Raw genomic sequence first — 57,295 nt, 5'->3', positions numbered from 1 at the left:
AATTATAACGACTTAAGGTGGTTATTGCGGCGGGGCTCACCTCTTCCCATCCCGAACAGAGTAGTTAAGCCCGCCTGCGCAGATGGTACTGCAGTTATGTGGGAGAGTATGTCGCTGCCTTTTTTTACTAAAACCCCGTTTCTTACGAAACGGGGTTTTTTGTTTTATAAAAAGTTTTGTATTTTTTTGCGAAAAAATTAAAATGTTACATTTCTAAAACTATCCTCAATTACCCTAAGTATATGTTGTATTGTCTTAAAAGGCAATACATCGTTTTCGTAATGTTAAAATAGCATCTTTATTGGAAAATGCAGTTGCGTTTTGAGAAGGATTAGCTCCTTACTTTAGCAATAGAAATTATTACTAATTTAAAACAGCAGCATTATGAAAACGATTTTAAAATTTAGTCTGATAGTATTAGTGGCGATGACTACCATGAGTACCTATGCAATCAATGGAGATTTTTTACTGAATGTAAAAAAAGGAACTGGGAATGAAATTAGTTTTTCGGTGAATGAAATTCAAAAGGCTACAGTAACGATCTACGATAAATTCCACAATGTAATCTATTCTGAAACCGCAACAGGTAAAGCAGGAATTGAGAAGACTTATAGTCTTGAGGAGTTTCCTGACGGGGTTTACTTCCTAGAAGTGGAAACCAGTCAAAAGAAAGTGATACACGAGATTGTTATCAGCAATAAAGTTTCAAGCTTATCGAGAAAATCGGTTGCCGAAGTGTACAAAGGGGATTTGAAAATGAAGAACCAAAATGTGGCAGCGCTAAATTAATTGGGTTATTTAAAAAAAATACTTACTTCGAATTTACAAAAACAAAACAGCTCCTCTTTAGGGCTGTTTTTTTTGTTTTATGAGTTATTTAATATTAATTTCTTCTGAAAAACGAATTTGCATGAGGGATGGAAATGGCATCCTTTTCTTTTCCTTCTTTCGGGAAAAGAAAAGATACAATGAACAGCCCGACCCTTGGGGCATGCCCAAAAGAAATAAATGGAGGTATATGATGTAAAACATTGCTTTTTTAAGCTCTAAATAATAAAAGAGTATCAAATAATATGCTATGTTTGGATTTCGGCACTTACGATCTTTAATTTTATTTTAAAATAATTATATGTATGTAAAAAAAATCCCGTCAAGTATAAAACCTGACGGGATCTATAAATATTAAATCAAGTGTTTATGCAAGCATAGTTACTGGATTTTCGATGTATTGTTTTAATGTTTGTAAAAACTGAGCTCCAGTTGCTCCATCAATTGTACGGTGATCGCAAGCCAAAGAAAGCATCATGGTGTTGCCAACTACAATCTGACCATTTTTCACTACTGGTTTTTCTACAATAGCTCCTACTGATAAAATAGCAGAGTTTGGTTGGTTGATGATAGAGTTAAATTCAGTTATACCAAACATTCCAAGATTAGAAACCGTGAAAGTACTACCTTCCATTTCAGTTGGTAATAATTTTTTGTTTTTTGCTCTTCCTGCAAGATCTCTAACGCTTGAGCCAATTTGAGATAAACTCATTGCATCAGTAAATCTTAATACGGGAACTACTAATCCATCTTCAACTGCTACAGCTACACCAATATTTACGTGATGATTGATGATGATAGCATCTTCTTTCCATTGAGAGTTAATTTTTGGATGTTTTTTCAAAGCTAAAGCACAAGCTTTAATTACCATATCATTGAAAGATACTTTGGTATCCGGGATGCTATTGATTACTGTTCTTGATTGCATTGCCTCATCCATTGTTACTTCTATTACAAGGTTGTAATGAGGTGCGGTAAACAATGATTCAGCTAAACGTTTCGCAATGATTTTACGCATTTGCGAATTTTTGATTTCTTCTGTGAAAACTTCGCCAGCCGGTACAAATACTTTTGGAGCTTCTGTTTTTGCAGTTTCTGGCGCTTTTGATGCAGTAGGACTTGGAGCAGCAGCAGTTGCAGGAGTAAAGTTTTCGATGTCGCTTTTTACGATACGGCCATTTTCACCAGTTCCTTTTACTTGTGTTAATTGAATTCCTTTATCACTAGCTATCTTTTTAGCCAATGGAGATGCCAAAATTCTTTTTCCGTCACTAACTGTTTCGATTACTTCTGTGGCTTCAGATGAAGAAGTAGATTTAACTTCTTCTTTTGCAGTAGCAGTTGGAGTAGCTCCACCCGCTTTATAGTTTTCAGCGATTCCACTAATATCTGTTCCCGCTGGTCCAATGATAGCTAAAAGACTATCTACTGGAGCTGTATTCCCTTCTTGGATTCCAATGAACAATAAAGTTCCTTCATTGAAAGATTCAAATTCCATTGTAGCTTTATCTGTTTCGATTTCAGCAAGGATATCACCTTCAATAATTTTATCACCTACTTTTTTCAACCAAGTAGCTACTGTTCCTTCGGTCATAGTATCACTCAAACGAGGCATCGTTACTACGATAACCCCTTTAGGTAAATCTGCTGATGGAGTAGCAGTTGGAGTTTCGGCAGTTTTTGTATCAGTAACAACAGGTGTTGATTCTGCTGCAGCTGGTGCAGCTGAACCTCCAGCAATCAATGCCGTTACGTCTTCTCCTTCGTTTCCGATGATTGCCAATAAAGAGTCTACTGGAGCAGTTTCTCCTTCTGGGATTCCAATATATAAAAGTGTTCCCTCATTGAAGGATTCAAATTCCATAGTTGCCTTGTCGGTTTCAATTTCTGCTAAGATATCACCTTCGCTTATTTTGTCTCCTACTTTTTTAAGCCAAGCTGCTACCGTTCCTTCTGTCATAGTATCGCTCAAGCGAGGCATTGTTACAATTGTTGCCATAATTGATTTATAATTTATGAGGTGTGAATGGATAGTTTTCTTGGTCGTACACTACGTCGTACAATTGTTGGATTTCTGGGTAAGGAGATTCTTCAGCAAATTGAACACATTCTTCAACTAGATCTTTTACTCTTTGATCAATTACTTCTATTTCTTCTTCTGTAGCGTATTTTTGATCTAAAATCACATCCAAAACTTGAGTGATTGGATCTATTTTTTTGTATTCTTCAACTTCTTCTTTAGAGCGGTATAATTGCGCATCAGACATAGAGTGTCCTCTGTAACGGTAGGTTTTCATTTCAAGAAATGTTGGTCCGTCCCCGCGTCTTGCTCTGTCAATTGCTTCAGTCATTGCTTCAGCAACTTTTACAGGATTCATTCCGTCAACTGGTCCACATGGCATTTCGTAACCTAAACCTAGTTTCCAAATATCAGTATGATTTGCTGTTCTTTCTACAGAAGTTCCCATTGCATATCCATTATTTTCTACTATGAAAACTACTGGAAGTTTCCATAACATTGCCATGTTGAAAGCTTCGTGCAATGAACCTTGACGCGCAGCACCATCTCCAAAGTAAGTCATGGTTACTCCGCCAGTTCCGTTATATTTGTCACCAAATGCTAAACCTGCTCCCAATGGAATCTGACCACCTACAATTCCGTGTCCGCCATAAAAACGATGTTCTTTAGAAAAGATATGCATTGATCCACCCATTCCTTTAGATGTTCCAGTTGCTTTTCCTAAAAGTTCTGCCATCACACGTCTTGGATCTACACCCATACCAATTGGCTGAACGTGATTTCTGTATGCAGTAATCATTTTGTCTTTTGTCAAATCCATAGCATGTAAAGCTCCTGCTAAAACAGCTTCTTGACCATTATATAAGTGTAGAAAACCTCTAACTTTTTGCTGAATGTATAATGCTGCAAGTTTGTCTTCAAACTTTCTCCAAAGCAGCATGTCTTCATACCACTTTAAATAAACTTCTTTTGTAACTTCTTTCATCTGAAATAATTCTTTTGCTTAAGTGTTATTGTTTTATCAATCATGACCTAGTAACGCAAAATAGTTTCCTCACCACAAATTTGCGCCCCAGAGGGGTCGGGATGCAAAAATAAGACATTCCTACTAAGAACTAAAATTTAAAAGCTAATTTTTAGTTCTTTTTTAAAGTAATTTGTTATCAAACATAAAAGGGAGTAGGTTTTTTAGAGATGCTGATTGATGAATCGATCCACTTTCTCCCATGTAATAGATTTCTATAGGGGATTCTTGTCGTATTTCATATTCTGCAATAGATTGTCTGCAAGCTCCACATGGAGGAACGGGACTTGTTGTTTTATTGTTGTCAGAGGCTGCGGTAATTGCAATTTTTAAAATGATTGCTTCAGGATAAATAGCACCTGCGTAAAAAATAGCTACCCGTTCTGCACAAAGCCCCGAAGGATATGCAGCATTTTCCTGATTAGAACCAACAACAACTTCACCGTTGTCCAAAAGAATGGCTGCTCCAACCCTAAATTTTGAATAAGGGGCATAAGCATTTTTTCTAACTTCAATAGCTTTCAACATTAAGTTCTGTTCAACTAAAGGTAATTCTTGAATGGTTTCAAAAACAGTAATTGTCGAAGTGATTATTATTTCTTTCATCAGTTAAAGCTATTTCTTAATTAAATATTTTAGTTATGTACATGGAATTAAAAACAAAAAAATCCAATTTCAAAATAGTGAAGTTTGGATTTTTGTTTTGTATAAAAGTAAAATGGAGATTAAAAACTTTCATATTTCTCTCCAAAATTGAATGTCAAAGAGAAACGTAATGTATTTTCCAGTGGATTTTGAATTTTAGACGCTGAAAACAAATAGGAAACATCAATTTTGACAGAGCTGTATTTAAAACCCGCTCCAAGCGAGAAAAATTCTCTCGCCCCTTTATCTGGACTTTCGTGGAAATATCCAGCACGAAATGAAAATGAATCTTGATATACATATTCTGATCCTATGGAATAGGTCACTTCTTTTAGTTCTTCACTAAATCCACCTGGAGCATCAGTAAATGATTGGAACATACCTGAGAACCAATTAATGGATTGATAATCATCTCTGTTTTGTTGCTCTTCTTCAGGTGTGATGTTGCCATCGCCGTTTAAATCGGGATTTTGTGGGGTAGGAACCATTAATTTACTGACTTCCAAATTTACAGCTACTTTGTTGTATTCGTCTAAAATAAAATCAAATCCTCCACCTAGTTTCATGTTGGCAGGCAGAAAATTAGCACTTATGTCATCATTATCATAGCTCATTTTAGGTCCCATATTCTGGAAATTAAACCCGGCTCTCCATCGGCCGTTAAAATCGGTATACGCAATTTCTTCTGATTGAAAAAACCCGGCCACATCCACAGCAAAACTACTTGAAGAGGTAGCATCATTATTATCAGTAGCTACTTTTAGGTTGGAATTTATGTAACGGCCAGCTACTGCCATTGAGAATTTTTCGCTCAATTTTAAGGCATAAGATAAATCAAAAGCAAATTCATTTGGAGAGACAAGTACAACTTGGCTGTCAAAATCTGTCCTTAATTCAATATCACCCAAACCAAAATAACGGAAACTACCAGCAAAAGAACTTTTGTCGCTATATCTATTATAGTAGGTTATTTGTGCTAATGAAATGTCGTTTACTAAATCTGTCAAATAGGGAGTGTAACTTAATGAAAAGCCTTGTTGGTCGTTAGCAAACGCGTATTTTGAAGGATTCCATTGTTGAGAAAAGGTATCTGTTGATGACGCAACACCATTGTCGCCCATACCTGCAGATCTAGCATCTGAAGCCACCAAAAGGAAAGGCACAGCTGTTGTAATTACGTTTTCCTGGGCATGAATAAAATTAAAATTATATAAAAATATAATCAGTAAAATGGCTCTTTTCATTATTTAAAATAAAATTTAATTTAGGGTAAATATACTATATTTTTAAAGAAACACAATTTTTAAAGAATTACAAGTTTTTCATGCTTTTCAATCTTCTTATTAGAAAGAGATGATTTTACCGTTAATTTATAAACATAAACGCCTTTCCCAATTTTATTTCCAAAATCATCCCGAGTATCCCAAGTTATTTCGCGTGATAAAAAACCTGAAGTTGTAATGGTTTGGTTTTTTGTCCAAACTACTTTTCCGGTTATTGTTAGCACTTGTACTTGTACCTCCAAAGGTTCGTTTGGTTTATTGTGAGAAAACCAAAACTCAGTGTAATTTATACATGGATTGGGATAGTTCAAAACATTTGTAAGTGAGATGGATTCATCACCAATTACTAAAAACTGCATTTCTAATGTTGTTGCATTATTGTAAACATCCCAAACTGTAAAAGTAATAGTGTGTAAACCAGCTTTTAGATTTCGGAAGGGAAAATGTAAATTTCCTTTTGTAAAATTATCCAATTCAGTTTGATAATAATCATTCAAAATAAAAGGATTGCTTACATCACCATCCAATACAGCTACAATATCATGACCAATTCCTCCAGCTGTATTGATGCCACTTTCGTCTTCCATATATGCAATAAATATTGGAGAATCGTTGGTAATTCCACCAGATACAAAAGTCTCATCATTCATATATAACTTCACTTTTGGACTATTATTGTCTGCTACTGCATTTTCATTTACACCTCCGACTTTAATTGTAGTGTCGTAACCCGTAACATCTTCAAGTAATTCACTCTTTTGAGCATAAAAACTCAGTTTTCCGTTGTCTAAAGGAATGCGAATGTCTTTTGGTACTATAAAACTATATTCAAATTGACCATTGGTAACAGATGCATTTCCCCTAAAAATAGCCCCGCCCAAAGTAGTGAAGTTTATCGGTGGACTATAACCATCATTGTTTAAAGTGCTTTTTGTTATTTTTTTGTCAAATAGAATGGTTGATAAAATACCATTATAGTTGGTTAAAGGAAGATTATTCTCGTCTGTTATTTCTCCAGTTATTTTCATTTTTGCTAATGATTTAAAATCTGGAATCGATTGATTTACGGGCACATCATTCACTTTGGTCAATACTACTTTTGGTTTGGGGATGGCCAGAAATATAGCTGGATCGCCAAGATAAAGGACTACGTTTGTTGCGGTATTTGGGTTTTCGTTTTTAGATATTCTTAAAGCTTCTGCTATAGAAACGTATTGATTGGAACCATAAGATAAAAGGTTTTTCGCAAAAAAATCATTGAAATTTTCAGCACTGAATTGTCCAATGGAACGAATTGTAGAAACTAAAGAAATAGCCCCGCCTTTTGAATTCCAATATATGTATTCGCCGGCTGTAGGTCTTGTGGGATTGTCAAAACGAGAAAATTCGCAAGTAATTGTAATAAATAACGGGTACTTGTATTGATTACTTAGGCTTTGGCTGTCTGCTTTATCCCAAAGTCTTTCGCTTGCCAAACCATCTTCTCCGCCATGCCCCAAATAATTAAAGACCAATGCTCCTTTTTCAAATTCGTTATAAAATTCAGATTTTGCTTTAGGATATCTTTCTCCACCAGCAGAGGCTTCCTGTGTGTAAGAGTCTAAAAATATTTTCGAGACATTCAAAAAAGGTTTTTGTAGAGTGATTTCGTCGGCAAGAGTGTTCTGTCTAGATTGCAAAGATGCATCAGTAGATTTGTCTGAATCATCAGAGAGAGTGACATAGTTGTTTCTCCAGCTTCCGTAGGCCTTTTTGTTGTAATATTCGATGACTTTATTTACCATTTCCTCAGCTTGAGTAGTGGTGCTAACCAACATTCTACCAGCAGCGATATCCATTCCTCCGTAAAATGTAGTAATGTTTCCTTCGGAATCATCCATTAGACAATAAAAATCATCGGACGCAAATGAAGCCTCTCCAATAGTGTTGCTCGTTAATGATTCATATATAGGTACAATATTAGTATTGTTGGTTATTCTTTTTTTATAGTCAAATGAAGCATCACCAAAGAGATTGACATATCGTACTCTTTTCTCTGTAGATGAAGCATTATTGTAAATATATTTAATACAGTTTCTTATCGCGGCAATGTCTTGTTTTCCTGATGCAAACTCTTGATAAATGGATTCAAGAGTAATAACTTTTGTATTTAAATTAGAATTTACTCTGTGAAAATTAGCCAGCTTCTCTGCTTGGGATTTTAAAATGTCGGGAGTAATAATTACATAATCAATATCTTGAAATTGACCTTGAGTGTTTTTAAAAACCGTGCCTTTTATATTTGAATTGGCTATTTTTGATTTACTTTCTTTTAATGGAGAATAATAGTCATTCGGGTCAATAGCGATATATTTCCTAAGTTCTCCAAGATTAGCTTTGAATGAAAATGCACTTTGGTTGCTGTTTTCGATTTTTGATACATTATATATATCAGTTACATCCCAAATTTGAGAAATAGCAGCAGCATTTGAAAAATTATACGATATGACTCCAAGGCTTGAATTGGATAAGTCATATTGAAAATGAAATTGCTTTCCGAATCCCTGTAGTTTACTTTTTGCTTTTAATTGAATGTAATCCAGAAAGCCTTTGGATCCAGGCACTCCATTGTTGTTATAGGATAACTTGATTTTTATATTTGAACTACCTGCAAAAGTTGTATTGTTTGGGAGTGCACCATTGAAATATTGTATATCTGAATTGGTGTTTAATGCAGAAAATGGCACATTACCTATATCAAGGCCATTGGCCATAATTTTAAACGAAGTAGGAGTGTAGGCTGCCGATGCCAATGAAGCATTTAATTTAACGGGTACTGATGAGTCTATATTTGGATAATCAAATGAAAATTCTTGGTCCTGATTAATGTCAAATGATTCGCCAACCCACTGCCTTCCCACTTGAGCAATGTTTGTTAAATCGACTTCGTGAAATTGATAGTCGTCGTATGTTGAAATATTTAAAGTGCTTGCAGTTGCAGGCTGTTGCATATTCAACATTCTCTTACCATTGTCTCCTTCTGCCGTGATATAGTAATAGGATTTTGAATCGTACAAATTCAGATTGGTTTGACTTTCGTCATTCCAATTGTAAATTCCCTCACCATAAAATAATATATAATCATCATTGTTAAAGACACCATCGCTTTCTCCTTGAATTTGGATAGCATTTTCGGCTAAATCAGCTTGGTAAAAAGTGTCATTCGCTAATGGCAGCATTTTTCCGCCATTACCATATATCTTAATTTTTTTTGGATCAATTCCATTTAAATTCAATCCTAGTTCCTTTAAAAAGTTTAAAGAAATTTTATAAACACCTGATTTTTCTATATAGAAACGATACCAATCTCCTGAAGCTAAAACGGAATTTGTAATACTCGCTTTGTTTTTTGTAGAAACGCTTTTTCTCGAAGATCCACTATTTATGGCGTATGAAAAGGATTTAATTCTTTTGTAGCCAGAAGCTTCTTTGATTATTGGTGATATTCTGAGAAAGTTTTGAAGAGTATTTCTTGAGTTTATTGTTATCAGGACAGTTTTTATAGCTGAAGGAATTGTAGAAGTGTTCAAATTTCCAAGGGTGGATGCTGTTATGGACTCATAAACCACATTATAAATTTGAATGCTGTTTTCGTCTAAAGCAGTAGCAGTTTTTAAATTTAAATTGTAATAAAGAGATTGATAATAGCCATCATAAAAATAACTGTTTCCTTTGAAACTTGGTGTTTGGGATTTGGTACTGGAAGTTGTATTGTTATTTTCTATCCAATCAATGTTTATATCTCCTTTTACTTGGGCAAAAGTTATAATAGGGAGCAAAAGAATGAAACAAAATACGAGATTTTTCATTGAATTAAGTAGCAAAGTGTTTTGGGAATAATTGCTAAAAGTAAATAAAAAATATTAAATGTCATTTTCGTTGTTTTATGTAATAAAAAATATAATTTTGCGTTTTTATTACATCCGTTAAAACAAAAAAAATTAAAGTTAAGAAAGGGTTTTGTGATTTAATGTTTAATTATTACATTGCGCAACCTAAATTTTAATAATCACCTACTAGAAACTATGAAAGTAAATAAAACTATCCCCTTAAAGATAATGCTATCCCTGGCATTGGTATTAGGACTAGCTAGTTGTAGCAAAAAATCTAAATCCGAAAGTGCCTCGAGAGGTACAGGTTGGAATGTAAGCAGTTCTAAAGGCGGTTTTGCAAAAGGTTCAGCACATAAAACACAGGAAACTGGGCCTGGATTGGTATTTGTAGAAGGAGGAACTTTTACAAGAGGATTGGTTCAAGACGATGTAATGCATGATTGGAATAATATTCCAAATCAACAACATGTTATGTCTTTTTATATGGACGAAACAGAAGTTACCAACTTAATGTACCTTGAATACCTTGAATGGTTGAAAAAGGTCTATCCTCCAACAGAAGAAAACTATAAAAACATTTACGAAGGTGCTTCACCTGATACACTTGTTTGGAGAAACAGATTGGGTTATAACGAAACAATGACAAATAACTATTTAAGACATCCTGCTTATGCCAACTATCCTGTTGTAGGGGTAAATTGGGTGCAAGCTGTTGAATTTAGTAAATGGAGAACTGATCGTGTAAACGAAGCTGTTTTGGAAAAAAACGGATATTTAAAGAAGAATGCTAAGTCATTAGACGTTACAGCTGAGAGTAATTTTAATACTGAAACTTATTTAGCAGCGCCTACGTTGACTTACGGAGGGAATGAGGAAATCCTTTTGAAAGGTAAAGGAGCTTCTAAAAAAGGTCCAAAACCAGACAAAAACGGCAATGTGGTTGAAGAGAAAAATGTATATGCACAAAGGTCATCTGGAATATTATTGCCAGAATACAGACTTCCAACCGAATCGGAGTGGGAATATGCAGCAGCAGCTGATGTTGGTCAAAGAGAATATAACATCTACAAAGGACAAAAGAAATATCCTTGGTCTGGAAGTTATACTCGTTCTGGAAAAAGATCAAACAAAGGATTTCAATTGGCTAACTTCAAACAAGGTAATGGAGATTACGGAGGAATTGCAGGTTGGTCTGATGATGGAGCCGATATAACAAATGCTGTAAAAAGTTATCCAGCAAATGATTTTGGATTATATGACATGGCTGGTAACGTATCAGAATGGGTTGCCGATGTTTACAGACCAATTGTTGATGTTGAGACTAATGATTTTAACTATTTTAGAGGTAACGTTTATACCAAAAATAAAATTGGTAAAGACGGAAAAATTGAAGTAATCACTAATAAGAATATTGTTTTTGATACATTGAGTAACGGTAAATTAGTACCGAGAAATTTGGCAGGGGAAATTGCTCAAGTTCCAGTTGACGAAAATGAAACATATTTGAGACAAAATTTCAGCACAAGTGATAATATTAATTACAGAGATGGTGATAAGCAATCTAGTAAATATTATAGGTTTGGTGGAGCAGATGCTGATAAAGCAAAAACTTCAGACAAAGAAAATATGTACAATGCTCCTAAGCACAATGTGAAAATTGACAGTTTAGGAAATATGGAAAGAAAATACGATAAGTCTAGTAAAAGAACTACTTTGATAAATGATGCAGTTCGTGTTTACAAAGGAGGTTCATGGAGAGACAGAGCTTATTGGTTGGATCCAGCACAAAGAAGATTCTTCCCTCAAGATATGGCAACAGATTACATCGGATTCAGATGTGCTATGTCTAGAGTTGGTTCTAAATCAAACACAAAAAAATCACCAAGAAATTAAATTTTTTATATACAATACAATAAAAGCCCTTTCATTAGGGCTTTTATTTTTTAAACTATATTTATATGGATATTAAATACATTCATAGTTTGTTTTTGAAATGCAATTCGGTTTCAATTGACACACGTAAAATTGGAACGAACTCTTTTTTTGTGGCAATAAAAGGAGAAAATTTTGACGCTAATACTTTTGCAAAAGAAGCTCTTGAAAAAGGAGCATCCTATGTAATAATAGATGATAAAGAGTATTATATAGACGAGAGAACTGTCTTGGTTGAAAATAGTTTAGTTGCTTTGCAGGAATTGGCTAAATTTCATAGGAATCATTTGAAATTACCCATAATTGCTCTTACAGGGAGTAATGGAAAAACAACTACAAAAGAGTTGATTAATGTGGTGCTTTCAAGAAAGTTCAAAACGAAAGCTACTATTGGTAATTTAAATAATCATATCGGTGTACCCTTAACCCTATTGTCGTTTGACGAGTATACCGAAATGGGAATAGTTGAAATGGGGGCTAATCATCAAAAAGAGATAGAATTTCTATGTGATATTGCGCAACCTGATTACGGATATATTACCAATTTTGGAAAGGCTCATCTGGAAGGGTTCGGAGGTGTTGAAGGGGTTATTAAAGGCAAGAGCGAAATGTATCATTATCTTTTAAATAACGATAAATTAGCATTTGTGAATCTTGAAGACCCTATTCAAGTTGAAAAAACTAAGGCGATGCAGTTGTATTCTTTTGGTGTGAATAAAGATGCTGCTAACGTAAATATAACTCGCATAGAAGCCAATCCTTTTGTTTCTGTAACGTATTCCCAAAACATAATTTCAACTCATTTAATTGGGTTGTATAATGCAAATAACATTAATGCGGCTATTGCTATAGGAACTTATTTTGGTGTTGAGGAAAGCGATATTAAAGAAGCGCTGGAAAGTTATATTCCAGAAAATAATAGATCACAATTAATGTCTAAAGGGACAAATGAAATTATTCTAGATGCTTATAATGCAAATCCCAGCAGTATGAAAGTAGCTATTGAAAACTTCATTCTTTTGGAAAAGGAAAATAAAATTGTTTTTCTTGGGGATATGTTTGAGTTGGGTAACGAAAGTTTGTTGGAACATAAAGGGGTTGTTGATTTGCTCTTGAAGCAAAAGGACATTACTTGTTATTTCATTGGGAAAGATTTTTATCAGAATAAAGCAAATCAATCAAATTTCTTTTTCTTTGAAAGCTTTGATGCTTTTTCAGAGATCATTAAAAATAAAAAATTTGAAAATAATATGATACTCATCAAAGGATCCAGAGGAATGGCTTTGGAGCGAACCTTAGAATTTATAAAATAATTTTTTTCAATATTAAAAGAAGCTCCTTCAGAACTATTTGAGGGAGCTTCTTTGTTTTACTTAATGCTCATTAAGTAGCCAATTAAATTTTCTTTTTGGTTTAAATCTAGTTTTTTTCTCAATCTATATCTAGCCAATTCAACGCCACCTGTTGATATATTCATGAATTCTGCAATTTCTTTGGTAGACATATTCATCAATAAATAGGTTGACAAATCCATCTCTCGGGGAGAAATTGTTGGATGTTTTTCTTTTAATTTTTTTAGAAAATCAAAATGTACATTTTTGAGATGCTTTTCAAGATCTTTCCAGCTTTTATCGGTGTTAACTTCTTTAGAAATGCTTCTGTTTAATTTGGTAAATTGAGCTTTCGTCTTTTCGTCAAAAGTAGAGCTATTGATGTCTTTCAATTTTTCAATAATTCCATTAAGTATTTTGTTTTTTTTGGCAACTTGTATGGTGTTGTTTACTAGCTCTTTGTCTTTTGTGAGTATTTTTGTTTGTAATTTTTCTTTTTCCAGTTTTTCAATTTCTTTTTCCAGTTCGTATTGTTCTTGCCTTATTTTGTTTTCTTTTTCCAAATACAGTCTTCGTTGTTCCAGTATCTCAAAGTGCTTATTTTTTCTAATTTTTATTTTTATTCTTAATCGAATGTAATAGATAAAAGCAGCTGCCATTAATAAGTAAAATAAGTAGGCCAAAGAGTGTCTGTACCATGGAGGATAAACCCTGAAAGCAATAGCAGTTTCATCGGATTGAATGCCGTAACTATTTCTAACTTTTACTTTCATTTTGTAATTACTCTCTTTTAAATTGGTGTATTCTTTTACGGCACTATTGGACCATGTGCTCCAATTTTCATCAAAACCTTCCAGCTGGTATGAAAATTCAAGGTTTTCCAGATTTTCATAGGATGGAGATGAAAATGTGAATCTTACTTGATTTGATGCATAAGGTATTTTGTAATTATCATCACTAATTGGCCCATTTCCCAGATGTATAGTGTCTCCTGGAAAAGAAAAACTTTTTATGTGTGCAATAGGTTTTAAATTGGATTTGTTTTCGATAGTAGAATCGTAATGTGCAAGTCCATCAATTAACCCAAAAAATGTATTTTTAGAGTCAACAGTAGTTATGGATACATAATTAGCTACTAGATTTCCGGTTAAATTAGAGAAAGGCACAATTACATGTTTGTATTTGCTGTCTCCCGTTTTTATTAACGCTCCTAATGATTCGTCAAAAATATACCAAAGGTTTCCGATAACATCTTCTTTAACTTCCTTTATCTCTGGTAAAGACTTAAAGAGGTTGGATATTTTAGGATCTTCTATAAACTTTCTTTTGGTTGTTGAGTAATTATAAAATTTGTTATTTGCTTGAAAATAAATTTTATTATTGATTTTTTGAACACTTCCAATGAAAGGATCTTGATTTGATAATTCAGAATATGTTTTTATTGTTTTAGCCTTATTGAAATTGCTATTAAGGGTTATTTGATATAAGTATTCATCTTTTTTTACCCATAAATAGTTATTGTCTATTTCAAATGTACTTGATGAAACATTAATTCCTTCTATTTTGCTTTTAAATTTCAATCCTGAAGTTGTTTTTTCGAATAAATCAAAACCATTATAATTTGCACCTATTATGTATTTTGACTGATTTGGAATAGGGGTTAATCTAAAATATCCTTTTCTACTTAAATTTCGAATCATTTTTCCTTCTTTTATAAGCAAAGCCCCTTTGTTGCTAGCGCAGATTAGTTCATCATTTATGATGTGCAAATTCCAGGCTTGTGATGCGGTTCCTTCGATAAATTTGAAATTGTCATTTTTGAAATTTGCATTCCAAGGGTGGCAAAATACTCCTTGATTGGTAGCTACATACAAATTCTCTTTGTATACAATTGAGGAGTATACAGTTCCAAGATTATAGTTGGAAACAAAATAGGTTAGATAAGAGTTTTCGTTTATAAAAGTTATTCCGTTGTCTAGCCCGAGCCATAGGTTGTTATTACTGTCTATAAAGGAGCTTAGTATTGTGTTGTTTTGAATTCCATTTTGCTTGTTGATGTGCTGTATTATTCTGCCGTTTTTGTCACATAATACCATACCGTTTAATATGGAATTTAGTACTATATAGTTGTCTTTAATTTCAACTCCTCCAAGGCAATTACTTTTTTTGGCAAATTCATTGGCTTCTGTATTCCATTGTGTTAGTTTGTTGTTGTCATACAAAAACAACCCTTTGTCAATTGTTGCTATGAGTAGATTATTCTTCGGCATACTAAACATACCCCAGATTTCGGTATTGTTTAAAAGTTTGGTTCCTTTTAATGAAATTAATTTTCCGTCAACGTATTCCATTAAACCCAATTTTTTATTTTGAAAAAAAAGTTTCTCTTTTACTTTGAAAGAAAATTGGAATTCATGCGGTGTTTTTAATATGCTTACTTTATTTTTTTTGTATACGTATATCGTTTTGAATGATTGAAAAATCACCTCGTTTTTATAAAAATGAATCTTCCATGTTTGATTTATGCTTTGAGGTTTGTTTAGCTTTATGAATTTTGCAATAGAATAGTATTCTAATTTTCCTTTTGCATTAGGCTTAAAATATCCAAAATCATTATATCCTCCTACAAAAATTTTTCCTGAAGGGTCAATTTTTACGCTTCGAATATCTTGCGAAATGGGTAAAGTATGTTTGGTCCAAGTAATACCGTCAAACTGGAGTAGACCATCTGTATTTGCAAAATAGACATTACCATTTTTGTCTTGGTCAATACACCAGTTTTGGGTACCTCCTTTGTATTCATTCTTCTTAAAGTTTTTTATAAGGGGTATTCCCACAGGTTTTATTTGTCCAAATAAAACATTTGACATTAAATATATAATGATTTGGATCTTTATAATTTTCATATGTAGGTATTTATTGCTATATATTGGTTATCTGTACTTGATTTGAGGTTTCTCTATCGTTTGAGTTAACTGTCTTTATTGCTATTTGTTTGTGTAAAATTGTTGAATAATGATGATTTCGTAATTTATTGTTAATTATATAAGATTTTATGTGTTTTTGTTCTGCTAATTTTTGAATTTTCAAGTAGGATGTGCTCTTCTTAAGCTAAATTAAGCGTTTTTGTCTATTGTAGTGTTATTTATTTTAATTAACTTTTTTATAACATATTGATAAATTTTGTATATATTTGAAATACAGCATTTTATAAATAATTTAATGTGTTTTTTATAGGCTTTAATTTATATTTGATGTGTTTTTGTAGTGGTTTTAAAATATTAATTATGCATTTATTAACGTTATATTTGTCGAAATACTAATTAATTAACCAAAAAAAAATTAAAAATGAAATTAAGAAAAGTGCTTATTTTTTGTTTTTGGTCTTTATTGTTTTCCATTACTTTACAGGCACAAAATGCTTTGATTAAAGGAAAAGTAACAGATCAAGATGGGCTTGGTATTCCAGGAGCGAATATCGTATTGAAAGGAACGACTGTCACAACTTCAACCGATTTTGATGGTAAATTTTCAATAAGTTCTCCTTCTAATGGAATTTTAGTAATCAGTTTTACTGGCTACGCTACAGTAGAAACTCCAATTTCTGGTAGTGATGAAATTAATGTCAAGTTAAGACAAGATTCACAAAATCTAAATGAAGTTGTTGTTATTGGGTATGGTACTCAAAAGAAAGGGTTACTTACAGGGGCTAGTTCGAATTTTAAAGGAGAAGCTCTTGCGGATTTGAATACTGGTTCAGCTATGGAATCACTTCAAGGTATTGCTGCCGGTGTTAATGTTACTAAAAACAGTGGCGCTCCAGGTGCAGGTACTAGAGTAACCATTCGTGGACTAGGAACTATAGGTAATTCTAACCCATTGTATATAGTGGATGGTGTACCTGTTGGTAACATCGATTATTTGAATCCAAGTGATATAGAAGCTATTGATGTTTTGAAGGATGCTGCTTCTGCTGCAATTTACGGTTCTAGAGCGGCAAATGGTGTTGTATTGGTAACAACTGTAAAAGGACGTAAAGGAAGACCAGCCAAGATAAGCTATGACACTTATTTTGGAATTCAAAACATATACAAAAACTTGGATCCCTTAAATGCCCAAGAGTATATGTATATCATGGACGAAGGAAGAGTAAATGATGGTTTGGCTCCAAACGATTGGAATGCAATACTTCACGACAACAACTGGTTAGAAACAAATTATCCTGGTGCTGGAGAGCAACTAGGGGATGATGTTTGGAACCAATTGCAAAATGGATGGCAAGGAACCAATTGGATAAATGAAATGACCAAAAAAGATGCACCTATTGTAAGTCACTCTTTGAACATTACTGGTGCGAGCGATGATGTTGTTTATTCAGCTGGTATATCATATTTTGACCAAGATGGTATTATTGGAGGGAATATTGTAGATGCAGGATATAAAAGGCTAACAGCAAGACTTAATACTCAAATGGTATTAAAGAAAAATGAAAGCCACAGCATAGTTACTATTGGAGAAAATTTTACCTATTCTAATGTACAAAACAGAGCTGTAGCTACGGGTAATATCTATTGGAATGATTTGCACAATGCATTGGTACAAAATCCATTACAGCCTGCATACTGGCAAGACTCAATTGACAGAAATATTAATGAGTTTGGATATACCCCAACTTTAGATGGTTTGAACACTGGACAAACAAATCCTTTGGCGGTAATGTATTACAGACACAATTATAATTATGGAAAAGGAAATACAATTATTGGGAATGCCTTTTTAGAAATTGAGCCTATTTTGAATTTAAAATTCAGATCTGCTTATGGAATTGATTCTTGGTTTGGTCACAGTAGATCTATGAATCCAACGTATCATTTAGGAGTGCTTTATAATGATCCTACAGATGGAGCTTCACAAAGTCAGTACTTTGGTGCTAACACTACTTGGACAAATACACTTTCTTATGATACTAAATTTGGCGAGCATAAAATTACAGGAGTAGTAGGAACTGAATTAATTCGAAATCAAATCAACAATAGTGTAAGTGGTTCGAGAAATAATTTATTATTTCCTGGAGATCCAAAATATGCTTATCTAAATAACACACAAAGTCCTAGTTCCATAAATGATATCACTACTAGTGGTGCTGATTGGGCTGCTGGTGGCGGTGCTGTTCAATCTTTCTTTGCAAGAGCACAATATGATTATCAAGAAAAATACCTTTTTTCTGCTACTATGCGTGCAGATGGATCTTCAAATTTTGCTCCAGAAAACAGATGGGGTTATTTTCCTTCAGTTTCTGCTGGTTGGGTAATTACAAAAGAAGATTTTATGTCAGGTACTTCAGGCATACTTGATTTTGCGAAATTAAGAGCAAGCTGGGGACAAAATGGAAATCAATCTGTTGATCCGTTTCAGTATTCTGCACAAATTGCTTACGTGTTTCCGGGATACTTTTTCGGTGATACAAAACCAGTGTCTGGTACAACTGCTTATCCTGCAAGAGTTACCAATCCTGATATTACATGGGAGACTTCAGAGCAGTTAAACATTGGAGTTGATGCAAAACTATTTGATTCAAGACTGGGAGTTACTTTAGACTGGTATAAAAAAACTACGAAAGACTGGTTGGTTTTAGCTTCTATCGGACAAGCAGCTGGAGCAGCAGCTCCTTATATCAATGGAGGTGAAATCGAGAATTCAGGGGTTGAATATTCTGTGAATTGGAACGACAAAGCAGGTGATTTTAAATATGGAATTACCCTAAGTGGTGCTCATAACAAAAACGAAGTTACTAAAGTTGAAAATTCAGATGGGATAATTCATGGTCCAAGCCATGTACTTGCTCAAGGAACTTCAGAAGTTTCAAGAGTACAAGTGGGACAGCCAATAGGATATTTCTATGGTTTTCAAACAGCTGGTATTTTGCAAAATCAAAATGAAGTGGATGCATATGTAACACCAGACGGAAAACCATACTTTAATGACCAACGTCCAGGAGATGTTCGTTTTGTGGATCAAAATAAGGACGGACTTATTGATGAGAAAGACAAAGTATATTTAGGAAATCCAAATCCAGATTTTGAATTGGGAATTCAGTTAAATGTTGAGTATAAAGGAGTTTATTTAAACACAACTTTGGCTGGTAAATTTGGAATGCAAGTGATGCAATCTTATAGATCATTCGCTGACAGTCCTAAGCAAAATTATACTTCAGATGTTTTCGATCGTTGGCATGGGGAAGGAACTTCAAATAGAATGCCTAGGTTGACAGCTACATCGAATAGAAATACAAATTACATTTCTGATATTTATATGCATGATGCTGACTTCTTAAGAGTCAATAACTTAACTTTGGGATATAATTTTAATGAGGTGCTTTCAAATGTTAAGTTCATGTCTAATCTAAAATTATATGTTGCTGTAAATAACCTTTATACATTTACTGATTATGACGGTATGGATCCAGAAGTTCGTTTTGGACATGATGCAAGCTGGGCTTCAGGAATAGATCTTGGTCTGTATCCTCAAGCAAGAACAGTTATGTTTGGATTAAGTGCAGATTTTTAATATAAATACACAGAACGATGAAAAAATTAAAATATATTATAGCAATTTCAGCAATTTTTGCTGTTTCAAGTTGCGAGGATTACTTAGATTCTGAGAATCTTTACGGAAAAAGTTTGGAAAGCTTTTATAAAACACCTACAGATATAAATGAAGCAATGGCTGGTGTTTATAACGCAATCTATACTACAAATGTTCATAGTGAAGAACAAATCGCAGCCAATTTGATGGACAACATGATGTTAGGCGGTGGTGGTACTGATGACAAATCAGCTAAATGGGTTGATAATTTTGAAGACCCGGTTGAGGATACTTACTATGATATGTGGGGACAATCATACAAAGGAATTGCAAGAGCTAATGCAATTATTGAAAAAACCCAGGAAGCTGATTTTAGTAAATATTTTGATACTAAAGAAGAAGCTGATAAATTTAAAAAGCAAGCGATTGGAGAAGCTTTATTCATGAGAGCATTCTTCTACTTTAGATTGGCTAAGTTTTTTGGTGGAGTACCTCTAATTGTTTCTATCGATGATCCAAAAAATGTTGGAAGATCAACTTATACGGAGACTTTCGCTCAAATTGCTTCCGATTTAAAATTAGCGATTGAAACTATGCCAGCTACTCCGTTTCCGAGCATTCCAACTTCAAGTTATGGACATGCCAATAAATGGGTTGCTGAGGCTTATTTAGCACGTGTTTATTTGTTCTATACAGGATATATGACCAATATAGAACAACAAGCAACAGCAGATTTACCATTAGTTGAAGGTGGTGCATTGACTGCTACAAATGTTGCTTCTTATCTAGATGATTGTATCAATAATAGTGGACATGCTTTGGCTTCAGATTTTAGAAATTTATGGCCGTATTCTTATCTAAATAAAAGTGCAGGTAAAACAGTATTGCCTTGGGCAGCAACAAATAATTTGTCTTGGGTAGGTCAAGATGGCTCAGCGCCAACTTTTGGAACAGGTAATCTAGAGACTATGTTTGTACAAAGATTCTCTTTTGGAGATTGGGGATGGAGCAATGGTAATATCTATACTAATAGACTTTGTCTGTTTTCTGCAATACGTGGTAATTCAATGATGCCTTTTGGTGAAGGTTGGGGATGGTGTACTGTTAATCCTAAGTTATGGAGTACTTGGTCGGATCTTGATCCTAGAAAAGTGGGGTCTATACTTCAAATGGGACAAGCAGATCAAGGTACAGACAGTTACAAAGCTGATAAAGGGGATCATGAAACAGGATATTTCAATAAGAAATATATAGCACTACAGCATCCGAATGCGGGAGGTAGTAACGTAGGTATGTTTATCCAAATGTATGGTTGGAGTAATACCGATATGCAATTAATGCATGCTCAGGATTTTATCTTTATGCGTTTTGCAGATGTGCTATTAATGCATTCAGAAATCACTAAATCAGCTACAGGATTGAATGCTGTTAGGTCTAGAGCCGGTTTGCCAGCAGTTGGATATTCATTAGATGCTATAAAAGAAGAGCGTTTGCATGAATTTGCATTCGAAGGTTTACATTGGTTTGATTTGGTTCGTTGGGGAGACGTGAATACTGCATTTAATGATTCTTTCCCGGTAAGAAATTCAGGTACGGATGCTAACTATAGTGTAAAATACAGAACTGAAACAAAAGGTTTGGTGCCAATTCCAGAAACGGAAATGAGATTAGCAAATGGAGTTTATACTCAAAATCCAGGTTGGTAAAATTGAATAACCATTAATAAAATTTAACTATGAAAATTAATAAAATAATATATCTCATTATTGCTTCGTTTGTGCTTATATTTTCTGCCTGCGAACCAATTGTTGAAGAACAACATCTAGCGAATTCCACCGATGTTGATGGTGTTGAACTCAAAGCCACAAATACTACACCAGGCGGTAATGAAATTAAGCTTGAATTACTTACCCCAGCCATTACTGGACATTGGAATTATATGATAGGAAAGGCTTTGACAGACAGAGCTACAATTATATTTCCAGTTAAGGGAACCTTTAATTTTGCATACAGAGGTACTTTGGGAGCGGAATTGTTTGAAAAAAAGGTTCCGGTAACCATTGATGTGTTGGATCATCCTGTACCAGCAGAATGGACAGCCTTGTTAGGGGCAGATGCTGTTGCAGGTAAAACATGGATTTTTGATCAAAATGGACCTGACTCATTATGGTGGTTTATGTCTCCTCCTAATGCTCCAGATTCAGCTATGTCTGTTTGGTGGAATGCTGGAGGTACATGTTGCCCTCCTGGTGATGCAAATGGTAAAATGCATTTTGATTTAGATGGTGATGCAAATTACACACATTATGAGACTAAAACGTCTACTGGTACCAAAGGTTTATTTACTTTGGATGTGGTAGGTAAAAGACTGATTATTAGTGATGGTGCAAAAATGTTGGGCTCTGCTGCTGGTAATAAAGATGGTGTATATTCTATTGTTTCTCTAACAGAAGACAAAATGGTTCTTTATTTAAACAATAGTGAGACATACGGTACTGGATGGACTTTTATATTCAGACCTGAATAACACAGTTAAGTTGGTTTATATTTTCGAAAAGGGGAGATTCGATTCTTCCTTTTTCGAATTATAAACTTTTAATTTACTGGAACCAAATAGCTAAGGTTAAATACAGTATTAAATGTATTATCTATTTTCCTACGCTAAAAAAATCGTTTTTAGATAATTAAAAAAACAATACTTTCTGAACCAAGTGTCTTTTATGGCATAATTGGTAAGGGTTTATTATACCTATATCCTGCATATAATTAAATCAAAATAATGGAAATATTTAAAAAAATTCTAGCGTTGCCAATGTTGCTATTCGTAGCCTTATTGAGTTGTAGTTCTAGTGAGAACGGCAGTGAGCCCCCCAAAAAAAATACCGAACCAGATTTGGTAATAAATGCAGAAGTTGTTGGGACGACTACCCAATTGCCAAATGGTAATGGAAGTGGTATTGTTAATTTTAAGATTAGTTCAAATAGTGCTACATCTTTTAAAATAGTATTTGGTGATGGAGAAACTTTAGAAACTACAACGGGAACATTTAGCCATACTTATAGTGCGAGCGGCACAAAGACTTTTGATATGCAAGTTTCAGCATTCAATGGTGTAAAATATTTTAATGCGACAAAATCTATTACAATTTTTGTTGCGAGTGCCCAAATTTGGGCAGATGAATTCGATGTTGATGGAGCTCCGAATAGTGAAAAATGGGGTTATGATCTTGGAGCTGGAGGTTGGGGTAATAATGAACCTCAATACTATACGAACCGACCAGAGAATGTTATAGTAAAGGGAGGTGTTCTTAAAATTAATACAATAAAAGAAAATTATTTGGGGAGTACTTATACTTCTGCAAGACTTCTAACAGCTGGGAAATTTGCTTTTAAATATGGTAAAGTAGAGTTTAGGGCAAAATTGCCTGCAGGAGCGGGAACATGGCCAGCATTATGGATGCTTGGCGATAATATAAAAACAGTGGGCTGGCCTGCTTGTGGAGAAATTGATGTTATGGAACACGTAGGAAATCAATTGAATAAGATTTATGCAACCTTACATCATCCTGGTCATTCCGGTGCAAATGGGGATGGATTAACTAAAATGATTTCAAATGCTACTTCAGAATTTCATATTTATTCCGTTGATTGGAGAGCAGACACCATAAAGTTTTACATTGATAATAATTTGTTTTACACCTTTTCAAATTCCGCAAATTTACCATTTAATCAAAATTTCTTTATAATAATAAATTGTGCAATTGGTGGGAATTTTGGCGGAAATATAGATCCAAATTTTACTTCTTCAACTTTTGAAATAGATTACGTTAGAGTATATAATTAAAATGTTTTGGTTAAGTTAGGTAGTTTGGTCTTCATTAGCAGCTTCTATTTTTTAAGTTTGGTAGAAGCTCTAATGAAGAATTTTTCAGAGTGGTTTGACCATTGCTAATCAATTAAAAAATAAATAAATGATTCCAGAACGATTTCAAAGAAAAACCTTTTGTCCCTTCGGAACGTTTAACAATTTAAAATATAATGAAGCAACATCACATTTGATTGACTGCATTCTTTTATCAAAAGGCAACTCCATTACAGTTATTAAATATGCTGTTCTATCGGATGCTAAAAATTTGAAATATCCATCGGATCATTTCCCTGTTTTAATCGAAATTAACTGCAAATAAATAATGAAAAAAATAACCACCACAACATTAGTATTAGCAACCATTTTTGCATTTGGGCAACAAAAAAAAGGTACCCAAGAGAATTTGTTTTCCACAAAAGACAAATCTGTTGCGGTATATACAACAGCAGCCAATACAAAATTAAAAATAAGTCCTACGGAAAAGTTGGTTTTTTCAATAGCAAATCAACCTATAGAGACCGAAATATCAATTTTTGTGGAACCCACAAAAACCTATCAGACTTTTATGGGAATTGGAGGAGCCATAACAGACGCCAGTGCTGAAGTGTATGCTAAATTATCAAAAGAAAAGCAAAGAGAACTTTTGGATGCTTACTACGATAAACAAAAAGGGATTGGTTATTCTTTATTGAGAACAACGATTCATAGTTCAGATTTTAGCAGTAAATCCTACACCTATATTGAGGAGGGTGATAAAGAGTTAAAAACGTTTTCAATTAAGCATGACCAGCAATATCGTATTCCTATGATAAAAGAGGCAATAAAAACTGCTGGGGGTAAAATGATAATGTATGCAACTCCTTGGAGTCCGCCTGCTTTCATGAAAACCAATAAAACTATGCTAAAAGGAGGTGCATTATTGCCGGAATTTTATCAGGTATGGGCAAACTATTATGCGAAGTTTATAAAAGAGTATGAAAAAGAAGGTATGCCAATTTGGGGTTTATCTACACAAAATGAACCAATGGCCACGCAAACTTGGGAATCTTGTTTATATACAGCAGAAGCCGAAAGAGATTTCTTGAAGAATTACCTAGGCCCTACAATGCAAAAAGAAGGGCTGGGAGATAAGAAAATCATTATTTGGGATCATAATAGAGACTTAATGAACCAAAGAGCAAGTGTTATTTATTCTGATCCTGAAGCGGCAAAATACGTTTGGGGAATGGGATTTCATTGGTACGAAACATGGGCAGGAGGAGCACCAATGTTTGAAAATGTAAAAAAAGTTAATGAAGCTTATCCCGATAAAAAATTAATTTTTACTGAAGGCTGTGTGGAAAAATTTGACGCTGCTAAATATCAGTTTTGGCCAAATGCTGAAAGATATGGGACATCTATGATTAATGATTTTAACAATGGCACGGTTGCTTGGACGGATTGGAATATTCTATTGGATCAGTTTGGAGGGCCTAATCATGTTGGAAATTTTTGTTTCGCACCTATTCATGCAGACACTACCACAGGGGAGTTAATTTACACACCTTCGTATTATTACATTGGACATTTTTCCAAATTCATTGAGCCTAAAGCCAAAAGAGTCAGTACGGCTGTGAGCAGAAGCGTGCTGTTGAGCACTTCGTTTCTTAACAACAACGGAAAAATGGTGACCGTTGTAATGAATTCAACAGATAATAGCGTGACGTATAATTTAATTGTTGCCAACGCTAAAACGGTTATTACAATTCCTGCCCACGGAATTCAAACGGTGGTTTATTAATAAAATGAATTTCAAAAAAGCTAATTAATCAGCAAAAGAAGTATGGATTGCGATTCAAACTTCATTTTAATGCAATAAAAAATTAAAATTGAACATGAAAAATACAACACTATTATTATTTGTATGTGTGATATCGTTTACTTCTTGGAGTCAAGAAATTAAACGAAAAAAGGATGACATTGATGTTAAGGTTTCAGAACTACTCTCGAAAATGAGTGTAGAAGAAAAAATTGGACAAATGACACAAATAACGGTAACCAATTTTGAACAAAAAGGAAATCCAGGAGTCATCGATGCCGAAAAATTGAAAGAGGGAATTCAAACGTATCATATTGGTTCCATTTTGAACGTACCAAATCCGGGTGCGCCTACTGTTGCAAAGTGGAAAGAAGTTATGACTACCATCAGTAATGAGGCGAATAAAACAAGACTGAAAATACCTGTTTTGTATGGGATAGATGCCATTCATGGAGCAAGCTATACAGCTGGAGCGACTTTGTTTCCGCAACAAATTGGCTTGGCCGCTACCTTTAATCCAAATTTGGTAAAACGTGGAGCCGAGATTTCGGCTTACGAAACTAGAGCTTCTTCTATTCCTTGGGTTTTTTCACCCGATTTGGATTTTCCTAGAAATCCGGCTTGGTCAAGAATCTGGGAATCTTTTGGAGAAGATCCTTATTTGTCGTCCAGAATGGCAGTAGCATTAGTTGATGGTTTTGAAAACAATAGTTTTGGGTCAAAATATCAAGTAGCTTCCTGCATGAAGCATTATTTAGGTTACGGTAGTACTACAACCGGAAAAGACAGAACACCAAGTATAATTCCGGAAAGAATTTTGAGACAATACGATTTGACAATTTACGAAGCAGCAATTAAGGCAGGTGCCAAAAGCGTAATGGTAAGTTCGGGTGAAATAAATGGGACTCCGGTACACGCAAGCAAACATTTGCTAACGGATATCCTTAAAAATGAATTGGGATTTTCGGGAGTTGTAGTTACGGACTGGAAAGATATTATTTATTTATACACCAGACATAAAGTTGCCGAAACCAACAGAGATGCTGTTCGAATAGCCGTTATGGCTGGAATCGACATGAGTATGGTTCCTGAGGATTTTTCTTTTTACACAGATTTATTGGATCTGGTAAACAAAGGAGAAGTGCCAATGTCAAGAATTGATGATGCCGTTTCTAGAATTTTGAGAATGAAATATGAATTGAATTTGTTTGAAAACTCAGTAGCCAATGCCAAAGATTATCCAAAATTTGGTTCTCCAGAGCATATTCAGGAAGCTTATAACACCGCTGCAGAATCGATTACATTGTTGAAAAACAAAGACGCTGTTTTGCCATTGAATAAAAGTGAAAAAATTCTTGTAACCGGTCCAACTTCAAACAGTATGAAATATTTGAATGGGGGTTGGTCATACACATGGCAAGGTGAAAACTCGGATGTTTATGCTGCAGACAAATTTACCATTTTAGAGGCTTTTCAAAATAAATTGGGGAAAGAGAATGTTCTGTATACTTCAGGCGCTGACTTCGCAAAAGAAGATGATGCCGAAATAGAGAAGGCGGTTGCACTTGCTAAACAAGCATCCAAAATTGTTTTGTGTTTGGGAGAAAAAAATTATACCGAAACTCCGGGTGATATCAGTAATTTATTTATGAGTGATTCTCAGATAAAACTGGCTTTGGCTCTAGCCAAATTAAATAAGCCGATTGTTTTGGTTTTAAATGAAGGAAGACCAAGATTGATTAGTGATTTTGAAGATAAAATGAATGCTGTGGTTCAATGTTACTTGCCAGGAAATGAAGGAGCGAGAGCTTTGGTTGATATTCTTTACGGAGATGTAAATCCAAGTGGAAGATTACCGTATAATTATCCTAGATATCCTAATTCATTGGAAAAATACAACCGAAAATACACCGAGAGCATTTCGGAAGGGGAACAAAATAATGATGCTAAATATGAAAAAAGTTATTACCCTCAATTTGAGTTTGGAACTGGATTATCTTATACGACCTTTACCTATTCAAATCTGAAAATAGATAAAACCGAAATCAATGATGCGGATGAAATCAATGTTTCTGTTGAAGTCACTAATTCAGGTGCAAAAGCGGGGAAAGAAACTGTTTTGTTGTATTTGACGGATAATTTTGCCAGCATTACACCAGAAGTTAAAACATTAAAAAGATTCGAAAAAATCAGTTTGGAACCTAAAGAAACCAAAACGGTTAGCTTTGTTTTAAAACAAAAAGATTTACAGTTTGTGAATAATGATTTAAAATGGATTTCTGAAAAAGGAACATTTACAATCCAAGTCTCAAATCTTAATAAAGATTTTTTATTGAAGAAATAATTGAAAAAGCATCGTTATGGTGAGGTCCGCTAGGACAGTTTTGTTTTGTTTTGTTTTCTATCGAGAAGTTGCAAGGGCGCAAAGTTTAGAACCTATTTCTTTGCGTCTTCGCTCCTTTGGATTTAGCAAAACGGTGTTAAGCCAATAAAACATCTTTAATCTTAGACTTGCACGCTGCTCCCAGAGGCCAAGGGAAAGATGCTGCAATATCCGACTACGATGATTCAAAACCATCACTTTGGGGGAGTACTGCAAATCAGGATAAAATGGCAGTGCAGTAAGAAATTAAATTCCTGCATTAATTTAAGAGGCTGTTTCACAAGTAGTGAGACAGCCTCTTTTTTTATCTATTTTATGCTCATGAAGTACCCGATTAAATTTTCTTTCTGATTCAATTCCAGTTTTTTTCTTAATCGGTATCGGGCCAAATCGACTCCTCCTGTTGATATATTCATGAATTCTGCAATTTCTTTGGTGGACATGTTCATTAGTAAATAGGTCGCAAGATCCATTTCTCTCGGAGTAATGGCAGGGTGTTTTTCCTTTAATTTTTTTAGAAAATCAAAGTGGACATTTTTCAGGTGTTTTTCAAGATCCTTCCAGCTTTTGTCGGTACTGACTTCCTTAATAATACTTTTGTTCAGTTTGGTAAATTGAGTCTTTGCCGCTTCGTCAAATGAGCTCGTGTTGATATCTCTAAGCCTTTGAATAATTCCGTTTAATATTTTATTTTTTTTAACCACTTGCAATGTGTTGTTTACCAATTCTTTATCTTTTGATAGTAGTTTTATTTGTAATTTTTCATTTTCAAGTTTTTCAATTTCTTTTTCCAATTCATATTGTTCTTGCTTGATTTTAGTTTCTTTTTCTAAATATAACCTTCGCTGTTCTAGTGTTTCAACATATCTATTTTTTCTGATTTTCATTTTAATGCTAAATCGGGTGTAGTAAACTAAACCAGCAGCCATCAGTAAGTAAAATAAGTAGGCTAATGAATGTCTGTACCAAGGAGGGAACACTCTGAATTCAATAGAAGTTTCGTCTGATTGAATCCTAAAGCTGTTTCGTGCTTTTACTTTCATTTTATAATTTCCCTCTTTTAAATTGGTATATTCTTTTATAGTGTTGTTGGACCAATCACTCCAATCTTCATCAAAGCCTTCCAGCTGATAGGAAAATTCAATATTTTCAAGATTTTCGTATGAAGGGGACGAAAATGTGAATTTGACTTGATTTGAGGCATAAGGCAGTTCATATTTCTCACTTTTGTCTTGCTTATTTCCCAGATGAATGGTGTCGCCAGGAAATGTAAAACTTCTTATATGAGCAATAGGTTTTGATACAGATTTGTTTTCTACAGCTGCATCATAATGTGCCAGACCATCTGTTAAGCCTATAAAAGTGTTTCGGGAATCAATAGTATTTATAGACATATAATTGTCCACTAATTTCCCGGTTAAGTTTGAGAATGGAGTTATGACATGTTTGTATTTGCCATTGCCCTCTTTTATCAGTGCTCCCATTGATTCATTAAAATTGTACCAAAGATTACCATTGGTATCTTCTGTCAATTTTTTAATTTTTGGAATTGACTTGAATATATTGGTCATTACAGCATCTTCTGTAAATGTGCCTTGAGTTATAGAATAAGTGTAGAAAATATTATTAGATTGAAAAAAAACTATATTCTTTATTTTTTGAAGACTTCCTGTACCAGGATTTTGTTCAGAAAATTGAGTAAAGGTTTTAATGGTGTTAGCGTTTCTTAAATCATTATTCAGGGTGATTTGATATATGTATTGGTCTTTTTTTAGCCATAAATAATCTTTGTCAATTTCAAATGAATTGGATGATTTGTCGATGCCTTCTATTTTATTTCTGAATTTCATTCCTGTACTTGTCTTTTCAAAAACAGAAAAGCCATTGTAATTTGCCCCTATAAAAAAGTTGGGATGATTAGGTATTGATTTAAAACCGAAGTATCCTTTTGGATCCAGATTTTTAATCATTTTTCTATTCTGTATAAGTAGCGCTCCTTTATTGCTGGCACATATTAATTCTCCATTTATTATCTGTACATTCCATGCTTGGGTAGTAGTTCCTTCAATAAGTTTAAAAGAGCCTTCTTTGAAATCGGTATCCCAAGGATGATAAAAAACCCCTTGATTGGTCGCTACATACAAATTGCCTTTATGTACAACAGATGAATAAACGGTTCCTAAATTATAGCTAAATCCAAAATAGGTAAGAAATGAGTTTTCGTTTACATATGCAATTCCATTGTCTAATCCCAGCCAAAGATTATTGCTTTTGTCTATAAATGAAGTAAGAACCGTATTGTTTTGAAGCCCTTTGCTTCGGTCGATGTGCTGTATAATATTTCCGTTTAGATCACAAACGATAATACCGTCAAGAACCGAGTTTATTACAACGTATTTGTTCTTATAAAGGATGCATCCCAGAGAACCATTCTTTTTTATAAAGGTATTGGCTTGGGTATTCCATGGCAATGCCTGATTGTTTGTTATTATAAAAAGCCCTTTGTCTAATGTAGCAGCTAGGATTTTGTTTTTTTCTAATTCAACCATTCCCCAAATTTCCGAATTGTTAAAAGTGTTTAATCCTTTAAGATAATTCAGTTTGCCATTTTTATATTCTAAAATTCCAGAAGAAATATCCTGTAAGTACAATCTGGAATTGGTTAGAAAAGAGAATTGAAATCTTTTTGGGGCATTTATGATTTTGACTTTGTTGTTCTTGTATATATAGATATGGTCGAATGACTGAAAAATAACCTCATCCTTGTAAAGGTGTATTTTCCAGATAAAGTCAATTATGCCTAAAGTTTTTTTATCTAATGAATTGGAAATAGAAAAGTATTCGAGTTTTCCTTTTGAATTGGCTTTGAAATAGCCAAACTCATTATAACAGCCTACATATATTTTTCCGGATGCATCTACTTTTAAACATTTAATAGCATCTGAGTTTTTTGCTTTGTATTTATTCCATTTCGATCCGTCAAATTGTAAAAGACCGTCATTATTTCCAAAATAGATATTTCCGTTTTTATCCTGGTCAATATTCCAGTTTTGTGTTCCTCCTTTGTAATCTGTTCTGCTGTAATTTTTGATAAGGGGAAGACCAATTTTTTTTACCTGCCCAAAAAATAGTAAAGGTGAGTTAAGTAAAATAAACAGCAAAAAAAGTCTAGTCAATTTCATGTATTGTTCTTTTTATATTATTTCGAATTTGTATATGATTTGATGTAATTATGGCTAATGTGATAATGTGCATTTTAAGGGTCATTTGAGCTGAATTTAAGGCTCTTTTGTAGATTTTGAGCTAAAGTATCTAATTTATAGTAATTGTAATGATTTTTTTCAATTAATATTTTTTTAAGTAATGTTTTTTTGTTTTTAAAATACTTTAAATCAAGTGATTATATTTTTTTTGATAATATTTTGTAATACTGATATGGTCTTATTGATGTGAATTTGTAGTGATTGTTAATTCTGAAATTAGAAATTTTAGATATACTATTGCATCAAATAACTAAATTTTTAACCAAAATAATCAGAAAAATGAAATTATTAAAAGCATTTATTTTTTGTATTTTGTCACTCTTATTCTCAGTTTATGGGCATGCGCAGGAAGCACCCGTTAACGGAAAAGTGGTTGATGAAACGGGGATTCCAATTCCAGGGGCAACAATAGTTTTAAAAGGAACGTCATCATCAGTAGCGACAGATTTTGATGGTAGATTTCAAATTAGTGCTCCCAAAAACGGAGTTTTATCAATTAGTTTTATAGGGTATAAAACTGTTGAGACGGCTATTAATGGTCAAACATCAGTACAAGTAAAACTTTATACTGCATCACAAGACTTGAATGAAGTTGTGGTAGTAGGGTATGGTACCCAAAAGAAAAGTGTAACGACTGGTGCGATTTCAAGTGTAAGAGCCAGAGATTTGGAAAAAGTTCCTAATGGCCGTATTGAACAAGCATTGCAGGGTAGAGTTTCTGGAGTTACAATAGCTTCCAGTTCTGGTCAGCCAGGTTCAGCATCAACGATCCGTATTAGGGGTATAACTACTTTTGGTGAAGGAGGAAATGATCCGCTTTGGGTTGTAGATGGTGTGGTTGTAGATGCTGGAGGTATTGGTTATCTTAATCAATCGGATATTGAATCTATGGAGGTTCTTAAAGATGCAGCTTCAGCAGCAATTTACGGAACTCGTGCTGCAACAGGTGTAATTTTGGTAACAACCAAAAAAGGAAAATCTGGAAAAATTACGGTTAATTATAATGGATTTGCTGGAGTTTCATCTCCTGCTAAAACATTAGATTTACTAAATTCAACTCAATATGCGACTTTATTAAATGAAAAGTCAGTTGCTGGCGGTGGCGCATTAATCTTTTCGAATCCAGCTGCATTAGGAAATGGGACTGATTGGCAAAAAGCTATTTTTAATGAAAGTGCACTTCGTTATTCACATGAATTGAGTATTAGCGGAGGAAGTGATGTTTCAAACTTCTATGCTTCTTTTGGAATTCAAGATCAGGAGGGAATTGTTTCTACCGAGATTTCAAATTATAATAAAAATAGTTTCCGTTTAAATTCAACTCACAAAATATCCAAAGTATTCACTTTCGGACAGACTTTTGGTTTCACAAGACAAAAAACTGTTGGAATTGGTAATACCAATAGCGAATTTGGAGGGCCATTGAGTTCTGCAATTAATTTAGACCCTACAACTCCAATTATTGAAACGGATCCTGTTTTGGCTAATTCAGCACCATACAGCACGAATCCTGTAATTAGAGATGCAAATGGTAATCCTTACGGAATTTCCAATTTAGTTGGTCAAGAAATGACTAACCCGTTAGCTTATACTCAAACTAGACTAGGCGGTTACAACTGGTCTGATGATTTAGTTGGAAATGCTTATTTAGAAGCTGCAGTGACAAAACATTTCAAATTCAGAACAACATTTGGAGGCAAAATGGCGTATTGGGGTAATCAGGGATTTACTCCTGTTTATTATTTGAGTGCTACTTCAAACGTGCTTAAAAATAATTACGGGCAAAGTGAAAACAGCAGTTTTGCATGGAATGTCGAAAATATTGCAACTTATTCTAATTCTTTTGGGGATCACAATTTAACAGTATTGTTAGGTCAAGGTGCTTATGTTGAGAATATTGGTGGCGGTTCAAGTGCTACAATGTTTGGTTTGCCTATTACGAGCTATCAGGATGCATCTTTCAACTTTGATATTCCGCAGGCAGACAGAAGCAGCGGTACTTATGATATGGTAGAGCATAAATTAACCTCTTTATTTGCCCGTGTTAATTATGATTTTAAAGAAAAATATTTATTGACAGGTATTATTCGCCGTGACGGATCTTCCCGTTTTGGAGCCAATCATAAGTTTGGTGTTTTCCCTTCTTTTAATGTAGGATGGGTAGTTTCAAAAGAAGAATTTTGGAAAGAGAATGATGTAATTAATACATTAAAAATTAGAGGAGGTTATGGTGTTGTTGGGAATGATGCCATTCCAAACTTTAGATATCTTTCTTTAGTTGAAGGCGGTTATAACTATTCTTTTGGTAATACAGGAGCAATAACTACTGGTTATGCAAATCTTACTTTGGACAATCCAGATTTGAGATGGGAAGAGACTTCTCAGGCAAACATTGGATTTGAATCAAAATTTTTCAATAATTTAAATCTTACTGTAGATGTATATAACAAAAAAACTACAGGTATTTTACGTCCAATAAACATTCCTGGTTATGTTGGGGTTGTTTCCAATCCAACAGGAAATGTTGCCGATATGGAAAACAGAGGTATTGAGGTTGAGTTAGGATACAGAAAACAATTCGGTGATTTTAATTTCTCAGCAAATGCAAATTTTGCTTATTTAGAAAATGAAGTAACCTATGTCGCTTCTGATGCAAATTATATTCAAGGAGATGCTTCTTTCCAATCTATGGGGCCAGTTACTAGAACTCAAGTTGGTCAATCATATAACTCATTCTATGGTCTAAAAACAGCTGGAATTTTTCAAAATGAAGCTGAAATTACAGCCTATACAAATACTTCTGGAGGTTTAATTCAGCCAAATGCACGTCCAGGAGATTTCCGTTGGATTGATACAGACGGCAACGGATCTATCAATGACGATGACAAGCAGTTCTTAGGCAGCAATATCCCAAAATATACATTTGGGCTTACATTGAACTTAGACTATAAAGGTTTTGATTTAATGGCATTTGCTCAAGGTGCAGCTGGAAATAAAATTTTCCAAGGTTTAAGAAGATTAGATATCACAAATGCTAATTATCAGACAGAAGCTTTGGCTCGTTGGACTGGTGAAGGAACATCTAATGATTATCCAAGACTTACTTCTACTGATACTAACGGAAACTTTGGTAAGATGTCAGATTTCTACTTGGAAGATGGAGATTATTTACGTTTAAAAATAGTTCAATTTGGCTATTCATTACCAACAAATGTAGTTTCTCAAATAGGGGCAAGTAAAGTTCGTTTTTACTTAACTGGCGAGAACTTGTTCACTTTTACAAAATATACTGGATATGATCCAGAAATTGGCGGAGGTGTTTTTGGAATAGACAAAGGTGTTTATCCACAGGCAAGAACATTCATGTTTGGAGCTAATCTACAATTTTAATAAAATTAAAGAATTATGAAAACGATAAAATATAAATACTTTTTTATAGCAATAGCAATGATTTCTTTAGGGTCTTGCTCAGAAGAGTTTGTAGAGGTTACACCAAAAGGATCCTTTCTTTCGGATAATTATTATTCAAATGAAGGACAGGCGACAGCCGCACTTGTTGGGGTTTATGATCCGATCAGAAAAAATTCGGGCGGTTTTGAAAATATGATCGCAATGATGAATGCAGGTTCTGATGATTTTTATGCAGGCGGCGGTGGATCTACAGACGGACAGGGAATTCAAGATTTTTCAACCCACTCGCTTACTTCAATAAGTATTCCCGGGAGTTTTTGGAACGACCATTATCAAGGAGTTTTTAGAGCGAATACCTTACTTGTAAAATTACCGGATGTGGATATGTCTGATGATCTTAAATCTAGATTTACTGCAGAATCAAAAGCTTTGCGTGCGATTTATTATTTCAATTTGGTGCGTATGTTTAAAAATATTCCATTATTGTTAGACCCTTTGACTGCTACTAATATGTATGATGTTGAACAAACAACTTCTGAAGCGGTTTATGCTCAAATTGAAAAAGATTTGACAGAAGCAATTCCTGCTTTGCCTGCAACAGTTCCTGCGAGTACAGAATCTGGCCGACTTACAAGAGGCGCTGCTCAAGCTATGCTAGGAAAAGTATATTTATTTGAAGGTAAAAAAGCGGAAGCTGCAGCAGTTTTGGCTCAAGTAAATGGTACTCCGGGCGCAACAAATCAATACGGAAACAAACTATTGGCCAATTTCAGTGATTTATGGGTTGTTGCCAATAAGTTCAATACAGAATCACTTATTGAAGTGTCTCATACAAGTGCAGGAAATTCTGATTGGGGATTTTGGGGTTCAGGTAGAGACGAAGGAAATTCATTGAATGTAATGATAGGACCTAGAAGTTACTCAAAACCAGCAGCATCATCAGCTCCTGATTTACCATCAGGATGGAGTTTTAATATTATAACACAAGATTTGTATGATGCACTTAAGACAGATCCAAGGTTTGAAGCTACAATACTAGATATTAAAGCATTGAAAGCTGCAGGTGAGGCAGATTATATTGGAGGATACCAAGATACAGGCTATTTCTTGAATAAATTTCTTCCGCGCAAAACGGATGTTCGTACTGGCGGTGGTGCGGCTGAATTAAATTACAAGCAAAATACGTATGTGATGAGACTTGCTGATACCTATTTAATGGAAGCAGAAGCATTAGGTTCTGGAGCAAGAGCGCAAGCATTACTGGATGCTGTTCGAGCAAGAGTTGGTTTGCCTTCAGTTCCGGTTACACTTCAGGCTATTAAAAATGAAAGAAGAAGGGAATTTGCAGGTGAAGGACTTCGATTCTTTGACTTAGTAAGATGGGGCGATGCAGCTACTGTGTTAGCCAACAGAGGTTTTAATGCTGGTGTAGATGAAATTTTCCCTATTCCAACCAGAGAACTTCAAGGAACTAAATTGAAACAAAACCCTGGCTATAATTAATAGAGCTAAGATTGGTTCAAAATCCAAATTATTAATACTAAAAAAACACACATATTATGAATATAAAAGTAGTATTGAACAGATACATTTATCTAATGTTATCTATCATAACATTAAGTTCATTAGGAAGCTGTCAGTCTGAAGATATCACAGATAACGGACTGTCAGATGCAAATGTTGATCCCTCCTTTACCATTACAGCCGTAGAAGGTTCTGCCAATAGATTTATATTGACAGCGCAGACAAAAAATGTATTAGGTTCCAAATGGGACATGGGTGATGGTGCAGGAATGGCTGTTGGTAAGATGACAGAAAATCTCTTTCTTCCAGATGCAGGGACTTATACCATTACGCACGCTGCCATTGGTAGAGGAGGAATTATAAATACTGCATCTCAACAGATTGTCATAGCTACTCCAGATCCAGTAGCTGGGAATATCCTTAAAGGAGGAAGATTAACCAATATTGAGGATTGGTCAAAATGGACTGTTACAAATCCAGCTTCCAGTGCCAGTATTACTTTTGCTGAAGGTTCGGCTACTTTGACAGCCAGTGGCTGGGCTGGTAACGGAATATATCAGGCAATTAATGTTGTAGCAGGAAAAAAATACGTAATCGATATGATTACTTCTTCAACAACAGGCTGCAGTAATACTTGGTTGGAAGTGTATTGCGGTTATTCAGCACCAGTAACAGGAACTGATTATTCAGAAGGAGGAAAATTAAGAGCTTTAAGTACTTGGGACGGGTGTGCAACAGCTGCTTTTTCAGGAAAAATTTCAGTTGTGGGCTGTACGGCTGCAAACAATAAAGGAATATTTACTGCTACTCAAACAGGTACAGCGTATCTGGTAATAAGAGGCGGTGGTGAAGACATGAAGGCTGGTATCAAAATTCAAAATATTGAAATGAGACCGTCTTTGTAGTTGTTTTAAATAATGAATTAATTAGTAAGTTAGGTTGAGTTGGTAGAATGGCCCATTCTCTATGATTATGGGTCATTTTATTTTTAATGGAATATTTAACGAGTAGTAAAAATGAAAAAATATCTTTCCAGAATAAATTTTATTATCGTACTGAACTGCTTTCTGTTTATTTCCTGTAGCGGTTCAAATTCAGACGAGCCAGAGGCAGAAAATATAACACCTGCAAATCTAAAAGTTACAGCAGAAATAGCTGGTGCTTCAGCACAAAATCCAAATGGCGACGGAACAGGTGTAGTAAACTTTACTGTATCGGCAGCAAATGCCACGTCATACAAAATTACTCTTGGAAATGGAGAAACAAAGGAAGTGACAAATGGAAGCTTTTCTTACACTTATACAGCATCGGGTGCTAATACTTATGTGCTATATGTGTCTGCTTATAATGCTGGTAAATTTGTTAGCACGTCACTCTCTATTACCGTTTTGGTAGAATCCAAGTTAATTTGGGCTGATGAATTTAATACTGATGGTGCGCCAGATCCAACCAAATGGAATTTCCAGATTTGGAATCCTGGCTATGTTAACAACGAGCTTCAATCCTATACCAATCGTCCGGAAAATATAATTGTTGAAGGCGGTGTTTTGAAAATAAAAGCCATCAGAGAAAAATATGGCAATGGCGATTTTACATCTGGAAGAATTGAAAGTAACGGTAAATTTGATTTCACTTATGGTAAAATAGTAATCCGGGCAAAAGTGCCAACTGGTGTTGGGACATGGCCTGCAGTCTGGATGCTGGGCAGTAATATTGGCACTGTAGGATGGCCAAAATGTGGAGAAATAGATATTTTAGAGTCTGTTGGAAAGAATATAGACCAAAATCATTCTTCTTTACACTCCGAAGGTCGTTCTGGAGCAACTCCAGATACTGGCATTATAAAAGTGCCAAACAGCAATACTGAATTCCATATCTATAAAGCAGATTGGACTGCCACTTATATAAAGTTTTATGTGGATGATAAATTGTATTACACTTTTATAAATTCAGATAAATTCCCTTTCAACAAAAATTTTTACCTGATTGTCAATTTTGCAATGGGTGGAGTTTGGGGAGGTCCTGTAGATCCAAATTTTACATCGTCAACTTTTGAAGTGGATTATATAAGAGTATATAACTAATAAACAGCAGAATTAAAACTATCAAGAATAGAAAATTAAATAACAATAATTCAGAGTTCAAAATAGATAATCATCCAGTTTTGCCGAATTAATCAAAAATAAATAATGAAAAAAATACATCAATTAGGAAAGCTGTTTTTCATGATAGCTTTTTCAGCCATACACATCAGCTGTTCTTCTTCTAATGACGGAGGCGGTTCTCCAGATCCAACTCCTACACCACCTCCAGTAGCAAAAAATGAAGTTGATTTTTGGCTTACGACAGGAAATCAATCAGCACTTTTGAAAAAGCAGACAAACATTTTAGCTTTTGGAACCAAGGCAAATATTTATCAGAATATTGAAATAAATGAAACTCAAACCTATCAAACAATCGATGGTTTTGGATTTACATTGACCGGCGGAAGTGCTCAAGTGATCAATCAGCTGGTTGCTCAAAAAAAGAAAGACCTATTGCAGGAATTGTTTGGTTCAGGCGATAATTCAATAGGGTTGAGCTACTTGAGAATCAGTATCGGAGCTTCCGATTTGAATGCAGCTCCTTTTACCTATAATGATATGCCGGCGGGACAGACAGATGTTAATCTGGCTAATTTCAGTCTGGCTCCTGATATGACCGATATGATTCCACTGCTAAAAGAAATTCTGGCGATTAATCCTAATATCAAAATAATGGGTTCTCCTTGGTCTGCACCGCTTTGGATGAAAGACAATAATAATTTTGTGGGCGGGAGTTTACAGCCTCAATATTATGAAGTTTATGCTCAGTATTTTGTAAAATTTATTCAAAAAATGAAAGTTGAAGGAATTGTAATTGATGCAATAACTCCTCAAAACGAACCTTTACACGGGGGTAACAATCCGAGTATGGTAATGACCGCTTTGCAGCAGGCCGATTTTATAAAAAATAATTTGGGACCAGCATTTAAAGCAGCCAATATTGCTACAAAGATTATTTCTTATGATCATAATTGCGATAACCCCCATTATCCGATTACGATTTTAAAAGATGCTGTTGCTTACCCCTTTGTAGCAGGTTCTGCATTTCATTTGTACGGAGGCGATATCAGCGCACTCTCAACTGTTCACGATGCATTTCCGAATAAAGACGTTTATTTCACGGAGCAGTACACTTCCTCTACTGGTGCATTTGACGGAGATTTAAAATGGCAGGTCAAAAATGTAATTATCGGGTCAATGCGCAATTGGAGTAAAAACGCACTGCAGTGGAATCTTGCCAATGACGGCTCTTTTGGTCCTCATACACAAGGAGGATGTACGACTTGTAAAGGAGCAATAACAATAAACAGCAGCGAATCATTAACCCGTAATGTTGGGTATTATATAGCAGCTCATGCTTCCAAGTTTGTGCCTGCGGGTTCTGTTAGAATTGGGAGCGCTGTTGTTGGTAATCTGCATAATGTTGCTTTCAAAACTCCAGCGGGGAAAAAAGTGCTGTTGGTTGTAAATGATGGAAATGCGACAGAATTATTTAATATTAAAGACAATGGAAAATGGATTACTGTTTCACTGGAAGGGGGAGCAGTAGGAACCTATATTTGGTAAAACGGTATCAAAAAAATAAAACAATTATCACCTTACAGATTATGAAAAAAATAACGACCACGGTATTTGTACTGGCATCTTTTTTTGTTTTTGCACAGCAAAAAAATAAAGCAGCTGCACAATCTTTTTACGCAAAAGACAGGACAGTTACAGTGTACACTACAGCCGAAAGCACAAATTTGAGATTGTCAAAAACAGATAATCTTAAATTTTCAGAATTGAAACAGCCTACTGAAAGACAGACCTGTGTTTTTGTAAATCCAGACAAAACTTTTCAATCCTTACTAGGAATTGGCGGAGCAGTAACAGATGCAAGTGCTGAGGTTTTTGCTAAATTATCTAAAGAAAAACAGCAGGAATTCTTGAACGCATATTACAATGCCGAAAAAGGAATCGGCTATTCATTACTACGAACCACAATTCACAGTTCCGATTTTGCTTCTGGGAGTTATACTTATATAAAGGAAGGCGATACTGAATTGAAAAGTTTTTCTATTGAACATGACAGAGAATTTAAAATACCGCTGATTAAAAAAGCAACAGAAACGGCAGGGGGAAAAATAATCCTGTATGCAAGTCCGTGGAGTCCTCCCGCTTTTATGAAAAGTAATAAAGATATGCTGAAAGGCGGGACATTACTGCCTGAGTTTTTCCAGCCTTGGGCAAATTATTATACAAAGTTTGTAAAAGCCTACGAAAAAGAAGGGATGCCGATATGGGGAATTAGTGTACAGAATGAGCCTATGGCTGTACAAACTTGGGAATCTTGCGTATTTACAGCTGAAGCGGAAAGAGATTTCCTGAAAAATTATCTTGGGCCAACTATGAAAAAAGAAGGACTGGGGAACAAAAAAATAATTGTTTGGGATCACAACCGTGATTTGATGTTACAAAGAGCCAATATTATTTTTAATGATCCAGAAGCTTCAAAGTATGCATGGGGAATGGGATTCCATTGGTATGAAACATGGGCTGGCGGTAACCAGATGTTTGAAAATGTGGGAAAAGTTCATGAAGCATTCCCCGATAAAAACTTAATGTTTACCGAAGGCTGTGTAGAGAAATTTGATGCCAAGAACTACCAATTGTGGGCTAATGGAGAACGTTACGGATCATCAATGATACATGATTTTAATAACGGAACTGTGGGCTGGACAGACTGGAATATTCTTTTGGATGAAAATGGAGGTCCTAATCATGTGGGGAACTTTTGTTTTGCACCTATTCATGCCGATACTAAAACGGGAGAATTAATTTATACGCCGTCTTATTATTACATTGGACATTTTTCAAAATTTATTCGCCCTGAGGCAAAAAGAGTAAGTTCTGCAGTGAGCAGAAGCAGTCTGTTGAGTACTTCATTTTTGAATAAAGACGGGAAAATGATAACGGTTGTTATGAATCAAAGTGATGTAGCGGTAATTTACAATCTGTGTATTGGAAATCAAGCTGCTGAGGTTACGATATTGCCTAATGCAATACAGACTTTGGTATACTAATCTTAAATCGGATTAGATTCTTTTTGGCTAATTTTGATAACATTCAAATTTATAATTAACAGTGATGAAAAAAATAATAGTATTTACTTTTTTGTGTATCGCCACAGCTTCGTTTGGACAGGGTTTTTTGCATAGAGACCAACAAAACATTGTGGACGGAAACGGTAAAAATATCGTTTTGCGTGGTTTGGGTCTTGGCGGCTGGATGGTTCAGGAAGGCTATATGATTCAGACCGGAGCATTCGCTGGACCGCAATATAAAATCAAGCAAAAAATTACCGATTTAATAGGTGCTGAAGCTACTGATGAGTTCTATAAAGCATACAAAAAAAACGGAATCACAAAGAGAGATATTGACTCTTTGGCAGCTTGGGGATTTAACTCCATCCGTTTGCCAATGCATTATAATTTGTACACTCCAGCTATTGAAAACGAAAAAGATGGTAAGATTACCTGGCTGGAAGAAGGTTTTAAAATGACCGATGATTTAGCTAATTGGTGTGCTGCCAATAAAATATATTTAATCTTAGATTTGCATGCTGCTCCTGGAGGCCAAGGGAAAGATGCTGCAATATCCGACTACGATGATTCAAAACCATCTCTTTGGGAGAGTGCTGCAAATCAAGATAAAATGGTGGCATTTTGGGAAAAATTAGCCGAACGTTACAAAGACAATCCTTGGATTGGAGCCTATGATATTATCAATGAACCCAATTGGAATTTTACGGGAACCAATCAAAACGGCTGTGATGAAACTTCAAATGCTCCTTTGAGAGCACTGCAGCTCAGAATTACAAAGGCCATTAGAGCTATTGATACCAATCATTTAATTATCATTGAAGGAAACTGCTGGGGCAATAATTACAGCGGTATGTTTCCGCTTTGGGATGAAAATATGGCTTTGAGTTTTCATAAATATTGGAACACCAATGACACAGCTTCTATCCAGACGATGCTAAATTACAGAACACAATACAATGTGCCGATTTGGTTGGGTGAAAGCGGAGAAAATTCCAATGTTTGGTTTGAAGAAGCCATTTCATTAATGGAGTCTAATAACATCGGTTGGGCCTTTTGGCCAATGAAAAAAATTGAGAATTTGGCTGGAGTTACTTCGGTGACAAAACCGGCAGGTTATGATAAAATATTACAGTATTGGAAAAATGGCGGTGTAAAACCAGATGCAGGTTTTTCCAAAAAAGTGCTGATGCAGATGGCGGAGAATTATAAAATGGAGCATCTAACGATTAGATACGATGTAATTGATGCCATGTTCAGACAAGTGCAGAACAATGACACCAAGAAGTATAAAAGCCATAAGCTTCCGGGACGAATATATGCAACGGAGTTTGATTTAGGTCAAAACGGTTTTGCTTATTCGGATAAAGATATTGCCAATTATGACGGAACTAAATTTACGCAATGGAATAAAGGGGGCAAAATGCGAAACGACGGCGTGGATATTGAAGTCTGTACTGATAAGACAACCAATGGTTTTCAAGTTTCTTTCATTGAAGATAATGAATGGTTACAATTTACGACTGAGGTAAAAAAAGAAGGCAGTTTTGATATTGAAATCCGATATTCGAGTGAAAAAGCGGGAGGGAAACTGTATTTGGAACAAGACGGGAAGAAAATTTCGGAATCAACGGAGCTTCCTGTTACCGGAGGAGAAACTGTTTGGAAAACAATTGTTCTAAAAAATGTAGCGATGAAACAAGGAATAAATAAAATTCGCGTTCACTTTGAAGGAGGAAATTTCAATCTTAACTTTTTGGAGTTTAAAACTGCTAAATAAAATTTTTAAAATGAAAAAAGCAATAACATTGGCATGCCTATTCGTATCGGTTTTTGCCTTTTCGCAGCAATCCATAGACCAAAAAGTCGAAACTTTGTTGAAGAAAATGACTCTGGAAGAGAAAATTGGACAACTGAATCAATACACAGGCGACAATACTGCTACGGGACCAATCACTATTAATTCCAATAAACAAAATGAAATTAAGAAAGGGTTAATTGGTTCGATGCTGAATATTATGGGGACAAAATATACCAGACAATACCAAGAGCTGGCAATGCAGTCCCGATTGAAAATTCCGTTGCTGTTTGGTCTGGATGTTATTCACGGTTACAAAACCACTTTTCCTATTCCGTTGGCCGAAGCCGCAAGCTGGGATTTGACGGCGATGGAACTTTCTGCCAGAATTGCCGCTACCGAAGCTGCAGCCTCTGGAATTCACTGGACATTTGCACCAATGGCCGATATTTCTCGTGACCCGCGCTGGGGCAGAGTGATGGAAGGCGGAGGAGAAGACACTTATTTGGGTTCCAAAATTGCGTATGCAAGAGTTAAGGGATTTCAAGGAAATTTAGGCGATGTGAATTCGGTTATGGCCTGTGTAAAACATTTTGCTGCCTATGGAGCTGCTGTTGGCGGACGCGACTATAATTCGGTCGATATGAGCAACAGAATGCTTTGGGAAACGTATCTACCTCCTTACAAAGCAGCACTTGATGCAGGAGCTGCAACGTTTATGAATTCGTTTAATGATCTTAACGGAATACCGGCCAGTGCTAATAATTATTTGCTTAGGGATATTCTAAAAGGCAAATGGAACTTTCAAGGTTTTGTAGTTTCCGACTGGGGTTCTATTGGCGAAATGGTGGCTCACGGTTATGTAAAAGACAATAAAGAAGCGGCTCTTGCGTCGATAACTGCAGGAAGCGACATGGACATGGAAAGCAACGCCTACCGCTATCATTTGGAGCAGCTGGTTAAAGAAAATAAAGTGCCGGTTGCATTAATAGACGATGCAGTAAAAAGAATTTTACGCAAGAAATTTGAATTAGGATTATTTGATGATCCGTATAAATTCTGCAGTCCAGAAAGAGAGCAGGCAGCATTAAATAATCCGGAACATACCAAAGCGGCTAGAGAAATAGCAGCAAAAAGTATTGTACTGCTGAAAAATGAAAGAGATGTTTTACCGCTTTCTAAAGGGTTGAAAACAATAGCTTTTATTGGGCCTATGGTTAAACCAAAAAGAGATAACCACGGATTTTGGGCTGTTGATGTAAAAGAAATTGATTCGACTTATATCGTTTCGCAATGGGAAGGCCTGCAGAATAAAGTAGGCAAAAGAACAAAAATTTTATACGCCAAAGGCTGTGGCGTAGAAGACAAAAGCAAAGACGGTTTTGCTGATGCGCTGCATGTAGCCAGTCAGGCTGAGGTTATCATTTTGAGCATTGGAGAAAACTTCAACAAAAGCGGAGAAGCCAAAAGCAAAAGCAATTTACAGTTGCCAGGCGTTCAGGAAGATTTGATCAAAGAACTCCAAAAAACGGGGAAGCCAATTGTTATTTTGATTAATGCGGGAAGACCACTGGTTTTTGATTGGGTTGCCGATAATATGCCAACTATTGTTTATACTTGGTGGTTAGGATCAGAAGCTGGAAACGCCATTGCCGATGTACTTTTTGGCGATTACAACCCTTCTGGGAAACTCCCGATGACATTCCCTAGAACCGAAGGGCAAATCCCAATTTATTACAATCATTTCAATACAGGACGACCTTCAGTAAATGGAGATAAAAATTATAAATCAGCCTATATTGATTTGCCAACTACTCCAAAATTCCCGTTCGGATTCGGATTGAGCTATACTACTTTTGAGTATTCAAATTTGAAATTGTCCAAAAAAACAATGAAAAATAATGAAATAATTACCGTTTCTGTAAACATAACCAATACTGGAAGTGTAAAAGGGGAGGAAGTCGTTCAATTGTATTTGAGAGACAGAGTAGGTTCTGTAGTGCGTCCGATTATAGAGTTAAAAGATTTTCAGAAAATCACATTGAACCGCGGAGAAACCAAGACACTAGAATTCACGATTGACAATCCGAAATTGTCTTTTTACAACAACGCATTAGAGTTTGTTTCAGAATCTGGTGATTTCGATTTGATGATCGGTTCGTCTTCGGCAGATATCCGTTTGAAAGACAGTTTTGAATTGGTGAAGTAAACGAGCTTTAGCAGCTATAAAAAAAGCGATACGATTCAGCAGAATGGTATCGCTTTTTTTGTTTGTGAAAAGTATTTGGAGCAGCAGTTTTTCGTTTTCTCATCAGCATCACTCCTGCTGTCCGCTGTATTCCCGTCTCGTTAAAAAAACGAGACGGGAGATGCCGCTTCCATCAGGGCTAATTTACAGCTTTAGTTTTTTAAGCACTTTTCTAAACATTGTGCCGGAAAACAGAAAAACTCTTAAATCCCAACTTGCCGAAAGCGAAAACACATAGAAGCATTGTAAGCACAATTGGAGGGGTGTTTAAGAAGATTCATAAAATAGAATGATTGTAGCATGCGAATAAAAAGTCCTTTAGAAGATTTATAAGAATAAATTTATATATTTGAAAACAAACAAATACTGGCATTTGACAGACAAAGCCACCCAATTTAGGTTTGATAAGTCGGACATCGTCAGACCTATATACTAGTTACCTGCTATTTAAAACCAAAAATGTAATCAAATGGATATTTACCATGTTTGTCCGAATTGTAAAAAAGAAGAATATTTTTTCGACGGGGAAAAATTGAAGTGTCCAAATTGTAATCAAATGCAATTTGAAATAGCCTTACATATTAGTGAAGGTAACCACAATTTTCAGAATCTTGCTGAACTAAACCAACCATATTTTTACTTAAACTGTGGAGAAATTTATAGTTGTATTGTTGTGTATAATCAAAAAATTGAAAATACTACAATTGTCCCAATAGTTTACGCCACAGATTCAAATAAAATGTTCTTCCTGTTTGAAGCAGAGAAGATTTTTAAACAAATACCAAAAACGGTAAATGAACTGTTTTCAAAAACTTTTTTAGAGCTTCTGACCCTAAAAATAAATTTTGATCTTGACGATGAAATCGGTCATTTAATAGTTCTTGGAGCAAGTGAAAAAGACAATTCAATAATTGAATATAATGGATATGTGTTTAAAAACTTCAGTAAAATAAACAGCAGGTAACAGCCACGACAACGGATTTGGGCATTGGGCTTAATGGAAAGATGGTTTTGTATTTGGGAGATTTGGCAAATCCGATAATAGGGCTTAATTTAGTCTCAGAACTGTTAGTGGCAATTTTGCCGAACCGATCGTAAACCTTCAAATTGACACTATAATTGACTAATTAAATGGACTGTAAGAACTGCAATATAGAAATAGATTCAAAATTTTGTCCCGATTGTGGGCAACCGACTTACCTTAAAAGAATTGACAAAAAATACATAATTCACGAAATTGAGCACGTTCTGCATTTTGAACGTGGAATTTTATATACAATTCGTGAACTTGCAACAAATCCAGGACAAAACATTCGTAAATATCTTTTAGAAAACAGAAGCCGACTAGTAAAACCTATCATATTCATCATCATAACTTCTTTGATTTATACAATTTCAAACCACTTATTTCATATTGAAGACGGTTATGTAAAATATCACGAAGCTAAAGACGAAGCCCCAAGTGCTGTTAGTACTATTGTAAAATGGGTGCAAGACCATTATGGTTATGCAAATATTATGATGGGAATATTTATCGCTTTATGGTTAAAACTATTTTTCAGAAAATATAACTACAATTTTTATGAAGTTCTAATTATGCTTTGTTTTGTTATGGGAATGGGGATGTTGATTTTTTCAGTTTTTGTAATTATTCAGGGTATAATACACTATAACATAATGACAATTGCTGGTATTATAGGAATAGCATATTGCGTTTGGGCAATCGGACAATTTTATGACAAGAATAATGTAGCAAATTATATAAAAGGATTTTTCGCATACATTTTGGGAATGATTACTTTTTGGATTTTCCCTGTACTTATTGGAACAATAATAGATTTAATAAACAAACATTAATTAAAATATGGACAATAAAAAAGGAATGAATTGGTTTTTTGTATTTATTGCATTTACACTAGGCTTGACTTTAATTAAGCACATTGATTTTAAAAACTTAACGCTGAAAGAACCTGTCTTAGATGTTCTTTATATAGTTGTTTTTATAATATCAATTTACCTAATCATAAAAGACTTGAAAAAAACAACTGAAAAATAAAAAACTCCACTAACATAGATGCTATAACGGATTTGGGCAATAGGTTTAATGGGAAAATGGTTTGTATTTTGGGATACCCCCAAGTGAGTACATTTAAACCAATAACTACCTAAAATTGAAGTTGAATCATAGCATTTGCAACTTGGGAGATGGCAGTTCTTCTTTCGTGTAAACGCTCTAAAATCCCCTAAGTTATAGCTTACTTTTGTCAATTTTAGCATTAATTCATCCCAAGAAATTTTTTAGTATTGATTGAATTAATCATCAAAGAATCACCATTGATTTTTTTGAAGTCTAATGGTTTTACCTCATTGGTAATGTTACTTTCGATAATTAATTCCATTTCTGTTATTTCATCAGATATTGTTCTTTCGATGTAAAGCGGATAAATTTTATCAGAAGATGTATTCTCTGTAATCAAATCGGATTGAGCAATTATTTCACGCATTGATTGTTCATATGCCATAAATTCTAAATCATCAGAAACTGCAGTCTCTACAATTTTATCGCCTTCGGTAATGTTTTCTTCTATTGTTTTCGGGTTATAGGCAATTACAGTTTCAGGATTGAATACGTCAGCTTCTTCAGCCAAAAATGGTTTTTCAAATTTCCCTGCAGCATTGTTTTGTGTTTCGATAATATCATCTGATACAATGATGTTTTCAAGTGATTGGTATGATAAGGTAACTGTGTTTTTTGCATTAGAAATAGTTGAAAATGATACTAATGCAACTCCTAAGATTAAAACTGAATTTTTCATGATTAATGGTTTTTTGATTGATGATTGATTAAATAGTTTGGATTATATAATAATATTCTATGCAAATATATGTCTTTAAAAAGGTATTGTGTATCGCATAGTACTTAAAATTAACTTTTAATTAACAATTTAGATTGTTTTATTGACTTTGTGGTTTAATATAAAAGGAAGACAGGACGATAAAAAGCAACTCAATTTTAGATGTATTAGTTTAACCTAGTAACTTAGTTGGTTTTGCCAGCATTTTATTTGCAAATCAATGCATTCAATACATTAGGATAATTTAGCTACAGCTTCCCAGAAAAAACAAATAATGAAAAATTGAATTTTGGCATTCGTTCGAGTCCCTGATTCTCTTTTGCCTCTAATTCTATTATTTTGGAAATTTTGAATATAGAGCAAAAAAATGAGGCTGTCCGAAAAATTACTTTTCGGACAGCCTCATTTTTTTTAAATTGAATTATCCCTTATTTGATTATTTTTAATTATTGTGGGATTTTTTCAACCAAAATTTCGTTTCCTACTTTGTCGTAATACGTACAGGTCATTTTATCCATGCAGATTGTCCATTTTTCGATGCCGAAAGTGGCACACATTTTAATGAAAGTGAGGAAGTCTGTTTTGCCTTGTTGATGAGCAACTAACTCGACTTTAAATTCTTCGCCTTTTGATTTTTCAGCAATTACTAACGGTTCATACTTAGCAGGCACTTTTGCTGTATAATCATTTGCACCGTGATAGTTAATATGTCCATCTGTTACATAAGCTTCATAGTGTGTAACTCCTAATGCCTTAATTTCTTTGATGTAAGACGGAAAGTCTGCACCTGATTTCACTTTGCTGTGAGCAGTTTTGATTTGTTCTACTGTAAACATTTTTTCTTGATTTTTAATTGTTAAACGATTTCTTGAATTACATGTAATCATAATGTTCAAACTCGATAATGTGATTGTCGATTCTGTAATTGATGGTATCATTTGTCTTTACATTAAGATTACAATGCAAAGATGCGATGATGAAAAAACCTGTAATTGTAAAAAATCGTTTTTCTACAAGAAGCGTTTGAAGTTTTCGGGAGTGTCTCCTGTAAATTGTTTGAAGTCTTTGATAAAATGAGCTTGGTCGAAAAAATTGTTCTCGTAGCAGATTTCAGTCAGTGTTTTAGTTTCGCTCAGATTGTCAAGAACTGCATTGAAACGAACAATGGAAGCAAATTTTTTGGCTGTTGTTCCAACCACTTTTCGAAATCGCTTTTCAAAAGGACTTTGGCTGATAAATAGCTTTTCGTTCAGTTCTTTTATGCGGATTGTTCCATTACTTTGGTAAATGAGTTTAACCGCTTCAATAATTAATTTGTCGGTTTGAATGTCTTTGAGTTGAGATACTAAAAACTGCTCAACTATTTTTATCCGAAGTTTATCTGTGTTCGTTATTGCTAATCTTTCTTCTACTTCCGTTATGCAGTTTTTATCAAAAATGTCGTCAAGTGAAAGGCTTAAATTAAAGAGCTCGTTGGCAGGATGTGAAGCAAAATGAGTAAAGCCAATTTCAGTAAAGTATACCAATATAGTTCCTATCTCTGCCGAATTTTTGAAGACTTTGTATCCGTCAGTAATTCCTGTTATTCCTGCCGAAGACAGCTTAGTCACCGTGTTATCTTTTATGTTTGCAAGTTTTCCTTTGTATTGAAATCCAATAACAAGTCCAGAAGATGGAAAAACTTTATATTCATTTTCCAATTCATTCTCCGACACTACAAAATATTTGATGTAGGGTTTTAGCCTTTCGGTCGGAAAATGTTTTTCAAATTTCATTGTTTTGCCTGTTGGTATGGGTTCTTTAAAATTCTAACTAACGTTCCGCAGCTTCACTTAGTAGTAGTAATTTTATAGTTAGTTGTAAATATATACAATTTTCCGTTTGGGTAATTTCCCGCTTAGAAAGATAAAACCAGCTATTGCCTGTAATTCTTTGAATATTTATTAGCGTTTTTTGAGATGCTAGAGCCGGTTTTAATTATCGTTACTCAGCTCCGTTCGGCTTGCAACCTTGGGTGTTGCTAATCGCGAGGTACCTAATCCTCAGCAACCTTTATTTTTGCTAAAGTCGCGTTTAAAAAGTACCTTATTATTTTGCGCAATATAGTCGCCCGATATTATCAAATAGGGATGATTATGTGAAAACCCTGCGCTGCGGCTTCTTACAATTATTTTGTCGTTAACTTTCAGGTTATTTAACTGCTGAAAATCCTTAGGAATAAATTGCATCATGTATTCTTCACCATTAATCCTGACTATAAGCCATTTTGGACTTGATGATTTCCCGTTTGCGCTCTGAAAAGTAACAGAGGTTACCACGGCCTCCATATTAGTGAAAGCTTTTATGGACTTTTTTATTTTATCATGACTGGCATGCACTTTTTTACCTTCAGGCGAAACCTCCCATTCTTTGTACTTTATACCATCAGGCGAAGCTTCCCATTTTTTCCTGCCATCTAGGCCGGCTTTTCTGTCAGCAATGGACAACGGCTTAGTTTCATTTTTAATTTCACGATTAGCAACCGAGCCGTAGGCGAACGGACCGAAGGTAAATACTAGTACGCTCACCACAGCCAGCAGTAAGATCAGCACATAGATGATTTTTTTCATATGTTTCATATCTTTTCAAATTGATTCTGCGAATTTACATTGATATTTTTCGGTTTGAGAGATTGGGATTGTAAATAAAAATGTAAACTTTGTAAATAAAAACTTGACACTATGCTTGATAGCCGAAATCTCCTGTCCGGGAAAGGCAAATACCTATTTGGATTCATGCTGCTTTTGTTTATTTCTGTAATCTGTGCTGCTTTCAGTATGACTGATAGTGATGACTTTGCTATTGCCAAAAGGGAAGTTTTACTCCGCAGGATCGGACATGAGATACTCTTACAATCGGGCGACAGTACATCAAGGGTGCTTCCGGTAAAAAAGCTCTCCGAAAATGAATACCAGATCAGGTTTGAGAATGATTTTGCTTTTCAACCGGACTCCCTGCTAATTACTACCCAACGTTTGTTGGCAAAAGATCCCCTCGCAAGTGATTATATCGTTAACGTTTTGAACTGTGGTAACTCCAGCGTAGTCTATGGATACGCCATATCAAAAAATAAGAAAGATAATATTGTAGCCTGTTTAGGAAGAAGGCAGCCCGTCGCCTGTTACAGGATTAACATTAAATTCAAACCGAATGGTCTGGCTATAGCAAAGAATGAATATTTTTTGGGCGGTCTGTCATTTTTAGCATTTATTGGTTTTGTTTTTTTGAGATCTGTTAAGCCGCGCAAAACTTTACCAGACGCTCAGCATACAAATATGTTCACTTTGGGCTCGGTATTGTTTGATGCGAAGAATCAGAATCTCATAATAAATGAAAATACAATAGACCTGACCGGAACGGAAACCCGTGTATTGCTCATTTTTGCATTGTCTCCCAACGTAACCATAGAGAGAAGCCGACTGCAAAAAGAGATATGGGAAGATGAAGGTGTTATTGTGGGTCGCAGTCTGGATATGTTTATATCAAAACTTAGAAAAAAATTGGAATTTGACCCGAATGTCAAAATTGTTGTTATACGAGGTAAAGGATATAAGCTTAACATCAGCTCTTAGGTAGAGGAGGCTCCTATTAATAGCGCTTTTTATGTAGGATAAATTAACTTTAAACAAATGTTAGTCGAAGCCTTGTGTTTGGAACAATTTATTTTCTTTGTTTTCTGAATTCTTAGAAATTAAATCTAGGGCAAAAAAAACTTCCCAATTTCTTGAGAAGTTTTGTGGAGTGTCAGGGATTGTAATCGAACACTTAATGCCAGTTTTGAAGTTTCTTGATAGTGTAAAGTAAGGTTATTTGGCGTTCGAATCATCTCACTTTATATTAAAAGCCTTCAACATAATCGATTTTAAAGACTTTTTGTTTTTTCGTTTACGTTTGCAATGTCGCTCGATAGAATACCCCTAACTAATAAATACAATGGCTATTTCGTCAAGTGATTGCTACCAGTTTTTTTTACTCAATTCATTTTTTCTAATTTCTGAATCATTGCTTTTACCGATTCTGAATTTGGCTCCAGCTCTAAAGCTTTTTTGTATGATTTTAATGCATTTTCTTTATCATGATTTGCAAAATAGGCTTCTCCTAAACTGTCCCAGGAATTAGGATCATTTGGAAATAATTTTACATTTTCTTGAAATACGATAAGAGCATCATCAAGTGATTTTTCTTGTAAAAAATTGTATCCAATTTTGTTTAATACGGTATTCTTATTTCTTTTAAAGGTTTTTTTAATGGCATCTACATAAGCAACCACAAAAGCGTCAGTTTCTTTCGTTTTTATGTCTGGCTGAACACCTTTTCCTTCCCAGTTTGTTTTTGTAACTGGATGAAGAGATTGTATGTAGGGGACTGCTATTGTAAATTCGTCATTTAAATTAATTCGTTTTGTTCTATTAGCACCGCCTTTAGTAACTTCGCCTACTACAGTGGCTTTGTCTAAATGTTTTAAAGTGTATGTGAATGCTTCTGCCGCAGAAAAAGTATGCTTGCTAGTTAAAATGTAAAGTGGTTTGTTTGTACTTCGTTTTCCATTCACATTTGCAAATGAGTACAGCTGTGTTTTTGTATTTGTTTTTCGTTCATAAAAATCACTTAATAAAACGGGGGTTTCATCAAGAAAGTAACTCGATAATAACTGCATCATACTTGGAACTCCGCCTCCATTTGAACGTAAATCGATAATAATTGCATTGGCATTGCTCAAGAAATTCATAGTTGCAGTAGCAGTTTCTTCAGCATATTTTATATCTGCAAATTGGGTTAAATTTAAATAGCCAATATTTCCGTCCAGAATTTTTACCTCTGTAAATCCGTAATTAATTTCGGCTATTTGCATTGCCGTTTTTTTCTCCATTTCTAATTGCTTTTCTTGAGAAACAATACTTTTTTCCTGAGCAATACGCTCTGGTTCAAATCGAACTTTTAGGTGCAAATCTTTACTAATACTTTGCAAATCTTCGGTTACTGTTTTAGAGAATTCAGCAGGACTTGTGATTTTCTTGTACTTATCAGATTTTAAATTTCTATCCAGTTCAATTATCATTTTTTTTGATAATTCTAAATCGATATAAGATTCCTCGATATGAGTTTTTATTGCTGATACAACGGCATTTTTCTCTTTTGTGTTCATTTGATGTTTAGTGTCTTGTGCTACTGTATTTTGCACGATTACAAATAGCATCAAGAGCATAGTTTTAAAATAGGTTTTCATAATGTTTTAGTTTTATAATTTTCAGCAAACATATCAGTAAACTATAACGGTGTAAAATATTTATCATAAACCCATTAATAGTAATCACATACAATTGATTTGTACATTCAAATCTAGTTGAAGTCGAAAAACATAGCGTTTATGCTCCTTTTAAATGAATTGGAGCACATTGTACTGTAAAAAAGTCAATTTTTGTTAATTTTGAACCATGATTGAATTTCTTAAAAAGTACAAAGCCTTTATATATGGATTGCTGATCCAAAGGATAATAGTGGTTGTTTTGTTGCATTTTGATTTTATTTACATTGATAATTCGGCAATATTAGCCAACGTATTGAGTTTTATTTTTAGCTGGCTATTAATCTCTTTACCTATTCATTATTTTTCGTTTTTAAAGCAGCATAAACATACTAGTCTAAAGTTAGTTGCCCTGATTATTATTTTTTTGGTAATCATTATAAATGATAGGAATTCCAAAATAGTTGACAATCCAATAACTTTCGTGGGACTAGTTGGTGTTGGATTATCTTTTTTCTCCATTATAGCCCCTTCGTATTTTAAAAAACACGTATTGATTATAATTGGCTTTTACGTTTTAGCTTTAGGTTATTTCTACTATATAAGAGTTTATATTGATGATGTAAATAGTTACTTCCAGCAGGAAAAAGAAATTAAAATCATCTTAACAGCTCCATTTTTTGTATTGCTTTTAACTTGGTTTTATCAGCAATGGAAATGGTTGAAAACAGTTGAATCAAAAAAATCCAAAGCAGAATTATCGTTATTGAAAAGCCAGATTAATCCGCACTTTTTTTTCAATACTTTAAATAATCTGTATGGTTTAATAATAGAGAAATCTGATGATGCACCAAATGTTGTTTTAAAATTATCTGAAATAATGCGTTATACCATTTATATGGGAAAAGAAGATGTTGTATCATTAAAGGATGAAATAGAATATCTAAAGAACTACATTGAGTTGCATAAAATACGATATCAAAAAAGGGTGGATATTGCTTTTAGTCATAGCCCCGAAATTGATTATCAAATTGCACCATTACTATTTATTATTCCTTTAGAAAACGCATTTAAACATGGGGTAGAAAGCTTAACAGAAGATGCTTATATTCATATTGATATAAAAACTGATACTGATATAATTTATTTTGACATTGAAAATAACTTTGAACCACAGGGATCCAGGGGAACTGCCGGCATTGGAATACAGAATTTAAAACAGCGTTTAAAATTATTATATCCTAATAAGCATCATATGAAAATTGAAGTTAAAGATTCTGTTTATAAATTAGAGCTTAAAATAGAAATGACATGATTCACTATTTGATTATTGATGATGAGCCTATTGCACATCGCATTATAGAAAACTACTGCGAAAATTTGTCGCATTTGCAAAAGAAAGGAAATTGTTATAATGCCTTTGAAGCCATGCAGTTTTTAAATGAAAATGCGGTAGACTTGTTGTTTTTAGATATTAACATGCCTAAACTATCTGGGTTTGATTTTTTAAAAACGCTATTAAATCCACCCAAAATAATTGTTACTACGGCTTATAAAGAATTTGCTTTAGAAGGTTATGAACTTAATGTTTCTGATTATTTACTGAAACCATTTAGCTTTGAACGCTTTATAAAAGCGATTAGCAAGACAATTGATAGTACTCAAAACAAGAAAGGCATAGCTGCATCGTCAACCAGCGAAATGAAATCAAATAGTAATAGTTTTTTCTTGCGAGGTGATAAAAAGTACCATCAAATTCATTTTGCAGATTTATTGTTTATAGAAGCTTATGGACATTATACCAAAGTATATTTAAAGAATGAGATGATTGTTAGTCCTCAAAAAATTTCAACTTTTGAACAGTTGCTTCCAAAACTTGATTTTATAAGAACCCATAAATCTTTTATTGTTGCTAAAAATAAAATCAAACAGATTGAAGGCAACAGGATATTAATTGATGAATATAAAGTACCAATTGGTCAAACCTATAAAGAGAATATTATAATGCTTTTATAATTTACAGTTCTTCAAAAAATGGAGGAAAATAAATGCATAAAAAAAACTCCTTAATTTCTTAAGGATTTTTTTGGTGGAATTTCAGGGACTGCAATCGAACACTTGATACCTATTTTAACTTTTTTTGAAAGCTTAAAATAATATAAATTCAAAGACCAATAATGCCTTGCCATCAAATGGTATATTTGTCTTTGTATACTTAGTTATAATAAAAAATCATTTTAACAATTGCAGTGCATTTGCAGTTCTTACAGCCTCCATAGAGTTACTAACATTTAATTTCTCTAAAATATTCTGTCTGTGTCTATTGACGGTGTTAATGCTAATATTCAATTTATTGGCAATTTCTTTACTAATTACTCCCTTACTTATTAAATTTAAGATTTCTTTTTCACGTACTGATAAGAGACCAATACAATTTTCGTATGCACCAACAGGAAAAAAAACACCCGTTTTTGTATTTATTATCTTTCCGTCGATTCCGCTGAAAGACTCGGGTCTCTCATAAGAGTAGTTGTAAAGACAGACAGCAAGCCACAAGCCTCCTTGGGAACTGTTTTTTAGATAGAAATTTCGATGCTGAATATGCTGATATTCTTTATTGCTATTTATAGCTCTAATTTTGCAATTGGTAGTATAGTTCAAGCGTTCTTCCGGTTTTAAAGTCTTTAAAAAATTAAAAAAATCTAATTCTAAAAGATGTCTGTCAAAGAGATCGTCAGGGTGAATCCGTTGGTAAATATCATCTTCCCAAATTGAATCAATAGTAAAATATTCAGAAGAATCCATCTCAAAAAAGTTTCGAAAATTTCCCGATAAAATATAACTCTTTTTTTCTGCAAGGTCTGATATCACTGCTACAGAATGTTCTATCTGCACATATCCCTTCATCATTTCTACAACTTGATCAATTGATTCCCTGCGTTTATCTAAGCTGTCAAGAGATTCTGAAGAAAACTTATTTTCCATCTTTGTAATAACACTCATGCGAAATTGTATTTATTTGTTTTTAATGAAAATTTAAGATCGTAAAGTTAATCAACATGAGTTGTTTAAAAATAAATGGTTATAAATAACTATTGTGTCATAAATTAGTATTTCTATACTTTGTAGGCTAATAAAAAATTAAAAATCATGAAGAGAATCTGTTTAGTTTTGATCATTTTAAGTATGACCACTGTAAAAACTAATGCCCAAAAATTGAATTCAATGAACTGGTTAAACGAACCGGAAAATTGGGAAATAAAAGACAATAAGCTTACAATGCAAGTAACACCTCAATCTGACTACTGGACAAAAAGCCACTATGGTTTTACGGTACATGACGGTCCGTTTCTTTACACTGAACGAAGCGGTGAATTTGAGGTAGTTGTTAAAATGAGCGGTGCTTACAAAACCAGATTTGACCAAGTGTGTCTAATGCTGAGAATAGATGAAAAGAATTATATCAAAACCGGTGTTGAATATGTTGATGGAATCTATAACATAAGTACAGTGCATACCATTGATAAAAGTTCTTGGAGTGTTTTAGGTTTAAAAGAACAGCCAAAAAATGTCTGGATGAAAGCTGTAAGGAGATTAGATGCTGTTGAAATTTTCTACTCTACAGATGGAAAGAATTTTACAATGACAAATACGGTCTATTTTCCAGAATTTAAAACAGTTCAGGTTGGTATGATGGCTGCAAGTCCAGACGGAAAAGGTTTTGCTGCAATATTTGAGGATTTTAAAATTACACACCTGCCAGACCAAAGACGATTAGAATGGTTGAAGAACAATCAATAAAACTATTTATATTCCTTATTTAAATCAAGAAAACTGCTGAGCAAAATTGTTGAAGCAGTTTTTTTATGAATAGTTGGTTTCTATTACAGAAAACTATCTAAATAAAATTAGAGGTTTTAAAAGAGTAAACAAAAACACAACACTACAGTTGAATTTTTTTAATAAATTGAGTTTTATTTTTAAGATAACAAAAAAGAACGCCATTGGAATCCAATGGCGTTCTTTTTTGTTTGTGTGGGCGATGAGGGGATCGAATCCCCGACCACTTCCGATGAAATCGGAATGCCCTGAATCAGCTGAGCTAATCTTTTTTTAAAATTAATTCTTGAATCTTAATTCTACTTTTCCAAGATTTAATTTGTAGTTCTCTCTTGT

39 protein-coding genes, 1 tRNA gene and 1 rRNA gene are annotated in these 57,295 nt (G+C 34.3%); 26 read left to right on the top strand and 15 right to left on the bottom strand.

Going from position 1 to position 57,295, the window contains the following annotated elements:
- Positions 1–13 precede the first annotated feature (13 nt).
- Positions 14–123, top strand: a 5S ribosomal RNA gene (gene rrf, locus B0E44_RS12930).
- Positions 124–384: 261 nt separating this feature from the next.
- Entirely contained in the window at positions 385–789 is a 405-nt protein-coding gene (locus B0E44_RS12925) for a DUF3244 domain-containing protein (RefSeq protein WP_077375801.1), read from the top strand.
- 406 nt (positions 790–1,195) lie between these two features.
- On the opposite strand, the gene B0E44_RS12920 is transcribed toward B0E44_RS12925, so the two are convergent.
- From B0E44_RS12920 to porU, 5 genes are all read right to left on the bottom strand, one after another.
- Positions 1,196–2,827 carry a pyruvate dehydrogenase complex dihydrolipoamide acetyltransferase gene (locus B0E44_RS12920; protein WP_077375798.1) on the bottom strand — a complete coding sequence of 544 codons (1,632 nt, stop codon included), beginning with the start codon at positions 2,825–2,827 and terminating at the stop codon, positions 1,196–1,198.
- A 7-nt stretch (positions 2,828–2,834) separates the two neighbouring features.
- Positions 2,835–3,833 (bottom strand): pyruvate dehydrogenase (acetyl-transferring) E1 component subunit alpha, encoded by a 999-nt coding sequence (gene pdhA, locus B0E44_RS12915; RefSeq protein WP_077375795.1) that lies wholly within the window; start codon positions 3,831–3,833, stop codon positions 2,835–2,837.
- A gap of 162 nt (positions 3,834–3,995) precedes the next feature.
- Positions 3,996–4,478, bottom strand: a complete 483-nt coding sequence (cdd, locus tag B0E44_RS12910) for a cytidine deaminase (protein WP_077375792.1) — start codon at positions 4,476–4,478, stop codon at positions 3,996–3,998.
- 119 nt (positions 4,479–4,597) lie between these two features.
- Positions 4,598–5,761: a type IX secretion system outer membrane channel protein PorV gene (porV, locus tag B0E44_RS12905; RefSeq protein WP_077375789.1), complete on the bottom strand. Its 1,164-nt coding sequence runs from the start codon at positions 5,759–5,761 to the stop codon at positions 4,598–4,600.
- 59 nt (positions 5,762–5,820) lie between these two features.
- Positions 5,821–9,648 (bottom strand): type IX secretion system sortase PorU, encoded by a 3,828-nt coding sequence (porU, locus tag B0E44_RS12900; protein WP_077375786.1) that lies wholly within the window; start codon positions 9,646–9,648, stop codon positions 5,821–5,823.
- A 216-nt stretch (positions 9,649–9,864) separates the two neighbouring features.
- Between porU and gldJ the strand changes: the two genes are divergently transcribed.
- Together gldJ and murF are read left to right on the top strand one after the other, a co-directional pair.
- Positions 9,865–11,565, top strand: coding sequence for a gliding motility lipoprotein GldJ (gene gldJ / locus B0E44_RS12895; RefSeq protein WP_077375783.1), 1,701 nt, complete (start codon positions 9,865–9,867; stop codon positions 11,563–11,565).
- Positions 11,566–11,630: 65 nt separating this feature from the next.
- On the top strand, positions 11,631–12,917 hold the full coding sequence (gene murF / locus B0E44_RS12890; protein ID WP_077375780.1) for a UDP-N-acetylmuramoyl-tripeptide--D-alanyl-D-alanine ligase: 1,287 nt from the start codon (positions 11,631–11,633) through the stop codon (positions 12,915–12,917).
- A 56-nt stretch (positions 12,918–12,973) separates the two neighbouring features.
- Here murF and B0E44_RS12885 read toward each other — a convergent pair whose 3' ends face one another.
- A complete protein-coding gene (locus B0E44_RS12885; protein WP_254423294.1) occupies positions 12,974–15,805 on the bottom strand; it encodes a triple tyrosine motif-containing protein in 2,832 nt (943 codons plus the stop codon).
- A 478-nt stretch (positions 15,806–16,283) separates the two neighbouring features.
- Here B0E44_RS12885 and B0E44_RS12880 point away from each other — a divergent pair, with 478 nt between their 5' ends.
- The 7 genes from B0E44_RS12880 to B0E44_RS12850 all read left to right on the top strand — a co-directional run bounded on the left by B0E44_RS12880 (position 16,284) and on the right by B0E44_RS12850 (position 27,530).
- Positions 16,284–19,502 carry a TonB-dependent receptor gene (locus B0E44_RS12880; RefSeq protein ID WP_077375774.1) on the top strand — a complete coding sequence of 1,073 codons (3,219 nt, stop codon included), beginning with the start codon at positions 16,284–16,286 and terminating at the stop codon, positions 19,500–19,502.
- A 17-nt stretch (positions 19,503–19,519) separates the two neighbouring features.
- Positions 19,520–21,226: a RagB/SusD family nutrient uptake outer membrane protein gene (locus B0E44_RS12875; RefSeq protein WP_077375770.1), complete on the top strand. Its 1,707-nt coding sequence runs from the start codon at positions 19,520–19,522 to the stop codon at positions 21,224–21,226.
- A gap of 29 nt (positions 21,227–21,255) precedes the next feature.
- A complete protein-coding gene (locus tag B0E44_RS12870) occupies positions 21,256–22,047 on the top strand; it encodes a hypothetical protein (RefSeq protein WP_077375767.1) in 792 nt (263 codons plus the stop codon).
- 252 nt (positions 22,048–22,299) lie between these two features.
- On the top strand, positions 22,300–23,364 hold the full coding sequence (locus tag B0E44_RS12865) for a family 16 glycosylhydrolase (RefSeq protein WP_077375764.1): 1,065 nt from the start codon (positions 22,300–22,302) through the stop codon (positions 23,362–23,364).
- A gap of 127 nt (positions 23,365–23,491) precedes the next feature.
- Positions 23,492–23,707, top strand: coding sequence for a hypothetical protein (locus B0E44_RS12860; protein ID WP_077375761.1), 216 nt, complete (start codon positions 23,492–23,494; stop codon positions 23,705–23,707).
- A 3-nt stretch (positions 23,708–23,710) separates the two neighbouring features.
- Positions 23,711–25,168 (top strand): glycoside hydrolase family 30 beta sandwich domain-containing protein, encoded by a 1,458-nt coding sequence (locus B0E44_RS12855; RefSeq protein ID WP_077375758.1) that lies wholly within the window; start codon positions 23,711–23,713, stop codon positions 25,166–25,168.
- Between the two features lie 94 nt (positions 25,169–25,262).
- Positions 25,263–27,530 (top strand): glycoside hydrolase family 3 N-terminal domain-containing protein, encoded by a 2,268-nt coding sequence (locus tag B0E44_RS12850; protein ID WP_077375755.1) that lies wholly within the window; start codon positions 25,263–25,265, stop codon positions 27,528–27,530.
- Positions 27,531–27,877: 347 nt separating this feature from the next.
- Here the strand turns inward: B0E44_RS12850 and B0E44_RS12845 are convergent, their stop codons facing one another.
- Positions 27,878–30,751, bottom strand: a complete 2,874-nt coding sequence (locus tag B0E44_RS12845) for a triple tyrosine motif-containing protein (protein ID WP_077375752.1) — start codon at positions 30,749–30,751, stop codon at positions 27,878–27,880.
- A gap of 360 nt (positions 30,752–31,111) precedes the next feature.
- Here B0E44_RS12845 and B0E44_RS12840 point away from each other — a divergent pair, with 360 nt between their 5' ends.
- The 11 genes from B0E44_RS12840 to B0E44_RS18845 all read left to right on the top strand — a co-directional run bounded on the left by B0E44_RS12840 (position 31,112) and on the right by B0E44_RS18845 (position 47,036).
- The gene (locus B0E44_RS12840; protein ID WP_077375813.1) at positions 31,112–34,222 is read left to right on the top strand and encodes a TonB-dependent receptor; all 3,111 of its coding nucleotides are present in this window, start codon (positions 31,112–31,114) and stop codon (positions 34,220–34,222) included.
- Positions 34,223–34,237: 15 nt separating this feature from the next.
- Entirely contained in the window at positions 34,238–35,746 is a 1,509-nt protein-coding gene (locus B0E44_RS12835; protein WP_077375749.1) for a RagB/SusD family nutrient uptake outer membrane protein, read from the top strand.
- A 56-nt stretch (positions 35,747–35,802) separates the two neighbouring features.
- On the top strand, positions 35,803–36,672 hold the full coding sequence (locus B0E44_RS12830) for a hypothetical protein (RefSeq protein WP_124019330.1): 870 nt from the start codon (positions 35,803–35,805) through the stop codon (positions 36,670–36,672).
- A 111-nt stretch (positions 36,673–36,783) separates the two neighbouring features.
- The gene (locus tag B0E44_RS12825; RefSeq protein WP_077375743.1) at positions 36,784–37,851 is read left to right on the top strand and encodes a glycoside hydrolase family 16 protein; all 1,068 of its coding nucleotides are present in this window, start codon (positions 36,784–36,786) and stop codon (positions 37,849–37,851) included.
- 105 nt (positions 37,852–37,956) lie between these two features.
- Entirely contained in the window at positions 37,957–39,417 is a 1,461-nt protein-coding gene (locus B0E44_RS12820; protein WP_077375741.1) for a glycoside hydrolase family 30 beta sandwich domain-containing protein, read from the top strand.
- A gap of 41 nt (positions 39,418–39,458) precedes the next feature.
- On the top strand, positions 39,459–40,916 hold the full coding sequence (locus B0E44_RS12815; RefSeq protein ID WP_077375738.1) for a glycoside hydrolase family 30 beta sandwich domain-containing protein: 1,458 nt from the start codon (positions 39,459–39,461) through the stop codon (positions 40,914–40,916).
- 64 nt (positions 40,917–40,980) lie between these two features.
- Positions 40,981–42,714 (top strand): cellulase family glycosylhydrolase, encoded by a 1,734-nt coding sequence (locus B0E44_RS12810; RefSeq protein WP_077375735.1) that lies wholly within the window; start codon positions 40,981–40,983, stop codon positions 42,712–42,714.
- 10 nt (positions 42,715–42,724) lie between these two features.
- Positions 42,725–44,941: a beta-glucosidase BglX gene (bglX, locus tag B0E44_RS12805; RefSeq protein WP_077375809.1), complete on the top strand. Its 2,217-nt coding sequence runs from the start codon at positions 42,725–42,727 to the stop codon at positions 44,939–44,941.
- Between the two features lie 508 nt (positions 44,942–45,449).
- Positions 45,450–45,944, top strand: coding sequence for a hypothetical protein (locus B0E44_RS12800; protein ID WP_077375732.1), 495 nt, complete (start codon positions 45,450–45,452; stop codon positions 45,942–45,944).
- A 167-nt stretch (positions 45,945–46,111) separates the two neighbouring features.
- A complete protein-coding gene (locus tag B0E44_RS12795; RefSeq protein WP_077375729.1) occupies positions 46,112–46,837 on the top strand; it encodes a DUF3667 domain-containing protein in 726 nt (241 codons plus the stop codon).
- A 7-nt stretch (positions 46,838–46,844) separates the two neighbouring features.
- On the top strand, positions 46,845–47,036 hold the full coding sequence (locus tag B0E44_RS18845) for a hypothetical protein (protein WP_077375726.1): 192 nt from the start codon (positions 46,845–46,847) through the stop codon (positions 47,034–47,036).
- A gap of 220 nt (positions 47,037–47,256) precedes the next feature.
- On the opposite strand, the gene B0E44_RS12785 is transcribed toward B0E44_RS18845, so the two are convergent.
- The 4 genes from B0E44_RS12785 to B0E44_RS12770 form a co-directional block, all read right to left on the bottom strand.
- The gene (locus B0E44_RS12785; RefSeq protein WP_077375723.1) at positions 47,257–47,796 is read right to left on the bottom strand and encodes a hypothetical protein; all 540 of its coding nucleotides are present in this window, start codon (positions 47,794–47,796) and stop codon (positions 47,257–47,259) included.
- A 485-nt stretch (positions 47,797–48,281) separates the two neighbouring features.
- Positions 48,282–48,773: a DUF1398 domain-containing protein gene (locus tag B0E44_RS12780; protein WP_254423293.1), complete on the bottom strand. Its 492-nt coding sequence runs from the start codon at positions 48,771–48,773 to the stop codon at positions 48,282–48,284.
- 72 nt (positions 48,774–48,845) lie between these two features.
- A complete protein-coding gene (locus B0E44_RS12775; RefSeq protein ID WP_077375722.1) occupies positions 48,846–49,610 on the bottom strand; it encodes a helix-turn-helix domain-containing protein in 765 nt (254 codons plus the stop codon).
- Between the two features lie 267 nt (positions 49,611–49,877).
- Positions 49,878–50,444, bottom strand: coding sequence for a hypothetical protein (locus tag B0E44_RS12770; RefSeq protein ID WP_077375803.1), 567 nt, complete (start codon positions 50,442–50,444; stop codon positions 49,878–49,880).
- Positions 50,445–50,555: 111 nt separating this feature from the next.
- On the opposite strand from B0E44_RS12770, the gene B0E44_RS12765 reads away from it, so the two are divergent.
- On the top strand, positions 50,556–51,446 hold the full coding sequence (locus tag B0E44_RS12765) for a winged helix-turn-helix domain-containing protein (protein ID WP_077375720.1): 891 nt from the start codon (positions 50,556–50,558) through the stop codon (positions 51,444–51,446).
- A gap of 401 nt (positions 51,447–51,847) precedes the next feature.
- Here the strand turns inward: B0E44_RS12765 and B0E44_RS12760 are convergent, their stop codons facing one another.
- Positions 51,848–53,101, bottom strand: a complete 1,254-nt coding sequence (locus B0E44_RS12760) for a S41 family peptidase (protein ID WP_077375717.1) — start codon at positions 53,099–53,101, stop codon at positions 51,848–51,850.
- A gap of 139 nt (positions 53,102–53,240) precedes the next feature.
- Positions 53,241–53,390 carry a hypothetical protein gene (locus tag B0E44_RS18840; protein ID WP_165688801.1) on the bottom strand — a complete coding sequence of 50 codons (150 nt, stop codon included), beginning with the start codon at positions 53,388–53,390 and terminating at the stop codon, positions 53,241–53,243.
- 213 nt (positions 53,391–53,603) lie between these two features.
- Here B0E44_RS18840 and B0E44_RS12755 point away from each other — a divergent pair, with 213 nt between their 5' ends.
- Together B0E44_RS12755 and B0E44_RS12750 are read left to right on the top strand one after the other, a co-directional pair.
- Complete coding sequence (locus tag B0E44_RS12755) at positions 53,604–54,434, top strand: sensor histidine kinase (RefSeq protein WP_165688800.1); 831 nt, start codon at positions 53,604–53,606, stop codon at positions 54,432–54,434.
- Positions 54,431–55,135 (top strand): LytTR family DNA-binding domain-containing protein, encoded by a 705-nt coding sequence (locus B0E44_RS12750; protein WP_077375709.1) that lies wholly within the window; start codon positions 54,431–54,433, stop codon positions 55,133–55,135. The genes B0E44_RS12755 and B0E44_RS12750 overlap by 4 nt, the downstream gene beginning before the upstream one ends.
- A gap of 216 nt (positions 55,136–55,351) precedes the next feature.
- Here B0E44_RS12750 and B0E44_RS12745 read toward each other — a convergent pair whose 3' ends face one another.
- On the bottom strand, positions 55,352–56,122 hold the full coding sequence (locus B0E44_RS12745; RefSeq protein ID WP_077375706.1) for a LuxR C-terminal-related transcriptional regulator: 771 nt from the start codon (positions 56,120–56,122) through the stop codon (positions 55,352–55,354).
- A gap of 147 nt (positions 56,123–56,269) precedes the next feature.
- Between B0E44_RS12745 and B0E44_RS12740 the strand changes: the two genes are divergently transcribed.
- On the top strand, positions 56,270–56,920 hold the full coding sequence (locus B0E44_RS12740) for a DUF1349 domain-containing protein (RefSeq protein WP_077375703.1): 651 nt from the start codon (positions 56,270–56,272) through the stop codon (positions 56,918–56,920).
- A 235-nt stretch (positions 56,921–57,155) separates the two neighbouring features.
- Here B0E44_RS12740 and B0E44_RS12735 read toward each other — a convergent pair.
- Positions 57,156–57,227 (bottom strand) — tRNA-Glu (locus tag B0E44_RS12735).
- Positions 57,228–57,295: the final 68 nt, after the last annotated feature.

The organism is Flavobacterium sp. A45 (genome assembly GCF_002001005.1).
Lineage (GTDB): Bacteria > Bacteroidota > Bacteroidia > Flavobacteriales > Flavobacteriaceae > Flavobacterium.
The sequence above is the reverse complement of the archived record's forward strand: the minus strand, read 5'-3'. Positions and strand labels throughout refer to the sequence as shown.

Bases quoted from the DNA above. Each gene is read 5' to 3' on its own strand.
- B0E44_RS12925 (WP_077375801.1), top strand. From the start codon at position 385: ATGAAAACGATTTTAAAATTTAGTCTGATAGTATTAGTGGCGATGACT.
- B0E44_RS12920 (WP_077375798.1), bottom strand. From the start codon at position 2,827: ATGGCAACAATTGTAACAATGCCTCGCTTGAGCGATACTATGACAGAA.
- pdhA (WP_077375795.1), bottom strand. From the start codon at position 3,833: ATGAAAGAAGTTACAAAAGAAGTTTATTTAAAGTGGTATGAAGACATG.
- cdd (WP_077375792.1), bottom strand. From the start codon at position 4,478: ATGAAAGAAATAATAATCACTTCGACAATTACTGTTTTTGAAACCATT.
- porV (WP_077375789.1), bottom strand. From the start codon at position 5,761: ATGAAAAGAGCCATTTTACTGATTATATTTTTATATAATTTTAATTTT.
- porU (WP_077375786.1), bottom strand. From the start codon at position 9,648: ATGAAAAATCTCGTATTTTGTTTCATTCTTTTGCTCCCTATTATAACT.
- gldJ (WP_077375783.1), top strand. From the start codon at position 9,865: ATGAAAGTAAATAAAACTATCCCCTTAAAGATAATGCTATCCCTGGCA.
- murF (WP_077375780.1), top strand. From the start codon at position 11,631: ATGGATATTAAATACATTCATAGTTTGTTTTTGAAATGCAATTCGGTT.
- B0E44_RS12885 (WP_254423294.1), bottom strand. From the start codon at position 15,805: ATGTCAAATGTTTTATTTGGACAAATAAAACCTGTGGGAATACCCCTT.
- B0E44_RS12880 (WP_077375774.1), top strand. From the start codon at position 16,284: ATGAAATTAAGAAAAGTGCTTATTTTTTGTTTTTGGTCTTTATTGTTT.
- B0E44_RS12875 (WP_077375770.1), top strand. From the start codon at position 19,520: ATGAAAAAATTAAAATATATTATAGCAATTTCAGCAATTTTTGCTGTT.
- B0E44_RS12870 (WP_077375767.1), top strand. From the start codon at position 21,256: ATGAAAATTAATAAAATAATATATCTCATTATTGCTTCGTTTGTGCTT.
- B0E44_RS12865 (WP_077375764.1), top strand. From the start codon at position 22,300: ATGGAAATATTTAAAAAAATTCTAGCGTTGCCAATGTTGCTATTCGTA.
- B0E44_RS12860 (WP_077375761.1), top strand. From the start codon at position 23,492: ATGATTCCAGAACGATTTCAAAGAAAAACCTTTTGTCCCTTCGGAACG.
- B0E44_RS12855 (WP_077375758.1), top strand. From the start codon at position 23,711: ATGAAAAAAATAACCACCACAACATTAGTATTAGCAACCATTTTTGCA.
- B0E44_RS12850 (WP_077375755.1), top strand. From the start codon at position 25,263: ATGAAAAATACAACACTATTATTATTTGTATGTGTGATATCGTTTACT.
- B0E44_RS12845 (WP_077375752.1), bottom strand. From the start codon at position 30,751: ATGAAATTGACTAGACTTTTTTTGCTGTTTATTTTACTTAACTCACCT.
- B0E44_RS12840 (WP_077375813.1), top strand. From the start codon at position 31,112: ATGAAATTATTAAAAGCATTTATTTTTTGTATTTTGTCACTCTTATTC.
- B0E44_RS12835 (WP_077375749.1), top strand. From the start codon at position 34,238: ATGAAAACGATAAAATATAAATACTTTTTTATAGCAATAGCAATGATT.
- B0E44_RS12830 (WP_124019330.1), top strand. From the start codon at position 35,803: ATGAATATAAAAGTAGTATTGAACAGATACATTTATCTAATGTTATCT.
- B0E44_RS12825 (WP_077375743.1), top strand. From the start codon at position 36,784: ATGAAAAAATATCTTTCCAGAATAAATTTTATTATCGTACTGAACTGC.
- B0E44_RS12820 (WP_077375741.1), top strand. From the start codon at position 37,957: ATGAAAAAAATACATCAATTAGGAAAGCTGTTTTTCATGATAGCTTTT.
- B0E44_RS12815 (WP_077375738.1), top strand. From the start codon at position 39,459: ATGAAAAAAATAACGACCACGGTATTTGTACTGGCATCTTTTTTTGTT.
- B0E44_RS12810 (WP_077375735.1), top strand. From the start codon at position 40,981: ATGAAAAAAATAATAGTATTTACTTTTTTGTGTATCGCCACAGCTTCG.
- bglX (WP_077375809.1), top strand. From the start codon at position 42,725: ATGAAAAAAGCAATAACATTGGCATGCCTATTCGTATCGGTTTTTGCC.
- B0E44_RS12800 (WP_077375732.1), top strand. From the start codon at position 45,450: ATGGATATTTACCATGTTTGTCCGAATTGTAAAAAAGAAGAATATTTT.
- B0E44_RS12795 (WP_077375729.1), top strand. From the start codon at position 46,112: ATGGACTGTAAGAACTGCAATATAGAAATAGATTCAAAATTTTGTCCC.
- B0E44_RS18845 (WP_077375726.1), top strand. From the start codon at position 46,845: ATGGACAATAAAAAAGGAATGAATTGGTTTTTTGTATTTATTGCATTT.
- B0E44_RS12785 (WP_077375723.1), bottom strand. From the start codon at position 47,796: ATGAAAAATTCAGTTTTAATCTTAGGAGTTGCATTAGTATCATTTTCA.
- B0E44_RS12780 (WP_254423293.1), bottom strand. From the start codon at position 48,773: ATGATACCATCAATTACAGAATCGACAATCACATTATCGAGTTTGAAC.
- B0E44_RS12775 (WP_077375722.1), bottom strand. From the start codon at position 49,610: ATGAAATTTGAAAAACATTTTCCGACCGAAAGGCTAAAACCCTACATC.
- B0E44_RS12770 (WP_077375803.1), bottom strand. From the start codon at position 50,444: ATGAAAAAAATCATCTATGTGCTGATCTTACTGCTGGCTGTGGTGAGC.
- B0E44_RS12765 (WP_077375720.1), top strand. From the start codon at position 50,556: ATGCTTGATAGCCGAAATCTCCTGTCCGGGAAAGGCAAATACCTATTT.
- B0E44_RS12760 (WP_077375717.1), bottom strand. From the start codon at position 53,101: ATGAAAACCTATTTTAAAACTATGCTCTTGATGCTATTTGTAATCGTG.
- B0E44_RS18840 (WP_165688801.1), bottom strand. From the start codon at position 53,390: ATGCAACAAAACAACCACTATTATCCTTTGGATCAGCAATCCATATAT.
- B0E44_RS12750 (WP_077375709.1), top strand. From the start codon at position 54,431: ATGATTCACTATTTGATTATTGATGATGAGCCTATTGCACATCGCATT.
- B0E44_RS12745 (WP_077375706.1), bottom strand. From the start codon at position 56,122: ATGAGTGTTATTACAAAGATGGAAAATAAGTTTTCTTCAGAATCTCTT.
- B0E44_RS12740 (WP_077375703.1), top strand. From the start codon at position 56,270: ATGAAGAGAATCTGTTTAGTTTTGATCATTTTAAGTATGACCACTGTA.